We start from the raw sequence: 57671 nt of genomic DNA on the forward strand, positions 1-57671 counted from the left end.
CCGTAGCGACGAGCAACGGCTTTGACCGATGTGGAGGTCTTGCAGGCCTCTTTGGCGACCTGCAGTTTGAAACGCGCGTCGTATCTGTTCATGTATCCCTCGGGGTTGGATCTGATGTCCAACTCCCGGGGGTCACTTCACGGACGGGTTTACGGCGTCTCCCGCCACCGGACCCGCCCCGCCATCCCTCAGTAAGCCAGCTTCTGCTGTTGCTTCGGCTTCTGCAAGTGCAGGGCGCAGCCCTGCATGAAAAACCCACCCCCCTACCAAGGTAGGGCGGCCCGCGCGCCAGCGCCGGACTATCCTCGAACCCATGACTTTGTCTGGGAGGGCTGCGTCATGAACTACGAGGAAACCTACCGTCGCTCGATCGACGAGCCGGAGGCGTTCTGGGGCGAGGAAGCCAAGCGCATCCATTGGCACAAACCGCCGCAGCAGGTGCTCGATTACAGCAACCCGCCGTTCCGGCGCTGGTTCGTCGGTGGTGAAACCAATCTCTGCTACAACGCCGTCGACCGCCACCTGGCAACGCGCGCCGACCAGCTCGCGCTGGTTGCGATTTCCACCGAAACCAACAGCACCCGCGAGATCACCTATCGCCAGCTGTATCGCGAAGTGAACGACTTCGCCGCCGTGCTCAAGCATCTCGGCGTCGGCCACGGTGACCGCGTGGTGATCTACATGCCGAACATGGCCGAAGCCGTGTTCGCGATGCTGGCCTGCGCGCGCATCGGTGCGGTGCACTCGGTAGTGTTCGGTGGCTTCGCCGCGCACAACCTGGCGCTGCGCATCGACGATGCGAAGCCGAAGTTGCTGATCGCAGCGGATGCCGGCATGCGCGGTGGCAAGCTGATTCCGTACAAGCCGATGGTCGACGCGGCCTGCGCCGAAGCGGCGTCGCCTCCGCCACACGTGCTGATCGTCTCGCGTGGGCTGGATGCCGCCGAACCCCGCGTGCCGGGTCGCGACGTGGACTACGCCGCGCTGCGTGCACAGGTTGGTGAAGTCGATGTGCCGGTGCAGTGGCTTGAAGCGAGCGAGCCGAGCTACCTGCTGTACACCTCCGGCACCACCGGCAAGCCGAAGGGCGTGCAGCGCGATGTCGGTGGTTACGCGGTGGCGATGGCGCAGTCGATGGAGACCGTGTTCGACTGCAAGCCGGGCCAGGTGATGTTCTCCACTTCCGACGTCGGCTGGGCGGTGGGCCACTCGTACAACGTGTACGGCCCGCTGATCGGTGGCTGCACCTCGTTGCTGTACGAGGGGCTGCCGACGAATCCGGACCCGGGCATCTGGTGGGCGCTGTGCGAACAGTACAACGTGCGCACCATGTTCTCCTCACCCACCGCCATCCGCGTGCTGAAGAAGCACGACGCGGACTTCATCCATCGCCACGACCTGAGCGCCCTGAAGTACCTGTTCCTGGCCGGCGAGCCGCTGGACGAACCCACCGCGCACTGGATCAGCGAAGCGCTGGGCAAGCCGATCATCGACAACTACTGGCAGACCGAAACCGGCTGGCCGGCACTGACCCTGCTGCCGGGCCTGGAGATGAAGCCGGTGCGCTTCGGTTCACCGGGCTTCCCCAATCTCGGCTATCGGATGAAGGTGATCGACGAGAACACCGGCGAGGAAGTGGCGCCGGGGCAGAAGGGCGTGCTGGTGGTGTCGCCGCCCTTGCCGCCGGGTTGCATGAGCACGGTGTGGAACGACGACAACCGATTCCTGCAGAGCTACTTCAGCCACTTCAAGGAACTGCTGTACAGCTCGCTGGACTGGGCGATCCGCGATGACGATGGCTATACCTTCATCCTCGGCCGTACCGACGATGTGATCAACGTGGCCGGGCATCGTCTGGGTACGCGCGAGATCGAGGAGGCCATCTCCAGCCACCCGCGCGTGGCCGAGGCTGCCGTGATCGGGGTCAAGGACGAGCTGAAGGGGCAGGTGCCGCTGGTGTTCGTCACCCTCAAGCAGGGGCTTGAGGGCGAGGATCCGGCGCCGGTGGTGGCCGAGATGATGGCGACGGTGACGACTTCGCTTGGTGCGGTCGCGCGCCCGGCGCATGTGCACGTGGTCAATGCGCTGCCCAAGACCCGTTCGGGCAAGCTGCTGCGGCGCTCGTTGCAGGCGTTGGCCGAGCAGCGCGACCCGGGCGACCTGTCGACGCTGGACGACCCCAGCGCGCTGGAGGAGATCCGCCGCGCGCTGGGCCGTTGATCCGGTAGCGCCGGCCGCTGGCCGGCCCCCCCCCGTCAATCCCGAGGTTGCCGGCCAGCGGACGGCACTACCCGCGGCACTTGCGCTAAGCTCGGCCTGTCATCGACCTGCAACACGCGGTGCGCGCCGGGGAACGCGCGCGCCGCCCGGGGATGGCAATAAGGGGGGCGTGCCCGCACACGGCACGCTGGCATGGCGCATCAAGGGAGGGGGAGGCAATGGCATTGCTGCACGCCAAGACGGCTGCTGGCCGTCAGGAAATCGAAGACCGTGGCCGGCGCCTGCCGGCGGCACTGCGTTCAATCCTGCTGATGGTCGATGGCCATCGCGATGACACCGAACTGCGCGGCCTGTTCGATGGCCTGCGCGCACCTCCGGATGCACTGGAGCAGCTGGCCGCACAGGGACTGATCGAGGTGATCGGCGGGAGCGTAGAGGCCGCTCCGGCGCGTGGCATCAGCACCGGCCGCGAACAGGACCCGGCGCTGTACCAGCAGTTGTACGACGCGATGAGCGAGGCGGTGCGGCGCCATCTGGGGCTGAAGGGCTACTTCATGCAGTTGAAGATCGAACGCTGCACCGATGCGCTGGCGCTGGAACGCCTGTGCCCGGAACTGCTGGCGGCGGTGGGCAAGGCGCGCAGCCCGGCGCTGGCCCAGCGCTGGTGGCAGGAAACCCAGTCCGCCGTAGTAAACGCTGGCAAAGAGGTCGTGCAGGCCTGAGCCACCGCGTAAAGTGATCGGTTCACTTTCCCACAAGGAGTCCCGCGTGCAGGACGACCACGATGACACCGACACCCCCGGCTGGGACGCGATCAATGCGGCGCTGGCGCCGCTGTATGCCGGGCAGGAGCCGCGACACTACGGCACCGCGCTTCCCTACACGCTCGGCGGCCAGGATCCGCTGGATGGCATCAGCGTGTACTGGGCGGATGCGCCGGTTCCGCATTGGCACTACATCACCTACGGTTTCTCCGAGCTGTATGCCAAGGAGAGCAGTGATGCTGCCGCCAGCGGCTATGGTTTCGAGCTGACGTTCCGTCTTGCTGCCGAAGCCGCTGAGAACGCCGACAGCACGCCGCCGGTGTGGCCGATGAACCTGCTGCAGAACCTGGCGCGCTATGTGTTCGGCAGCGGCAACGTGTTCGAGGATGGCCACCATCTGAATGCGAACGGCCCGATCGCACTGGAGACCGACACGCGGTTGTGCCACTTGGCCTTCATTGCCGACCCGCAGTTGCCGGCACGCGACACCGCCAATGGCCACCTGCAGTTCCTGCAGCTGGTCGGGCTGACCGATGAGGAGATGGAGGCGGTCAAGCGCTGGTCGACACGTGGCGTGCTGCAGGCACTGCAGCCGGCAATGCCGCTGTGGGTCAGCGACCTGCATCGCGGCAACCTGCTGGAAGATCCGGCATTGGCCGAACGGGTGAGGGCCGGCAGCGAGCGCGAGGGCTCCAGCACCGGCATGCTGTTCGTCGAGACGTTGGACTGGCGGCAGGAGGCGGGCGTCACCACGCTGGTGCTCGGCGCGGGCCAGGTCGCCAGCGTGTGCGAACTGCTACCGCTGCGCCTGCGCCACGGAAAGTCGCTGGAACTGGTCGGTCGCGAGCGGCAATGGGCGTTCATTCCAGCCGGGCATGGCGACGTGGGCGAACTGTCGGCGGACAGCGCGCGCTGGGCGCTGAGCGAGGCGGGGCTGCGGGCCCTGGCCGGCGTGCGTGCCGAACGTGGCATCTACCCGTTGACGGAGGCGCTGCGCATCGACGTGGTGCCGACCTATCTGCGCGATGCCAAGGGCGAAGTGATCCGCCAGATCGGCTGATCACCCCGTTGGAGCCGAAGGGTCAGAACCGCCTGCTGCGCAGACGGATCCGACCCCGCTTGGTAGCCGGTGGCGTCAGGCCAGGCCTTCGGCCTTCAGCGCGGCCTGCACGCCGGCATCGGCGTCCATGCGTGCCTTGTAGGCGGCCAGGTTGTCCAGGCCGGACAGATCAACCTTGGTACCGGCGGCCCAGCGCAGGGTGATGTAGAAGTACGGGTCGGCGAAGCTGCGGAAGCCGGCCAGCCAGGGCTTGTCGGCCAGCTGCCTGTCAGCGGTCTCGAACAGGCTACGCAGGCGCTTGTGCGCGGCGGCGCGGATCGCGTCGTACTGGCTCTCGTCGGCGATGAACTTGCCCGGCGCGAACAGCGGCGAGAAGGCCGGGTGCACGTCGGAATTGACGAAGGCCAGCCAGCGGGTGGCTTCGGCGCGCTGGCGCGGACTGCCGTCACCGCCGAGGCCGGCCTGCGGGAAGCGGTCGGCGATGTAGCCCATGATCGCGGCGTTCTGCAGCAGCACGAAGTCGCCGTCGACCAGTGCGGGAACGGCACCGGCCGGATTGATCTTGAGGAATTCCGGACCCTTCAGGGTGTCCTTGTTCAGCAGTTCAACCTCGAACGGCTGGCCGGTCCACTGCAGGGCGATGTGGTCGGCGGTGGAACAGGCACCGGGCTTGCTGTACAGCTTCATGGGAACTCCAGGTGATGCGGGCGGGAAACGCCCACTATCCCAGAGCCCGGCGGCGGCCGGCAACGCTGCCGCCAGCACGGATCGTTACGACTGCCGCGGCTTGAGGTTCTGCACCTTGTAGAAGGTGTGATCGCCGATGGTCGCCACCTGGTAGGCGTTGCGCCAGTTCGGGCTGGCGATGGACAGCGCGGCGAAGTGGCTGGCACCGGGCACGATCTCGCGGCGTTCGCCGGCCGGCAGCGCCCAGTTGCGCTCGGCGTCGAAGGCCACGTTCATCGCTTCGCTCCACGCCGCGTCATTGCCCAGCTGGGTGCCGGGGGAGACGATGGTCGGTGCGAACTGCTTGCGCGCGGTGACCACCTGGCACATCGAGTCGCCCCACAGGCCACTGTCGAGACGGCGCAGGGCGACCTCGGCAACAGCCTGCTGGCCGCGCAGGGTCTGGTCGCGGGCTTCCAGGTAGACGGTGGTGCTCAAACACAGTGAATCAGCGGCCGGCTGAGGCAACAACTGCGACAGCCAGAGAATCCAGGCCAGTTTCATATAACTCCTTGCTCCGTATGGGCCGCACCCTCCGGTTCCGGCCGCGGGGCGACAGGAGGCGGGGGACGGCTTGGCGTCATGGGGAGGCGGCCATCGGGGCCGCCCCGTGGGCAGCCCCAAAAGAAACGATCAGTACCGATCGTGGGGACTGCGCCGGCTCACCGGAAACTGGCTGGTGAGCGGAAAGATGGCGCAAGGTAGGGGGGCGTAGCCGAACGCATCATGAACCGCTCGGCTTGACATTCAGGTTCAACCGGGGTGACGGAAATCACATTCCGTCACCCATTCAGGCGCTCATCAGAGCGCGGCGGCGACCCGGCTGCCCTGGTCGATGGCGCGTTTCGCATCGAGTTCGGCGGCCACGTCGGCACCACCGATCAGCTGCGCGTTGATGCCGGCCGCCTGCAGTTCGGCCTGCAGCGTGCGGTTCGGTTCCTGCCCGGCGCAGATCACCACATGGTCGACCGGCAGCAGCTGTTCGCTGCCGTCCACGCGGATGCGCAGGCCCTCGTCGTCCACCCCCAGGTACTCGACGCCACCGAGCATGCGCACGCCCTTGGCCTTCAGCGTGGCGCGATGGATCCAGCCGGTGGTCTTGCCCAGCCGCGCGCCCGGCTTGCCCGGGCTGCGCTGCAGCAGCCACAAGCGCCGCGGTGACGGCTCGACCTCGGGCCGGCCCAGCGAGCCGCGTGCCTCGAAGCTGGCATCCACGCCCCATTCGGCCATCCAGCGCTGCGGATCCAGCGAGGGGGATTCACCGGCGTGGCTGAGGAATTCGCCGACATCGAAGCCGATGCCGCCGGCGCCGATGATCGCCGCATTGGCGCCCACTTCGACCCGTCCCAGCAGCACGTCCAGGTAGCTCACCACCTTGGCGTGATCGGCACCGGGGAAATCGACCTTGCGCGGGGTGATGCCGGTGGCCAGCACCACCTCGTCGAAGCCAGCCAGTTGGGAAGCGTCGACGCGGGTACCCAGGCGCAGCTGTACGCCGGTCTCCTGCAGCGCGTGGCGGAAGTAGCGCAGGGTCTCGTGGAACTCTTCCTTGCCAGGGATGCGCTTGGCCACGTTGAACTGGCCGCCGATCTCATCATTGGCATCGAACAGGGTGACCTGGTGGCCACGCTGGGCAGCGACAGTGGCGCAGGCCAGGCCGGCGGGGCCGGCACCGACCACCGCGACCTTCTTCGGCGTAGCCGTGGGACGATAGACCAGCTCGGTCTCGTGGGCGGCGCGCGGATTGACCAGGCAGCTGGCCAGCTTGTTCTCGAACACGTGGTCCAGGCAGGCCTGGTTGCAGGCGATGCAGGTGTTGATCGCCTCCGCGCGGCCGGCACGGGCCTTGTTCGGCCACTGCGGGTCGGCCAGCAGCGGGCGTGCCAGCGACACCATGTCGGCGCCGCCACCGGCCAGGATGCGTTCGGCAACGTCGGGCATGTTGATGCGGTTGGTCGCCACCAGCGGTACCTTCACATGCGGCTTGAGCTTGGCGGTGACGCCGGCAAAGGCCGCGCGCGGCACCGAGGTGGCGATGGTCGGAATGCGCGCTTCGTGCCAGCCGATGCCGGAATTGATGATCGTTGCGCCAGCCGCCTCGATCGCCTGCGCCTGCTGAACGATCTCGTCCCAGTCGCTGCCGTCGTCGACCAGATCCACCAGTGACAGGCGGTAGATGATGATGAAGTCCGGGCCGCAGGCCTCGCGGATGCGGCGCACGATCTCGACCGCGAAGCGCATGCGCTGGCGCGCGTCGCCGCCCCAGGCATCGGCGCGCTTGTTGGTGCGCGGGGCGATGAACTCGTTGATGAGGTAGCCCTCCGAGCCCATCACTTCCACGCCGTCGTAGCCGGCCTCGCGGGCCAGCTTGGCACTGCGAGCGTAGTCGGCGATATGGCGCTCTACGCCGCTGGCCGACAATGCGCGCGGGGTGAACGGGTTGATCGGTGCCTTCAGCTTCGACGGTGCCACCGACAACGGGTGGTAGGCATAGCGCCCGGCATGCAGCAGCTGCAGGCAGATTTTCGCGCCGTGCTGGTGCGCGGCGGCGGTGAGCTGGCGGTGCGGCCGCACTTCCCAGGGCCAGGACAGCTTGCCACCGAATGGCTTCAGCCAACCGACCACATTGGGCGCGAAGCCGCCGGTGACGATCAGGCCGACGCCGCCCTCGGCGCGCTCGGCGAAGTAGGCCGCCAGCCGCGGGAAGTCGCGGGCGCGATCTTCCAGGCCGGTGTGCATCGAACCCATCAATACGCGGTTGCGCAGCTGGGTGAAGCCCAGGTCCAGCGGGGCGAACAGGTGGGGATAGGCGCTTTCGTTGGCTGGCGACATGGTCGATACGCTTGCGTACGGAAGCGCGAAGCGTGCCGCGAAACGGCGGCCGGGGCAAGGGCCGCTTCTTTGGAAGGGGTGGCCGCTGTCTGACGGTTTGGCAGTGCCGGCCGCTGGCCGGCACTCCGGTCAACTCAGGGCGATTGCGGTTGCCGGCCAGCGGCCGGCACAACCGGAGCGGGCCGACCGATCCCGAACCAGCCCAGCGTCATTCCGCACAGCGGCCCGATCAGCAGGGCGAAGGCGAGGGTGCCGAGGCCGACATTGCCGCCCAGGCACCAGCCCAGCAGCAGTACGCTGCCTTCGATCAGGCTGCGCACCTTCCAGATCGGCCAGCCGGTACGGGCATGCAGACCGGTCATCAGGCCATCGCGTGGCCCCGGGCCAAGGCGGGCACCGATGTACAGGCCGGTGGCCAGCGCCACCAGCAGCATGCCGGCACAGAACATCGCCAGCTGCCAGCCAAGGCCGACGGCCGGCGGCAGCAGCCACAGCCCGAACTGTGCGGAGGGGCCGATCAGCATCACGTTGAGCACGGTGCCGACGCCCGGCTTCTGCCGCAGCGGCCACCACAGCAGGAGCACCAATGCACCGATGGCATTGGTTGCCAGGCCGAATGACAGTGGCGTCTGCGCAGCGATGCCCTGCGACAGCACATCCCAGGGTGCCACGCCGATGGCGGCACGGATCATCAGCGAGGCACCGAAGCCGTACAGGAACAGGCCGGTGATCAATTGCAGCAGGCGCAAGGGCATGGCGGTGGGCATGGCGGTCCGGGCGGGGGGGGATCTGTTTCCACCGTATCGCTGTTTCTGCATCATCCATAGATACAGATGCCGGCCAATCCGCCGCTACAGGTAGCGTCGATCCTGCATGCGGGCGGTTGTGCAGGGCCGAGCCCGTGCTCTGCGGGTGGCGGCAGGCACAGCAGCCGAGCGTGGGCTCGGCTCTACATCACCGCGTCAGTCGTCCCAGCCGACCAGCGCCAGCTTGCCTACCGTGCGCCCGCTGGCCAGGCGCTGATGCGCGATGTCCAGGTTGGCCGCATTGATCGTGCCCAGCGTTTCCTTGAGCGTGCCACGCAGCTGGCCGGCATCGATCATGCTGGCCGCACGGCTGAGGATGCGGTGCTGTTCGATACAGTCGGCGGTGGCGAAGCGCGAACGCGCGAACATGAATTCCCAGTGGATGCCGATGCATTTGGCCTTGTAGGGATCGCCGATGCGCAGCGCACCCCGCGGCTCGACGATCAGGCCGACGTGGCCCTGCGGTGCCAGCAGCTGGCCCAGTTCATCCCAGTAGTGGTCGGTGTCGGCCAGATTGAGCGCGACCTGCACCGCATCGATGCCCAGCGCCCGCAACTGGGGCTGCAGTGGCTGCCGATGGTCGATCACATGCGTGGCCCCCATCTGCCGGCACCACTCGATTGAGGCCTCGCGCGAGGCGGTGGCGATCACCTCGAAACCGGCATGGCGTGCCAGCTGGATCGCCATCGAGCCGACGCCGCCGGCGCCGCCGATCACCAGCAGGTGCTGGCCCACGTGGCGGCGGCCATCGAGCTGCAGCGGCATGCGCTGGAACAGCAGTTCCCAGGCTGTGAGAGTGGTCAACGGCAGCGCCGCCGCTTCAGCGAAATCGAGCGTGGTCGGCTTGCGCGCGACCAGGCGCTCATCAACCCACTGGTACTGGGCGTTGCAGCCCGGCCGGGTAACGTCACCGGCGAAGTAGACCTCGTCACCGGAGGCGAACAGGCTGGCCTCGTCACCGATGGCTTCGACCACGCCGGCTGCGTCCCAGCCGAGCACCCGGGGAACCTCAAGGGTGGCCGGATCGGTGGCGGCCCGCTGCTTGCCATCGACGGGGTTGACCGAAACCGCTTCGATCCGCACCAGCAGATCGCGACCGCGAGGAGGCAGCGGCGGCGGCAGCAGGACATCACGCAGGGCGGGCGCGTATTCACGACTCAGGGCGACGGCTTTCATCACGGCTCCGGCTGGGTTCGTGATCCCATCATAAGGTTCCTCACGTTTCCTCAGACGCGCTGAACCGTGTGATGCAGCACGTTGCGCAATATGTCGCTTCTCGCGCCTAAACCCCGTCAAACCCTTGCAGCGTGTGGGTCTTGCGGATTTTCATCATCCTGTATAGGGTTTCAACGTCGGACCGGTGGACGGTCGGGCGCAACACTTCACATGTTACGGGACTGTTAACATGGCCTTCACCCGCCTGAGCATAATGTTCGCGGCGGTGGCGTGCTGAATCGGCTGTCGAACATCGACGCACTAGTGCTGGCCCATGCCTCTACCGGTTTCATACCCCCGAAATAGGAGCTGTACTCAATGAACAAGAAGATCCTTACTGCCGCGCTGCTGGGCGGCCTGGCTTTCGCCCAGGCAGCTTCGGCGCAGGAGTTCGATGACCGCTGGTACCTGACCGGTTCGGCCGGCTTCAACTTCCAGGACAGCGACCGTCTGACCAATGACGCTCCGTTCGTGACTCTGGGCCTGGGTAAGTTCATCAGCCCGAACTGGTCGCTGGACGGTGAGCTGAACTACCAGAACCCGAACTTCGACAGCAACCAGGACCTGAACTGGTCGCAGTACGGCGTCTCGCTGGACCTGCGTCGCCACTTCATCAAGGAAGGCCGCGGCTGGAACCCGTACATCGTCGGTGGCCTGGGCTACCAGAAGTCGGAAGAAGAGTACGCTGCGCTCGACAACAACGGCCCGCGCCAGCGTAAGGACGGCAATGTTGCCGCCAAGCTGGGCGTCGGCCTGCAGACCACCTTCGAGAAGCGTGTTGCTGTCCGCGCCGAAGTGGCCTACCGCGCTGACTTCGACGACCAGAGCATCGCCGCACGTGACGAGAGCTGGTTCGGCGACGTGCTGGCTTCGGTCGGCGTCGTGATCCCGCTGGGCCCGGCTCCGGTCGCGGCTGCTCCGGCTCCGGCTCCGGTTGCCCCGAGCTGCGCCGACCTGGACGACGACGGTGACGGCGTCAACAACTGCGACGACAAGTGCCCGAACTCGCAGCCGGGTCAGACCATCGGTCCGGACGGTTGCCCGGTTCCGGTCTCCATCGACCTGAAGGGCGTCAACTTCGACTTCGACAAGTCGAACCTGCGTCCGGACGCTGTGGCGATCCTGAGCGAAGCCACCGAGATCCTGAAGCGTTACCCGGATCTGCGCGTTGAAGTTGCCGGTCACACCGACTCGAAGGGTACCGACGCTTACAACCAGAAGCTGTCGGAGCGTCGTGCTACCGCCGTGTACAACTACCTGACCAAGAACGGCGTTGACGCCGGTCGCCTGGTCGGCCCGATCGGCTACGGCGAGAGCCGTCCGATTGCTCCGAACACCAACCCGGATGGTTCGGACAACCCGGAAGGTCGCGCCAAGAACCGTCGTACCGAGCTGAACGTCCAGAACTAAGTTCTGACGCTCTGCCCGTAGGACACAGCAGGACCCGGCTTCGGCCGGGTCTTGTTGTTTCTGCGGCCAGGAAGCTCGCCTGTGACCCGGCAAGGCGACCGTTCGTCGTCTTTTTGTCCGTAAAACCAATAAGTTGTCGTATTCATTGAAAGTGGCGCTTGAAAGCTGACACGGCATTGCTAAACTCGCCGCGTCACTTCCTTCCGTGGATGCCCCTCATGCTGCGCTCTGCATCGGCCGCCGTCCTGGCGCTGGCCCTGGTTCCCGCCGCCCACGCTGCGGTCGATTGCTCGGTCAACACCAGCGCCTCGCCGCTGCCGTTGCCGGCCACGACCATCGCGCCGGTGGCCGACGAGCTGTACATCCGTGGCAACCAGCTGGGCATGCCGGCCGGTGTGCTGAGCAGCAACTACGACCCGTCGCAGTCGCTGGACCAGGTGCTGCAGCGCCTGCGCATCGACGGCTGCCAGAACATCGCCAAGGCCATTCCGAGCGCACCGGCGGTGAAGCCGAACGATCCGGCGGCCTATAAGCCGCAGACCGAATTCGACAACACGCCCTGGCGCTTCGACATGAGCCAGAACGGCAAGCGCATGACCGCCGAAGAGTTCGACGCCTGGATGAAGGCGCGCGGTGTTCGCGTGGTCAAGGCGCGTCCGGCTCCGGCCGCCACTCCGGCCCCGGCCGAAGCACCGGCTGAGACCAAGCCGGTCGACAAGAAGTAAGCGCCGCGGGGAGCAGAGGCTTGCGCCCGCGCCGCCCACCTGCCGCCCCCGCCGCCCGCTCCCGCGCACCGCGTGGGCGTGCGACTCCGAATGTCACCAGTGGCGTGCGCCATGGCCTGGCGCGCATACTGTCCAAGGCCGGCGTGTGCTCGCGCAGCGAGGCCGCGCGCTGGATCGCCGAGGGCCGCGTGCGCGTGTCCGGCCGCATCGTTCGTGATCCCGAGTTCCCGATTGCCAGTCCGCCCCCGCCGATCGAGGTCGACGGCCAGCCGATGGGGGCGCCGCAGCGCCTGTACCTGATGCTCAACAAGCCGCGCGGGGTGGTCACCACGGCGCAGGACGAGCGTGGTCGCGACACCGTGTATCGCTGCTTCGATGGTGCCGGCCTGCCGTGGATCGCGCCGGTCGGGCGCCTGGACAAGGCCAGCGAAGGCTTGCTGTTGTTCAGCAATGATCCGCAGTGGGCGGCGCACCTGACCGATCCGGAGACCGGCCCGCAGAAGACCTATCACGTGCAGGTGGATCGTCTGCCCGATGAGGACACCCTGGCCGCGCTGCGCGCCGGTGTCGAAGACGCGGGCGAGCTCCTCGCCGCCTGTGCCGTGCGCGTACTGCGCAGTGGCGACAAGACCGCATGGCTGGAGGTGGTCCTCGACGAGGGCCGCAACCGCCATATCCGCCGCCTGTTGGCGGCCTTCGACCTGCAGGTGCTGCGCCTGGTCCGGGTCGCGATCGGTGGGCTGCTGCTCGGCGATCTCGGCAAGGGCCAGTGGCGGGTTCTGCAGGTCAGCGACCAGCAGCGGCTGGGGGCCGCTGCACCGGGCTGATCATCGCCCGTGGCCGGCAGTTGCCGGCCGCCGTTCCAGGCGTAGGGGGCGCCTGGCTGTCGACTTTCCCGAACGGAGCCTGCCATGTACCACCCGACCCTCAATCAAACCCTGCGCTGTGCAGGCCTGCTGCTGCCGATGGTGCTGCTGGCCGCCTGCGGCGGCCACAAGAAGGTGGCCAAGGCGGAAACGCCTGCCGAGACCCCGGTGGTGGAAGTGAAAACCCCGGAGCTGGATGGTCGCGGCAGTTACCGCTTCCTGATGAGCAACGGCGACAAGAAGATGACCGCCGATGAGTTCGATGCCTGGATGAAGGCCAACGGCATCCGCGTTGCCAAGGGCAATGGCCAGGACGCTGCCGCCAAGCCGGTAGTGGTTGCCAGCAAGGAAGAGCCGAAGGGCAAGAAGAAAAAGAAGTGACGCCCGTGGGTGCCGACCCTGGTCGGCACGTCATCAGGCTCCGGTAGGTGCCGACCTTGGTCGGCACGCTTTGACCGTGCGGGGTCAGAGCCCTTTCCTGCGGAAAGGGATCCGACCCCGGCCATGATCAGCCCTTGACCACGCCCAGTTCGACACCAATGCGGGTGAACGCATCAATCGCCCGGTCCAGGTGCTCGCGGCTGTGCGCGGCGCTGATCTGGGTACGGATGCGGGCCTGGCCCTTGGGTACCACCGGGAAGAAGAAGCCGATGGCGTAGATGCCTTCTTCCAGCAGGCGCTCGGCGAACTTCTGCGCCAACGGTGCGTCATACAGCATCACCGGGCTGATCGGATGCACGCCCGGCTTCACGTCGAAACCGGCGGCGGTCATCTTTTCGCGGAAGTAGGCGGTGTTTTCGGCCAGGGTGCTGCGCAGGTCGTCAGCGGCCGCCAGCATTTCGAACGCCTTGATGCCTGCGGCCACCACGTGCGGCGGCAGCGAGTTGGAGAACAGGTACGGGCGCGAGCGCTGGCGCAGCAGTTCGATCACCTCGGCGCTGGCGCAGGTGAAGCCGCCCAGTGCGCCACCCATGGCCTTGCCCAGAGTGCCGGTGATGATGTCGATCTTCTCCAGTACCCCCTTCACTTCGGCCGAGCCGCGGCCGGTGGCGCCAAGGAAGCCGGTGGCGTGACATTCGTCGATGTGCACCAGGGCGTTGTACTTCTTTGCCAGCGCGGTGATCTCGTCCAGCGGCGCGATGAAGCCATCCATCGAGAACACGCCGTCGGTGGTGATCAGCTTGGTCTTGCAGCCGGCGGCATCGGCGGCCTGCAGCTGGGCTTCCAGATCGGCCATGTCACAGTTGGCGTAGCGGAAGCGCTTGGCCTTGCACAGACGCACGCCGTCGATGATCGAAGCATGGTTCAGTGCATCGGAAATGATCGCGTCGTTCTCGCCAAGCAGCGGCTCGAACAGGCCGCCGTTGGCGTCGAAGCAGGCCGCGTACAGGATGGTGTCCTGCTTGCCGAAGAAGTCGGCGATCTGCTTTTCCAGCTGCTTGTGCAGGTCCTGCGTGCCGCAGATGAAGCGCACCGAGGCCATGCCGAAGCCGTGGGTATCGAGTGCGTCCTTGGCGGCCTGGATCAGGTCCGGATGGTCGGCCAGTCCCAGGTAGTTGTTGGCACAGAAATTCAGCACCTTGCGGCCGTCGTCGAGGGTGATCTCGGCCGACTGCGGGCTGGTGATGATCCGCTCGGACTTGAACAGGCCCTGGGCGCGGATGGCGTCCAGTTCCTCGGCGTAGTGGCGGGTCAGGGCGGAGGAGGCGTCGGTCATGGCGTGGGCACGGCTCTGAACGGGAAACCGCTGATTCTAACGGGCATCGCCGCTTGCCGACCGGCCCGGGCGGGGCATCGCCACGGCCGGCGCATGTTGCATCGCAATAGCAAAGTGGTTAAAAATTCGTGAACCGGAGCTGTCCCGTTCCGGCCGATACGCCCGCCCTCGGCCTTCCACGCCACCGCCCCCACCGGAGACGCTCATGAAGCACGCCCGTGCCTGCCTCGCCATTGCCGCTGCCTTGACCCTGGCTGCCCCGTTCGCCGCCAGTGCCCAGGAAAACGAATCGCCGTACAGCTGGAACGTCACCGCCGTGTCGGACTACCTGTTCCGTGGTGTCTCGCAGACCGACGAAAAGCCGACCCTGCAGGCCGGTTTCACCTACACCTCGCCGGTAGGTCTGTATGCCGGTATCTGGGGGTCGGGCGTGGACTTTGGTCCGGGCGACCCGAACACCGAGGTCGACTACCAGATCGGTTACGGCGTGGACGTCACCCCGCGCGTCAACTTCGATGTGCTGCTGAACCGCTATACCTACATCGGTGCCAGCAACCAGAACTACAACGAGCTGGTGACCACCACCACGCTGGATGAGACCTACAAGCTGACCGTGGCCTACACCAATGACCAGTGGAACAGCGGCACCGACGGTTGGTACTACGGTGTCGGCGGCCAGTGGGGCCTGCCGCGTGACTTCACCCTCAACGCCAATGTCGGCCGCAGCAGCTTCGAGAAGGGCCTGGCCAAGGACTACACCGACTGGAACGTCGGCGTCAGCCGCCAGTTCGGCCTGTTCAACGTCGGCCTGGGCTACTACGGTACCGACGGCAATGGCCGTGACAACTCGGGCAAGCTGGCACACAGCCGCGTGCTGCTGACCGTGGCCGTCGGCAAGTAACCCTTGCTTCGGTAGGTGCCAGGCTTGCCTGGCATGCTTTACGAAAAAGGCGCCCATCGGGCGCCTTTTTCAATTCCGCAGTGTTCTTGATCCCATCCGGGGGAGAGCCCCCTTGTTGTTCAAGGGGGCGCGCCAATGGCGCGGGGATAAGGAAACATGCGCGGACTGATTCAACGTGCCGAGGGCACGGTGAATCAGTTCCAGCTGAGCACGACCTTGCCGGCCTTGCCTTCTTCCATCAGGTCGAAGCCCTTCTGGAAGTCGTCGATAGGCAGCTGGTGGGTCATCACCTTGCCGAGCGGGAAGCCGGACAGCACCAGCTGGGTCATCTTGTACCAGGTCTCATACATCTTGCGGCCGTAGATGCCTTGCACGGTCAGGCCCTTGAAGATGATCTTGTCCCAGTCGCAGCCGGCACCCTTGGGCATGATGCCCAGCATGGCGATCTTGCCACCGTGGTACATGCAGTCGAGCATGTCGTTGAACGCACGCGGGTTGCCGCTCATTTCCAGGCCCACATCGAAGCCCTCCATGTGCAGTTCCTTCATCACGTCCTTCAGCGACTGGTTGGCGACGTTGACCACGCGGGTGGCACCCATGTCGGCGGCCAGCTTCAGGCGGAAGTCGTTGACGTCGGTCACCACCACGTTGCGCGCACCGATGTGCTTGCAGATGCCGGCGGCGATGATGCCGATCGGGCCCGCGCCGGTGATCAGCACGTCCTCACCGATCACGTCGAATTCCAGTGCGCAGTGCGCAGCGTTGCCGTACGGGTCGAAGAACGCGGCCAGCTCCGACGGGATCTGGTCCGGGATCGGCCACAGGTTGCTGGCCGGCATCACCATGTATTCGGCAAAGGCACCATTGACGTTGACGCCGATGCCGACGGTGTTCGGGCACAGGTGCGGGCGGCCGCCACGGCAGTTGCGGCAGTGGCCGCAGACGATGTGGCCTTCGGCCGAGACGCGCTGGCCGATCTCGTAGCCGGTCACGCCCGGGCCGATTTCGGCAATGCGACCGACGAATTCATGGCCGATGGTCAGGCCCGGCTTGATCGTGCGCTGGCTCCACTCGTCCCACAGGTAGATGTGCAGGTCGGTACCGCAGATCGCGGTCTTCTCGAGCTTGATCAACACCTGGTTGGGGCCCGGAGTCGGCACCGGAACCTCTTCCATCCAGATGCCCTTGGCTGCTTCGCGCTTGACCAGGGCCTTCATCGTTTGCTGCGCCATCGGGGTGGAACTCATCAGGGGGAAAGCGCGGATTATAGGGTGCCGCGCGGATTTCCCATGTTGCGCTGCGGGTGCTTTGGCGGAACGAAAGGCGTGCGCCGGCGGGCGTTTCGAACGTACTGCAAACAGCAGCGCCTCCCTGATTCCGGGGGGAGGGGGCGTGGTCACCCTGGCCGGGACACGCAAAAGCCCATCCATGGCGCCAACAGTCCCGGGCAGGGTGACCACGCCCCCTCTGGACGATTCCGTGTGCGCGGCCGATGTGCGCAGAGCAAGAAGCAGGCCCATGACTTCCGGGGTTCGGGCCGGGGCAGGGCGGCGGGCTACAATCGAGGGTTCCACTACCAGGGGCCGCTCCATGCGCTCGAACCTGCTTGCATTTTCCATCGTCGCCAGCCTTGGGCTGGTCCAGGTCGCCCACGCCGCAGAAGGCATGTGGGTGCCGCAGCAGCTGCCGGAAATCGCCGGGCCGCTGCAGAAGGCCGGCCTGAAGCTGTCCCCGGAGCAGCTGGCCAACCTGACCGGTGACCCGATGGGTGCGGTGGTTGCGCTGGGTGGCTGCACCGCCAGCTTCGTCTCGCCGCAGGGCCTGGTGGTCACCAACCACCACTGCGCGTATGGCGCCATCCAGCTCAATTCGACCGCGCAGAAGAACCTGATCAAGGACGGCTTCAACGCGCCGACCCTGAAGGATGAACTGAGCGCCGGCCCGAACGCCCGCGTGTTCGTGCTCGACCAGATCACCGACGTCACCGCCCAGGCCAAGGCCGCCATCGCCGCCGCCGGCAACGACCCGCTGGCCCGCAGTCGCGCGCTGGACGCCTTCGACAAGGCCCAGGTTGCCGCCTGTGAAGCCGATGCCGGCTTCCGCTGCCGCCTGTACAGCTTCTCCGGCGGCAACACCTATCGCCTGTTCCGCAACATGGAAATCAAGGACGTGCGCCTGGTCTACGCGCCCCCGGGCAGCGTCGGCAAGTTCGGCGGCGACGTCGACAACTGGATGTGGCCGCGCCACACCGGCGATTTCTCGTTCTACCGCGCCTACGTCGGCAAGGATGGCAAGCCGGCCGCCTTCGCCGCCGACAACGTGCCGTACCAGCCCAAGCACTTCCTGAAGTTCGCCGACCAGCCGCTGGGCGCCGATGACTTCGTGATGGTGGCCGGCTACCCGGGCCGCACCAACCGCTACGCGCTGGCCGGCGAGTTCAACGAAACCGCCAGCTTCACCTACCCGACCATCGCCAAGCACTACAACGCGGTGCTGAAGATGATCGCCGACGCCGGCAAGGCCGACGCCGATGTCAAGGTGAAGTACGCCGCCACCGCCGCCAGCATGAACAACGTGGCCAAGAACTACCTGGGTCAGCTGGAGGGCTTCAAGCGCATCGATGCCGCCGGCCAGAAACAGGCGGAAGAAGCCGCCGTGCTGGCGTGGCTGAAGAAGCAGGGCGCTGCCGGCAAGCCGGCGCTGGCCGCACATGCGCAGCTGCTCAAGCATCTGGATACCAGCAAGTCGACCCGCGAACGCGACCTGTTCGTCGGCCAGTTCAACAACACCTCGGCCGTTGGCGCTGCAATCACCCTGTACCGTCTGTCGATCGAGCGCAGCAAGCCGGATGCCGAGCGCGAAGCCGGTTACCAGGAACGCGACCTGACCACCATTGAAGGTGGCCTGAAGCAGATGGACCGCCGCTACGTGGCGAAGATGGACCAGCAGCTGCAGGCCTACTGGCTGGAGCAGTACGTGGCCCTGCCGGCCGCGCAGCGCGACAATGAAGTGCTGAACAAGTGGCTGGCCGGCAGCGATGCCAACGCAGTCAAGGCGCTGGTGGGCAAGCTGTCGGGTACCGAGCTCGGCAGCCTGGACGCACGCCTGAAGTGGTTCAAGGCCGACCGTGCCGCGTTTGAAGCCAGCAGCGATCCGGCCATCCAGTACGCCGTGGCTGTCATGCCGGCACTGCTGAAGCAGGAAGAGCAGAAGAAGATCCGCGAAGGTGAATCGCTGACCGCGCGTCCGCTGTACCTGCAGGCCGTGGCCGACTACAAGAAGAGCCAGGGCGAGTTCGTCTACCCGGACGCCAACCTGTCGCTGCGCATCACCTTCGGCAACGTCATGGGCTACGGCAAGGACGGCGTGAAGTACACCCCGTTCACCACCCTGGAAGGCGTGGCGGCGAAGGAAACCGGTGAAGATCCGTTCGATTCGCCGAAGGCGCTGCTCGACGCGGTCAAGGCCAAGCGTTATGGCGGCCTGGAAGACAAGCGCATCGGCTCGGTGCCGGTGAACTTCCTGTCCAACCTGGACATCACCGGCGGCAACTCGGGTTCGCCGGTGCTGGACGCCAACGGCAGGCTGGTCGGCCTGGCATTCGACGGCAACTGGGAATCGGTCAGCTCCAACTGGGTGTTCGACCCGGTGATGACCCGCATGATCGCCGTCGACAGCCGCTACATGCAGTGGATCATGCAGGAAGTGGCGCCGGCGCCGCAGCTGCTGAAGGAACTGAACCTGGCGAAGTAAGGTAGTGCCGGCCGCTGGCCGGCAACCTCGACCAGACAGCCGGAGTTTTCGAAACCCCGCGACCCACGTCGCGGGGTTTTTTCATGCCCGCCCCGACCCGGCGCGCCGAACAGGTATCATCCGTGTTCCGCGCACTTCACAGGATGTGAACGAAACGCGGGAACCTCCTCCCCCCCAGGACCCCTTGCACGCATGCGCATCCTGCTTGCCCGCCACGGTGAAACGCCGTGGAACGCCGAAGGCCGCTATCAGGGCCAGATCGACATCCCGCTGTCGCCGATCGGCGAAGCCCAGGCCCAGGCACTGGGTGCCCGCCTGGCCTCGGTCGACATTACCCGTGCCGTCGCTTCGCCGCTGTCGCGCGCGCAGCGCACCGCGCAGCTGGCGCTTGGCGCCGCCCGTGCCGACATGCTGCTGACCGAGCCGGAACTGCAGGAAATCGCCCACGGCGAATGGGAAGGGCTGCTGGCCAGCGAGATCCATGAGAAGGATCCGTCGCGCCTGCAGGCCTGGCGCGAGGAGCCGGATACCGTGCTGATGCCCGGCGGCGAATCGCTGCGCCTGGTGCTGGAGCGCAGCTGGCGCGGCCTGGCCCGCGCCACCGAGGGCCTCGGCGAGCACGACACCCTGCTGGTGGTCGCCCATGACGCGGTGAACCGCGTGATCCTGTGCAAGGTGCTGGGCCTGCCGATCTCCCGCCTGTGGACCTTCCGCCAGGCACCGACCACGCTCAACCTGCTCGAAGGCGCCGACCTTGACAGCCTGGAAGTGGTGCGCCTGAACGACTGCGCCCACCACACGCCGTTCTTCGGCGAAGCCAAGCACCGCGCACTCTGATCGATCCCCTCGCACCAACTGCTTCTGCTGGAACCGCTGCCGTGACGAACACCCCGACCACCCTGGCCGACTGGCTGGACTACATTGAACGCCAGCACCCGGCGAGCATCGACATGGGCCTGGAGCGCGTGCGCGCCGTGGCCACGGCGATGGGCCTGGGGACGCCGGCCAAGCGCACCATCGTGGTCGGTGGCACCAACGGCAAGGGCTCCACCGTGGCCTTCATCGAAGCCATTGCACGTGCCGCCGGCTGGAAGGTGGGTGCGTACACCTCGCCGCACCTGCTGCGCTACAACGAGCGCGTGCGCATCGACGGCCAGGACGTGGACGATGCCGCGCTGGTCGCTGCGTTCAGTGCGGTCGAGGCCGCGCGTGGCGAGACCACGCTGACCTATTTCGAGTACGGCACGCTGGCTGCGCTGCAGCTGTTCGCCGACGCCGGGCTGGACCTGGCGGTGCTGGAAGTGGGCCTGGGCGGCCGCCTGGATGCGGTCAACATCGTCGATGCCGATGTGGCGGTGATCACCACCGTGGACATCGACCACGCCGAATGGCTGGGCGAGGACCGCGAGGCGATCGGCACCGAGAAGGCCGGCATCATCCGTGGCTGGAAGCCGGTGATCCTGGGTGAGACCGACCCGCCCTCGAGCGTGCTCGCACGTGCCTACCTGGTCGGTGCCAACGCGATCCGCGGCGGCAGCGATTACTTCTACGAGCCGATCGACGCCCAGCGCTGGCGCTGGCGGGACGTTGGCCTGCGCATGGAACTGCCGACCCCGGCGCTGGCCGGCCCGATCCAGCTGGCCAATGCCGGTGCGGCCATCGCCGCGCTGCGCGCGCTGGACAAGCCGGTGCCGCGCGCGGCGTGGGCCGCCGGTATCGCGGCGGCGCGCATTCCGGGCCGCCTGCAGGCGTTCGAGCGTGGCGGTGTGCAGATCCGCGTCGACGTCGGGCATAACCCGCAGGCGGCGGGCCAGCTGGCGCGCGCGCTGAAGGCCGAGGCGTCGGCCGGGCGCACCCTGGCGGTGTATGCCGCATTGCAGGACAAGGACGCGGCGGGTGTGGTGCAGGCATTGCAGGGCGTGGTTGGCGAGTGGACCCTTGCCGGCCTGGACGGCCCGCGTGGCCAGAGTGCCGCCCAGTTGCAGGCGCGCCTGGCCGAGACCGCTGCTGGCAGCGCGCAGCTGGCCGCTTCGGTCGAACAGGCGCTGGCACAGGTACTGGCCCGGGCCGAGCGCGGTGACCGCGTACTGGTGTTTGGCTCCTTCCATACCGCTGCCGCCGCGTTGCAGTGGTTGCAGGGCAGCGCCTGAGCCACGTTCAGCCAATCCCGACGCCGTCCGGTCCGGCACCCGTATAATCGACCGCAACCTCCGGACAGTTGCCGCCTCACGTGGATACGCCTCTGAAACAGCGTCTGATTGGTGCCATCGTGCTGGTTGCACTGGCCGTGATTTTCCTGCCGATGCTGGTCAAGGGGCCTGCACCGGACAGCGGCGTGGCCTCGGTGCCGATCGCCGCGCCGGATGCACCGGCCGATGGCCAGTTCGAAACCCGTGAACTGCCGCTGGTGGCCCCGGCCGGTGGGGCTACCGGCCTGCAGACCGGGCAGGCCAAGCCGCTGCAGGAGGCCGCCACGCCGGCCACGCCGCCGACCGTGGACACGTCCCCGGCGGTTGCCGCCGGCAACTACGCCGTCACTTTCGGCGCCTACGGCAGCAAGGCCGACGCCGATGCCGTGATCGCCTACCTGCAGCGCTCGCAGCTGCCGGGCTTCGCAGAAGCGACTACCATCAACGGCCGTCAGGCATGGCGTGTGCGCGTGGGGCCGTATGCCGACCGTGCACAGGCCGAGGCGGCCCGGCTGCAGGCGGTGAAGATCCGCGCCGATGTGAAGGCCGAAGTGATCACCCTGGATGCCGCAACGGGCAGTAGCGCCCCGGTGGCAGCTACCCCGGCACCGGCTACGCCAAGCGCCAGTACCCCGTCCGCAGCCACCTCGCCGTCCGCCAGCAGCAACCCGGTGCGCAGCGAAAGCCTGCCGCCGAGTACGCCGACTGCGACGGCCACTCCGGCGGCCAAGCCCGAGCCGCCGAAGCCGGCGCCGAAGCCCGAAACCCCGAAGCCCGAGCCGAAGCCGGAGGCCACCGCCAGCAAGCCGGTGACGGCGCCGACCACGCCGGCTGCACCGGCGGCCAGCGGCGTCGGCTTCGCCGTGCAGCTGGGCGCGTTCGGTCAGGCCAGCGATGCCAATGCGCTGCGTGACAAGGTCCGTGCTGCCGGCTTCAGCGCCTTCGTCGAGCAGGTGCGTACCGAAAAGGGCACCCTGCATCGCGTCCGTGTCGGACCGGTGGCCAACCGGGCTGACGCCGAACAGCTGAAGGCGCAGGTCGCCGCCAAGGTTGGCGTCGCCGGCATGGTCCGACCGCACCCATGACCGACGCGCAGGCCCGTTGCCAGCGCCGCCGAAGGAGCGGGGCGCCATGATCGACGTGGTGCTGCTGATCGTGATCGCCGCCTCGACGCTGCTCGGGATGCTGCGTGGCTTCGTGGGAATCGTCATCGGCACGTTGTCGTGGCTGCTGGCCGCATGGGCGGCCTTCGCCTTCGGCAACGATGCCGCGCGCTGGTGGGCGGCGCCCGCCGCACCTGGCGGCGAACATTTCGTCGGCGGCTACCTGGGCGTGGGCATCGGCGTGATGATCGTGGTCGCGGTGATCGGCATGGTCATCAAGGCGATGATCCACCGCAGCATGCTGACCAGCCTGGACCGGTTGCTGGGCGGTGTACTGGGGGCCGTGCGAGGTGGCCTGATCGCGGCGATCCTGGTGCTGCTGGCCGGCTTCACCCCGCTGACTGCCGAGCCCTCCTGGAAGCGCTCGGCGGTTCGCCCGGTGCTGAATCCGGCCGTGACCTGGATGAACGGGAAGCTGCCGCGCTGGCAGGTACCGGGCGCCGATATGCTGCCCAAGGCCTTGCCGACCGACATGCTGTCCCCATCTGCATTGATGGAATTGGGGAAGAACGCAGGCGCCGGGTTGGGAAAGCCGGGCGGGGCAGGCGATAATGGCATCCTCAACCAGGTAGTGGCGGGCGGCGGATGGCTGCGGCCCGCGAAAGCGGAACAGGGCGATGCATACGATCCGGCCGAAGTGCGCCCGGACGCCCCAGCACTGCCGGACAGTATCGAGCCGGACGATCCGGCCAATGTCGACCGCAGGCGCGGCGACCACCGCGGCCAGGTACGGCCACCTTCCTTGTAACTGGGCACAGCCCAGCGGAGACCTCGCACCATGTGTGGCATCGTCGGAATCGTCGGCAACCAGAACGTCGCCGGGCAGTTGTATGACGGCTTGACCGTTCTCCAGCATCGCGGCCAGGACGCGGCAGGTATCGCCACCGCCAATGGCAGCCGCCTGCGGGTGCAGAAGGCCACCGGCCTGGTCCGCGATGTGTTCGACGCCCGCACCATGTCCACGCTGGAAGGCAGCGTCGGCATCGCGCACGTGCGCTATCCGACGGCAGGTTCGGAAGGCATGGACGAGGCACAGCCGTTCTACGTGAATTCGCCTTACGGCATCGCGCTGGCCCACAACGGCAACCTGATCAACACCGAGGCGCTGCGCCAGCAGGTGTTCGAACAGGACCGGCGCAACGTCAACACCGATTCGGACAGCGAAGTGCTGCTGAACGTGTTCGCCTACGAACTGGAGCAGCAGCGCCAGCTCAGCCCGGAAGCCGCGATCCGCGCGGTGGCCGGCGTGCATCGCCGCTGCAAGGGCGGCTATGCAGTGGTCAGCGTGGTGCTGGGCCTGGGCCTGGTGGCCTTCCGCGACCCGCATGGCATCCGCCCGCTGGTGCTGGGCAAGCGCAGCCACGCAGAAGGCGACGAGTACATCGTGGCGTCCGAATCGGCCGCGCTGGACGTGCTGGGTTTCCAGCGCGTGCGTGACGTGCAGCCGGGCGAAGCGCTGGTGATCACCGCGCGCGGCGAGCTGTTCTCGGAAATCTGCGCCGAGCCGGCCGAGCACACACCATGCATCTTCGAATACGTCTACTTCGCGCGCCCGGATTCGATGATCGACAACGTCTCGGTGCACAAGGCACGCATGCGCATGGGCATCAAGCTGGGCGAGAAGATCCTGCGCCTGCGCCCGGACCACGACATCGACACCATCATCCCGATCCCGGATACCTCGCGCGATGCCGCGCTGGAGATCTCCAATGTGCTCGGGGTGAAGTACCGCGAAGGCTTCATCAAGAACCGCTACATCGGCCGCACCTTCATCATGCCGGGGCAGGGTGAACGCGTGAAGTCGGTGCGCCGCAAGCTCAACCCGATCCACCTGGAGTTCCGCAACCGCGTGGTGCTGCTGGTGGACGATTCGATCGTGCGTGGCACCACCAGCCAGCAGATCGTGCAGATGGCCCGTGATGCCGGCGCGCGCAAGGTCTACCTGGCCAGCGCCGCGCCGCCGGTGCGTTACCCGAACATCTACGGCATCGACATGCCGGCGGCCGAAGAGCTGGTCGCGCACAACCGCACGGTGGAAGAGATCGAGGCCCACCTGGGCTGCGACTGGCTGATCTACCAGGACCTGGAAGACATGGAAGCGGCGGTGAGCGAAGGCAACCCGGCGCTGCGCAGCTTCGATTCGTCCTGCTTCAACGGCCACTACCCGACCGGTATCGAGCCGGGCTACTTCGAGCGCATCCAGCAGTTGCGTTCGGACGATGCCAAGCACAAGCGCCGCGCCTGAGGATCAGGCGTGGTGGATGTGCCCGACGTTGGTGGCGACCTGCTGCGCGCTGCGCAGCAGTGCCTGGCTGAAGCCGATCCGCTGCACAAGGTCGCATTGACCCAGGCGTATGCGGCCGCGTTCCGTGCCGGCCGCCTGAAGGTGGCCGCGGATGCGCCGCCGCCGGATCCGATCTGCATGCCGGGTCGTCCGGGACGACTGGTGCTGGTGCATCCGCGCGAGGTGCCACGGCGTGGACTGGGTGGCGTGGAAGGGCGGGCTGCCTTCATCCACGCGATTGCCCATATCGAGCTCAACGCGATCGACCTGGCCTGGGACGCGGTGTACCGGTTCCGGGGCCTGCCGTCGGCGTTCCATGCTGATTGGGTCAGCTGTGCCGATGACGAATCGCGGCATTTCATGCTGCTGCGCGAGCGCCTGCAGGTGCATGGCCACGACTATGCGGATTTCCCCGCACACAACGGTCTGTGGGAAATGTGCGAAAAGACCGCGCATGACGGCCTGGCGCGCATGGCGCTGGTGCCGCGCGTGCTGGAAGCGCGTGGCCTTGACGTCACCCCGGGCATGATCGAGAAGCTGCGCAATGTCGGCGATGGCGAAACCGCCGATGTGCTGGAGGTGATCCTGCGTGAGGAAGTGGCGCATGTTGCCGCCGGTTCGCGCTGGTATCGCTGGTACTGCGACCGCGCCGGTGTCGAGCCGCGCACGCGTTTCAAGGAGCTGCTGGTGGAGTACGCCGGCGGCTACCTGCACGGGCCGTTCAACATGGAAGCGCGCCTGCTGGCCGGATTCGATGCGGACGAACTCGCCAACCTGGTCGAGCAGGCCGGTTGAAGAAAAGGGGACGGAGGGATCAAGTCGTTTGTGCCAAAACGACTTGATCCCTCCGTCCCCTTTTTCATGCGTTCGGCAGTACCACGCGCTTGCCATCCACCGTTGGCCGGTTGATGTAGAACAGGCCGGGGCCCGGCCGGTACGGCAGCTCGCTGACGCCGGCGTCGGCAGCGTAGGTCAGTGCGGTGTCGCCCAGCGCGTCGAAGTTCCAGTGCGCCGACTGCATCAGGTAACGCCGTCGCAACAGCGCCTCCTGCGTTTGCGTCAGTGGCTGTCCGGCCACCAGTCGTCGTGCGATCGGTTGCAGGGCCGACGGCAGTTCCCAGCCGGGGACCGCGTTGGCATTGGCCGTCCATTGCACGCCGGCATCGATGGCATGCTGCTGCATTACCTGAAGCGCGATCAGCTGGTAGCGCCAGTCGATGCGCCGGCGCAACACCACGGCCGCCGTCACGTACAGCACCGGTGACAGCACTACGCTGCGGCTGCCGGCGCGACGCTGTTGCTGCCACTGGTGCCAGACATCCACCCAGACTTCCTTTTCGTCCAGGCCCAACTGCTGCCGCCAGCGCTCGGCGTCGGCCTGTGCCTCGGCGTAGGCCGTGGTCGCCTGCAGGATCGCCAGCGGTGGCGTCTGGTACTCGGCCACGCTCGGGCGGCGCAGCAGCTGCCGGCGCGGGCGACTGAGCAGCTTGGGCCCTTCTTCGAGCTGGTTGTAGCCGCCGCCGATGTTGGCGTGTACGCCGGGCAGGGCGATCTCGGTGAACGTTGGCGCCACGCTGGTCAATGGATAGTGCTGGCGATGCTCGTCACGCGCGCTCAGTTGCAGCACTTGCCTGGCAACGCCTGCATGCAGCGCGAGATGAAGTTGTTCGTCGGTGCGGCCACCGCTGACCGCAACCACCGTGTCGAACAGGCCGATGAAGCGCAGCGGCGGAGCGGCCGGGGCGAAGTCCGTTGTGCAGGACAGGCCAGCGGCCTGCAACAGCTGCCGCCAGCGGGTGCGATCCCAGGCCTGCAACTGGTTGGCCACATCGCGCGCGGCGGCCGCACCCCGTGAAAAGCCAAACAGATCCAGCTGCACGCCACGCAGTGGTCGCTGCCAGCGCGTAGCGAGTGCACCCAGTGCCGCCGGCAGCAGCAGCTGCAGCGCGCGCTGCACTTTGGCGCGCACACCGCTGGCGCCAATGCCGAACGCCAGTCCGATCAGGTCGTCGTCGGCGTCATCGCGGGTACCGACACCTTCCACGTAGATCGACAGGGAGGGGCGCGCCGATGTCCCGCTGCGGCTGTCCGGGTACAGCTGCTGCAGGCGGGCGATGTTGGTCAGGCCATTGTCGTAGCTGCTGGTCAACCGGCTCTGGTAGGTCGAATCGTCATCCGCACGCAGCTGCGCCGGGCGCGGTTGCGGCAGCTGGGGCCTGCCACGGGCGAGGTTGTGTGCGTTGTTGCGGGTGCCATCGAAGAACAGCCCGATCCGCAGCAAGCCGACCTCTTCGTCCGTGTCCTGCGATGGTGCCATGTGCATTCCCCGTCGTGGCTGCGTCACGGTAGCGCGAAAGCGGTGTCTTGGCGACGTGTAGTAACGCTTTTGACCTTACTTAACCCAGATGCGGTCGATCACAAATCCTGATTTTCACTTCTCTCGCCTATTGAATTCACACGACCGGCGCAGGCCATATGACCAGACCCGGCAAACCGGGTCGTGCTGCATCAACGCTGTTCACATCATTCAAGGAGCGACGCAATGTTGTCCAGATCGATTGGCAAAGCGGCAGGTGGCCTGGTGTTGGGTTTGTCGGTGGCAGCGGCCGCACATGCGGCACCATTGTTCGAGCCGGTGACGGTCATCAGCCGCGCATCGGCAAACAGCGAGCCCGCACTGGGCAAGCTGCTGGCCACCCCGTCCACGGCGACGGTACAGGAAGTGCGTGTCGATGCAGCAGCTACTGCACAACCGCAGCTGGAATTCGAACTGCTCGGCCGGCGGGTGCAGGCGGTGCGCAGCAAGGTCGAAGCACTGCCCGATGGCGGCAGCATCTGGTACGGCCAGTTCCGTTCGCCCTCGGACAAACTGACCGCGGCTACCTCCAACGGCCAGGACGACCCCGGCAATTCGCTGATCCTGGTGCGCTCGGGCGACACCGTCACCGGCTCGATCCGCAAGGATGGAAAGCTGTATCGCCTGCGCCCGTTGGGCAACCGCCACGTGCTGGTGGAAGTGGATGAATCGCGGATGCCGGCCGACCATCCGGCAGACTACAACCAGCTGCCGAAGATCCCGATGGGCAACAACGATCGCATCGGCATCGCGCAGGCATCGTCCGGTACGCCGGCGACCATCCGTGTGCTGGTGGTGGCGACCAATGCCGCCGTCGCCGCCTATGGCGGCAACATGCAGTCGCTGGTGCAGCTGGCGGTGGCCGAGTCCAACCAGGGCTACGGCAACAGCAACGTCGGCCTGACGCTGCAACTGGCCGGTTACGAGACCACCAGCTACAGCGAGTCTGGCAACTTCACCACCGACCTGTCGCGTTTCCGTGGCACCAGCGACGGCTACATGGACAGCATCCACACCAGCCGCAACACCACCGCGGCCGATGTCGGCGTGCTGCTGATCAACAACAGTGCCTACTGCGGCCTGGCCTCGGGGATCGGCTCGACCGCGTCGACGGCGTTCGCGGCGGTGTACTGGGATTGCGCGACCGGCTACTACTCATTCGCGCATGAGATCGGCCACCTGCAGAGCGCGCGGCATGACATCGCCACCGACCCGAGCACATCGCCCTACGCCTATGGCCACGGCTACCGCTATGAGCCGTCCAGCGGCACCGGCTGGCGCACGATCATGGCCTATAACTGCACCCGCAGCTGCCCGCGCCTGAACTACTGGTCCAACCCGAACATCAGCTACAACGGCATCCCGATGGGCAATGCCAGTACCGCTGACAACCAGCGAGTGCTGGTCAACACCAAGGCCACCATCGCGGCCTTCCGCTGAGTCTGTACTGTCCGCGGCCGCCTTGTGCGGCCGCGGATTTCCTGCCGGCGGGAATTACCCGCGGGGCAGGGTATCCAGCGACCAGCCGTTGGCATCCACACGCAGCACCGAACCCTGTTCGTACCAGTCGCCCAGCACGATGCGGGTGCAGGCGCGCCCGCCGGCCTGCAGCGTGTGGATCGCCGGGCGGTGCGTGTGACCGTGGATCATGGTGTCCACGCCGTGGCGGACGAAGGTTGCATCGACTTCGGACGGGGCGACGTCGGTGACGGTCTCAAACTGCGCGCGATCGCCCTGCTTCATTTCCGACTGGCGGGCCTGGCTCGCCTCGCGCGCCTTCTGCGCGAAGGCGATGCGTGCGGCCAGCGGCTGCGACAGGAACTGCGCCTGGAACACCGGGTCGCGGGTCTGCGCACGGAACTGCTGGTAGGGGATGTCATCGGTGCACAGCAGGTCACCATGCTGCAGCAGCACCGGGCGGCCGTACAGCTCGATCACGCACGGGTCGGGCAGGATGCGCAGGCCGGCACGGCGCGCATAGTCCTCGCCAAGCAGGAAATCGCGGTTGCCGCGGATGAAGTACACGGGCACGCCGCTGTCGGACAGCACCTTCAACGCATCGGCCACCGCATCGGCGGCCGGAGAGGGCGTGTCGTCGCCGATCCAGGCCTCGAACAGGTCGCCGAGAATGTACAGCGCATCGGCGCCGGGCGCCTGCTCGCGCAGGAAGCGCAGGAACAGGTCGGTGATCTCCGGACGGCTGGGGTCCAGGTGCAGGTCGGAAATGAACAACGTGGTCATGCCTGCATTCTAGGCCATCAATGATGATGGTAGCGCCGCGGGAGTCGCGCGGTCGGATCGCATTTCCGGCGGAAAAGCGATCTGATCCCTGGGCTACACCGGCAGCGGCAGCCAGGTCAGGCTGGCCGAAGCCAGCAGGACGGCGATGCCCGTGGCGGCGAGCACGTCGGAAGGATAGTGCAGGCCCAGCACCACCCGCGACAGCGCGACACCGAGGGTGAACGGTACCAGCAAGGGTGCCAGCCAGGGGTAGTAGGCCAGCGCGACGATGGTGAACGACACTGCGTGCAGGGTGTGCCCGGACGGGAAGCTGAATTCGTCCAACGGTGCCACCCAGGCGCGGATGCGAAGATCGGCCGCGTAAGGCCGCGGACGCCGCGTCCAGCGCTTGAGGCCCTTGTACAGCAGCAATGCGGCCAGGCCGGTGGCGGCCATGTGCACCGAGGCGCGCAGGCCATCGAAGCCATCCAGCACCACCAGCGCAGCCATCAGCACATACCAGAACACGCCATCGCCGAGACGGCTGATGGCCGAGAACAGGCGGCGCACGCGGCGGCGCCGGCAGTAGTGGTTCGCCCGCCGGCACAAGCGCGCCTCGCGCCCTGCCAGCAGTTCAAGCGGCGTGGTGCGCATGGCCGCTCCTCCGCGACTGCGCAAGCTCGGCCAGCAACGCATCGAACTCGGCCACCACCTGCTGTGGATGCAATCGCTTCATCGCACGTGAGGCATTGCCGCCCAGTTCGTGGCGTTTCGCGTCATCGGCGGCCAGTTGCACGGCGGCCTCGATGAACTGCTCGTCGCTGTCCACCGCTGCGCCGTTCTCGCCGTTGCGCAGGTACTCACGCGCGGCGCCGTAGTCGAAGGCCACGGTGGCCACACCGCTGGCCATGCTTTCCAGAGTCACGTTGCCGAATGTCTCGCTGCGGCTGGGGAACAGGAACAGATCGCCGCTGGCGAAGTGGCGGGCCAGCGCATCGCCGCGCTGGATGCCACAGAAGATGAAATCGGGATTTTCATGTGCCAGCTTCTCGCGGGCCGGGCCGTCACCCACCCATACAAAGCGTGCCTTGGGCCGGATCTGCTGCAGGCGGCGGAATGCCTTCACCGCCAGGCCGAGGTTCTTTTCGGCAGCAATGCGGCCGACATGGATCGCCACCAGGCCGTTGCCATCCACGCCCCATTCCTCGCGCAGTGCAGGGTCGCGCCGGCCTGGATCGAACTGCTGGCTGTCCACCGCACGGGCCAGCAGGCGCACGCGTTCGAAGCCCTGTTCGCCGAGGAACTGCTGTAGTTCGCGGGTCGGCACCAGGGTAGCGTCCGCCTGGTTGTGGAAGCGGCGCATCCAGCGCATGGCCGCGGCCTGCAGCCATGCCACGCCATAGTCGGGCAAGTACTCGTCGAAGCGGGTGTGGAAGCCGCTGGCCACCGGAATGCCGAGGCGACGTGCGGTACGCAGTGCCGACCAGCCGAGTGGACCTTCTGTGGCGATGTAGACCGCATCCGGACGCTGATTCTGCCAATGGCGGCCCAGCCGGATCGGGGCTGGCAGGCCGAAGCGCAGGCCGGGGTAGCGGGGCAGGGCAGCGCCGGGAACCAGCAGGGTGCCGGGTGCCGAATCCAGCGCTTCGGTGGACTGGCGGGGGCGGACGAGGTCGATCTCGTGTCCGGCTGCACGCAGACCCTGCTCCAGGCCCTGTACGGTGAGGGCGACGCCGTTGACTTCCGGCGGATAGGTCTCGGTGACGATGGCATAGCGCATGGCGGGCCTCCCGGTTTCCGGCATGCTCGGGCCTGGCGATGTAGCCGACATGACCGCTTTGCGACCGTCAGATGACGGGGGCGCCGGCCACCGAAGGGGCGCTGCGGCCAACAAAAAACCACGGCCCCGAAGGGCCGTGGTCCTGGTGCTTCATGTCACAGCGCGATGGATCAGAAGCGCTGCTGGTACTTCATGTAGACGAAGCGGCCGATGTCGTAGCCACCGTAGTACGAGAAGGCCGAGTTCGGCTTGCTGTACATGATCGGGCCGGTCTTTTCGAACACGTTGTTGGCACCGACCGACACGGTGGCATCCCACGGCAGCGAGTAACGCACCTGCACGTCGTGGAAGGTGACCGCACCACGCTCGTTGTAGTTGCGGGCGCCCTTGTACCACGGTGCATACACACCCGGATCCGAGCATTCGTCCGGGTACAGCGCGATGTTCGAGCAGGTTTCCTTCACGCCCGAGTAGTAACGCGCGGTCCAGCTCGCGCCGAAGTTGCCCCGCTCGTAGCCCAGCACCAGGTTGGAACGGACGCGGAAGGCGCTGCCGATGCCGTTGGTGACGATCGGAACGATCGAGTTGTCGTTGGAGGTGCGGTAGGTCGCACTGGACACGTAGGTGGTGGCCGAGTTCACGTTGAACTTGCCGAACCGGGTGTCCAGACGGTAGCTCACGTCCAGGTCGTAGCCTTCGGTTTCCATGAAGCCCGCGTTGCGGTTGCCGAACTTCAGGTTGGTCACGATGCCGGTCACCGGGTCACGCTGGAAGCGCGAGCAGCGCGCTTCGATGCCCGACTCGTAGCAGTCCTGCAGGATCTGGGTCGGCGTGTCGGCGATGATCGTGTTGTCGATGCGGATCTTCCACCAGTCCAGCGAGGCGTTGAAGCCCTGGATGAAGCTCGGGCTCCAGACCAGGCCCAGGGTCTTGCTGGTCGAGGTTTCCGGCGTCAGCAGCGGGTTGGACCCGGAGGTGAACGGCACCGGGGTTGCGTCCGTCGACGTGTTCACCGGGGTGCCGCCCTGGCGCAGCTGGCGGAAGGTATTCGCATTGGCGATGTCGCGTGCGCAACGTGCACGGACTTCGGCGCTGGAGGCCGAGGAACCGAAACGGGTGTCGCACGGATCGCTGAACTGCGCGAAGGTCTCCGAACCACCACCGAACAGGTCGCTGATGGTCGGTGCACGGAAGCCCTCGGCCCAGGTGCCACGCACCATCAGCGAGTCGATCGGCTTCCACTTGAAGCCGAACTTGCTGTTGAGCGTGTTGCCGAAGGTGTTGTAGTCCGAGAAGCGGGTTGCGCCATTGAAGGTCAGTTCCTTCGCGCCCGGCAGGTCGGCCAGCACCGGAACGTTCACTTCCAGGTAGGCCTCGTTGACGGTGTAGTCACCGCCGGTCGGGCCTGCGGCCAGGTTGGTGGTAGCGCCGGTCTGGGCCAGGGCATCCGGGGTGTACTTGCCTTCTTCCTTGCGGCTTTCCACGCCGAAGGCGAAGCCGAGATCGCCAGCCGGCAGGGTCACGATGCTGCCAGCGATGTTGGCAAAGAAGTTCTTGGAGGTGGTGCGGCCCTTGGTGATCTCTTCCGGGAACAGCCACGCCTGCAGTTCTTCGTTGCCGTACAGGCCATCGGCAGCCGTCGTGCCATACGGCACCAACGGGTTCCACGGCTTGCACACGTCATAGGAGATCGGTGCAGCTGCAGTACCGCACTGTACCTTGCCGGTGGCGGCGTTGTAGAACGACGGGCCGACGCCGCCGGCGACGCGACCCTTGTGCAGGTTGCCGGTGGCCACCGATTCCAGCTCATTGCGGTTGTACTGGTAGCCCACTTCCCAGTCGAAGTAGCGGCTGCCGATCTCGAACGAACCGTCGAACGACGCCACCGCGCGGTAGGTCTTCAGCTCGCTGGTGGTCACGCGCGGCACTTCCCAGGTGCGGCGGTTCCAGGCCACGGCGGTCGGGTTGGCGTAACCGTGCTGGCGGCCGAACGGGTTGAAGTAGCTGTTGATCGACATCGAGCCGACACCGGCGGTGCTCGACTGCAGCGGATAGCCCGCGATCTGGCGGGTGGACTCACGCTTGTTGTAGCCCAGCTCGGTGCGGAAGTTGACGCTGTCGGTGATCTTGAAGCGGCCGTCGAAATAGACCGAGTCGCGCTTGACCGGATACATCACATGCATCTGGTCGTTGGCGTTGCTCACGTCACCGGTGAAAGGCGTGGTATCGGTGAGGTGGTAATTGGCCGGGTTGGTGGGATCCGCGCCGCGGTTGAGGGAATAGCCGCAACCCGCAGTGGCGGTACAGCCCGGGCCGCGCAGACCCGTGAACTGGCCGTACTGGCTGATCGTGGTCCAGTTGCTGCTGTCGTAAGGATGGCGATCGGTCATGCCGTACTTGCTGAAGCCGCGATCGCGCGCCCACACGCCCTTCTCTTCGGCATGCTCGGCCGACAGGGTCAACGACACGCGCTCATTGCTCCAGCCGGCGACCACGTCGAAGCGGTCGCGGGCACCGTCGCCCTGGCTGTACTGGCCGTGGTAGACGTTGGCAGTCACACCAGTGACATTGGAACGGGTGATGATGTTCACCACACCGGCCATGGCGTCGGAGCCATAGATCGCAGAGGCGCCGTCCTTCAGCACCTCGATGCGTTCCACGGCGGACACCGGCAGCGTGGAGATGTCCTGGTAGCCGGACGTGCTGATGCCCAGGCGCTTGCCGTTGACCAGCACCAGGGTGCGCTGGGTGCCCAGGTTGCGCATGTCGATGTAGGTGCCGCCCGCGTTCTCGCCTGCGGTCAGCGCATTGGCGCGGCTGATGGTCGGGCTGCCCATCGCGGTGACGTTCTGCAGGATGTCGGCAACCGAGCTGAACCCCTGCTTTTCGATGTCGTTGCGGCTGATCGCGAACACCGGCTGTGCGGTTTCCACGTCCACCTGGCGGATGCGCGAGCCGGTGATCTCGATGCGGTCGAGGTTGGTCGGGTTGGCGTTGCTGCCTTCCTGGGCAAACGCGGGCAGCGCTGCCAGCGCTGCAGTGGTAGCCAGGGCGTAGCGGATGGCCTGCCCCAGTGCGGTGGTGCGTGAAGTCATGGCGAGCTCTCTCTCTCTCAGGTCGTGCACAGGACGCCAAAGGGGGCGTCGAAGGAGCCAGCAGGGTCGATGACCGAGCCGGTGACCCGATAGTAGTCTCGTTAGTTAATGCTCTGTAAAGAGTTCGTATCCATTCATGTCACGCGGCCGCGCCAGCCTTCACAAAACGTGAACAAAAGCAGGCGCTTACGTGATGGCAGCGATGGCCCACAGCGCGCCGTTGTGGTGCGGAGCAGCACAAAAAACCGCCAGACTGCGCAAAGTGGGAGTGGGAAATGCGTCACCTCGGTTGTCCTGTGGACAACAGCGGACAGCGTATTCAGGCCACGAACGGGCGGAACTGGATGCCCAGCCCGGCGATGCCATCGGTCTCGCCGATCAGGTCCGCGCGCAGCAGCGGGCGGGCATCGATGAAGGCCTGCGGCACGATCAGCGACAGCCGGTTGTCGTCGGCGGTCAGTTCCAGTGCCGGCAGCGGATCGTCTTCGTGGGCGCGATTGAGCAGCACCGCCAGCCGCAGCAGGGCCGCCAGCCGGCGTGCGGTCAGCAGCAGTCGCTCGGGCAGGGCGTCGAAGGCGGTCTTGGTCACGCTGCGGCGGTGGCTGCGCACCAGAGCCGCCAGCATCTGCTGCTCCTGGCGCGAGAAGCCGGCGATATCCGAGTGTTCCAGCACATAGCTGCCATGCACGTGGTAGCCGCTGTGCGCGATCATCAGGCCCAGCTCGTGCAGGCGCGCGGCCCAGCCGAGCATGCGCGCATCGTCGGCATCGAGCCTCCAGCGCTCCTGCACCTGTTCCAGCAGGGACAGCGCGGTGTCCTGCACGCGCTCGGCCTGGACGGTATCGATACCGTAGCGCTGGCTGAGCGCAGCCACCGATTCGTCACGCAGGTCGTTCTCGCCGGCGCGGCCGACGATGTCATACAGGATGCCTTCGCGCATCGCCGCCTTGCTGACCAGCAGTTTCTGCAGGCCCAGCGCCTGGAAGGCCGCTTCCAGCACCAGGATGCCGCCGGCGATGATCGGGCGGCGGTCGCTGGACAGGCCCGGCAGCTGGATGTCGTCGATCTTCTTGGCCTTCAGCAGTTCATCGCGCAGCTGCGGCAGGGCCTCGGCGGTGATGGCGCCCTTGCTCAGCTTCATCGTCGCGCAGATCTCGCTGATCGCCTTGTGCGTGCCCGAAGAGCCCAACGCTTCCTGCCAGCCCAGCGCGCGGTACTTGCTGGCGAAAGGCTGGAACTCGCGGCCAATCTCGGCCAGCGCGTCCTTCCAGCGCTTCTTGCTCAGCTTGCCGCCGGGGAAAAAGCGCCGGGTGCTGGCGATGCAGCCGGCCTGCAGGCTTTCGCGCTCCAGGGTCTGCATGCCCATGCCGATGATGAACTCGGTGGAGCCACCGCCGATGTCGATCACCAGCCGGCGCTGGCCGGGCTTGGGCGGTTGCGCGTGGGCCACGCCCAGGTAGATCAGGCGCGCTTCTTCGCGCCCGCTGACCACTTCGATGGCATGCCCCAGTGCGGTTTCGGCCGGTACCAGGAACGACTGCGGCGAGCGCAGCTGGCGCACGGTGTTGGTGGCCAGCGCGCGCACCCGGTGCGGCGGCACATTGCGGATGCGCTGGCCGAAGCGGGCCAGGCATTCCAGTGCACGTTGGCGTGCAGCGGAAGAGAGACCACCTTTGCCATCCAGGCCATCGGCCATGCGCACCGTCTCGCGCAGGCGGTCGATCACCCGCAGCTGGCCGAGCGTATAGCGCGCGATGACCATGTGGAAACTGTTGGAGCCAAGGTCGATGGCGGCCAGCAGGTCGCCATCCTGCAATGCGGGCGGAGTCGTGGTGGTATGCGGCATGGACGAATGTTAGCCGAAGGGGCGGTGTGCTCGTCACCGCGCGGCCTTCACATTTTGGAAGAGGGCGTGCCGCAGGACTGCAAGGGGTCAGATCCCTTTCCCGCAGGAAAGGGATCTGACCCCGTGGCGATCGAACCCCGACCAGCGGTCGGGATCTACCGGGGCAGGGTCAGAGCCCCTGCATCAACGCCATCTGCGCCGAATGCGGGGCTTCGTCGTGGGCTGGGGCACGCTTGTGGTAGATGCCGTGCGCGTCCAGTTCCCAGGCGTTGAGGTTGTCGTCAAGGTAGTTCTGCAGGACTTCGCGGTAGACCCGCTTGGCCAGTTCCGGATCGAGGATCGGGAAGCAGGTCTCGACCCGGCGCAGCAGGTTGCGTTCCAGCCAGTCGGCGCTGGCGCAGTACATTTCCGGTGCGCCGTCGTTGCCGAACCAGTAGACGCGGCTGTGTTCCAGGAAGCGGCCGACGATCGAGCGCACGCGGATGTTGTCCGAGATGCCCGGCACGCCCGGTCGCAGCGTGCAGGCGCCGCGGATGATCAGGTCGATCTGCACGCCGGCCTGCGACGCGGCGTACAGCGCGCGCACCACCTGCGGTTCGTTCAGTGCGTTCATCTTGGCGATGATCCGCGCCGGGCGGCCAGCGGCGGCGATGCGCGTCTCGCGCTCGATGCGGCCGAGGATGCCGGTGTGCAGGGTGAAGGGCGACTGCAGCAGGCGCTTGAGCTTCATCTTCGACGCCAGCCCGGACAGCTGCTGGAACAGCAGGTGCACGTCATTGCCGATGTCCGCATCGGCGGTGATCAGGCTGATGTCGGTATACGCGCGGGCGGTGCCGCTGTGGTAGTTGCCGGTACCCAGGTGCACGTAGCGGCGCAGCTTGCGGCCCTCGCGGCGCACGATCAGCAGCATCTTGGCGTGGGTCTTGTAGCCGACCACGCCGTACACCACCTGCACGCCGGCTTCCTGCAGGCGATCGGCCAGGCCGAGGTTGGCTTCTTCGTCGAAGCGGGCGCGCAGTTCGACCACCACGGTCACGTCCTTGCCGTTACGCGCGGCCTGGATCAGCGCATCGACGATCAGTGAGTCCTTGCCGGTGCGGTACAGGGTCTGCTTGATCGCCAGCACGTTCGGATCGATTGCCGCCTGCCGGATCAGGTCCAGCACTGCGGTGAAGGCGTCGAATGGGTGGTGCAGCAGCAGGTCCTGGCGCGCCACCGTCTCGAAGATGCCGTCACTGTCGCGCAGCGTGCGCGGGGTCATCGGCGGGTATTTCAGGTCCGGTTGCGCGATCAGGTCGTACAGCTGGATGATGCGGTTGAGGTTGACCGGGCCATCGATGCGGTACACCGCGTTCTCGGTCAGGCCGAAATTCTGCAGCAGGGTCCGCACGATCTCGCGCGGCATGTCGTGCGCGATCTCCAGCCGCACCGCTGGCCGGTAGCCGCGGTCGACCAGTTCGTCGCGTAGTGCCAGCGCCAGGTTCTCCACTTCCTCCTCGTCCACCACCAGCTCGGAATTGCGGGTGACGCGGAACTGGTAGGCGCCCTGGACTTCCATGCCCGGGAACAGCTCATCGACGAAGGTCGACAGCACCGACGAGAGGAACACGAAGTTCTGGGGCCCGCCGAGCTTTTCCGGCAGCTGGATGATGCGCGGCAGTGAGCGCGGCGCACGCACGATGGCCAGGTGGCCGGCGCGGCCGAACGCATCGGTGCCCTTGAGCACCACCACGATGTTCAGCGACTTGTTGAGGATCTTCGGGAACGGGTGCACCGGGTCCAGGCCCAGTGGCGACAGCACCGGCATGATCTCGTTGCGGAAGTAGGCGCGCAGCCAGCGCTTCTGGCGGTCGGTCCAGGAGTGGCGGCCGAGCACGCCGATGCCGGCCTCCATCAGCGCCGGCCGCAGCGTCTCGTTCCAGCAGCGGTACTGCTGGTCCACCAGTTCGGCGGCGCGGTCATGGATGGCGCTCAGGATGGCCTGCGGGCTCATCCCGTCCGGTGCGGGTGGCAGGCCGTACTCCTGCGCGTGGCGCACGGCGGCGGCGCGGATCTCGAAGAACTCGTCGAGGTTGGTGCAGGAGATGCACATGAAGCGCAGGCGCTCCAGCAGCGGCACCTGCGGGTCCATCGCCTGGGCCAGCACGCGGAAGTTGAAATCCAGCTGTGACAGTTCGCGATTGATGTACAGCGCCGGGTCACGCAACGGATCGTTGTCCGGGCTCACGGGGAGGGGGAGGGATCCGAGGCTGCTCATGGCGTCATTCTTCGATGGAGGTCAAGGGGGCGGACTCGCGCGGGCGCACGTGGTCGGCATCGAAATGGCAGGAGAACACCGAGCCCTTGCCGACTTCGCTTTCAATTTCCAGCCGTGCGTGGTGCAGGCCGAGGATGTGCTTGACGATGGACAGGCCCAGGCCGGTACCACCGCTTTCGCGCGAGCGGCTGCTGGAGACACGGTAGAAGCGTTCGGTCAGGCGCGGCAGGTGGGTGGCCGGGATGCCGTAGCCGGAGTCACGCACCGCCAGCACCGCACCGTCGCCCTCGCGGCGGAACTCCACCGCGATGCGGCCACCGGCCGGCGTATAGCGCACCGCATTGGTGACCAGGTTGGAGAAGGCGCTGTGCAGCTCCTTGGTCGAGCCCTGAAGGTCAACGCCGGCCAGGTCGTCGATGCTGATCTGGTGGCGGCCCTGGCTGTGCGCTTCGGCTTCGCGGCGCAGGGTGGCCAGCATCGGCTGCATGGCTACGGTCTCGTCCTCGCTGTGTTCCTGCGATTCGAGGCGCGACAGGGTCAGCAGGTCTTCCACCAGCTGGGCCATGCGCTGGCTCTGCTTGCGCATTTCTTCCAGCATCGGTCCGGTTCCCGGGAAATCCTCCGGGTCCATCATGTCCAGGTAGCCGTGGACCACGGTGAGCGGCGTGCGCAGCTCGTGTGAAACGTTGGCGACGAAATCCCGCCGCACCTGCTCCAGGCGCAGCAGCTTGCTGACGTCACGCGCGATCAGCAGCCAGTAGTCCGACGAATAGGGAATCAGGCGCAGGTTCAGGCGGATCGCCGGATCGACCGGCGAGGGTACGTCCAGGATGGGCTCGGCATTGCGGCCACCGGCCAGCCAGTGCGCCAGCGGCATCGGCTGCAGGCGCTCGACCAGGGCCTCGCCAAGGTCGCCGGGATGGTGCAGGCCGAGCAGGGCGGTAGCCGCTTCGTTGAACCACTGCACGCGCTGGCTGTTGCGATCCAGCACGACGACAGCATCGGGCAGCGCGGCGGCGGCGGCGCGGTAGCTGCGCAGCATGTCCAGCAGGCGGCGCTTGCGCACGCGCATTTCCACCTGGTTGCGGTACAGCAGGCGGTCCAGTTCGTTCCAGACGCCGGTGCCTTCTTCGGCGGTGTCCCAGCGCTGGCGAGCGGTCAGCCGGCGCAGAACGCTGCGCAGGCGCCAGTAATGCCAGGCCAGGGTCGCCAGCGCGCCCAGTGCGATGCACAACCACAGATGGCCCGTGAACCACCCCACCAGTCCGGCGAACAGCAGCACCGCGGCAACGGTGGCCAGGGTCTTCAACCAGGCAGAGCGGATGTGGCGGGGCATTGCGATCTCGTCGTTGAGGTGCGGCGGTTCACTGGGGTGAACCGAGGGTTATAGCAGAGTTGCCGGCACCGGCACCTGCAGGTGCGCGGTGCCGGCACGACGAGACTCAGGTGGCGGTGGAGAAGCGGTAGCCGGCGCCGCGCACGGTCTGCACCATGTTCTCGGCGTTGAACGGCTCCAGCGTCTTGCGCAGGCGGCGGATATGCACGTCGATGGTGCGTTCCTCCACGTAAACGCTGCCGCCCCATACATGGTCCAGCAGCTGCGCGCGGGTGTAGACGCGCTCCGGGTGGGTCATGAAGAAATGCAGCAGGCGGTATTCGGTCGGGCCGATCGGCACCGGCTGGTCGTTGGCGAACACGCGATGGGCGGCGCCGTCGATACGGATCGGGCCGACGGCTACGCTGCCGTCCTCGTCATCTTCGCGGGCGCGGCGCATGACCGCGCGGATGCGGGCCAGCAGTTCGCGTGCCGAGAACGGCTTGACCACATAGTCATCGACACCGGCCTCGAGGCCACCGACGCGATCGTTCTCCTCGCCGCGGGCGGTCAGCATGATGATCGGCACTTCGCGGGTCAGCGTTTCCTTGCGCCAGCGACGGGCCAGGTCCAAGCCGCTGGTGCCGGGCAGCATCCAGTCCAGCAGGATCAGGTCGGGAACGCGATCGGCGATCGCGGTCTGGGCCTCCCGGGCATCGCCGGCGTGGACCGGTTCGTAATCGCCCTTGCGAAGGGCGAAGGCGACCATTTCACGGATCGCGGGCTCGTCATCGACGATCAGGATGCGTTTCTGCACGAGGACACCGTAGGGCTCGGTTACTGGAGTGGTGCCAGTAGACTACGGTTTGATGACATGTTTGTGACTACCCGGCCGGAACCGGCCTGGATTGCCATCGGCCGGTCATGCGGTGCTCAGCGACGGTCCAGATCCGGGTCCTGCACGCCCTGCCGGCGCAGTTCCAGCACCGTCGGGGTGATCGATTCGATGCGCGCGTCAACCCGCGCGCGGCCGATGTAATCCAGCGCCGGGTTGCGCTTGAGCGCCTGCAGCTGCATCAGCGCCTGTTCTGGCCGCCCGCTGAGGAAGGCGGCCTCGGCATAGGCCTCGCTGGCGCGCACGCTGTCGCCAGCCAACTCACTGGCGCGGGCGAAACGCTGCTGGAAGACCGGATCGTTACCACTTTCCGACAGCAGGGGGCGCAGCATCGCCTGCGCACGCTGGCCGGCTTCGCGGCTGCCTTGTTCGTTCAGGATCTCGGCATAGGTCAGTGCCACCGGGCGGCTGTTGGGGTGTTCGCGCAACAATTGCTCGAAGCGGCTGTTGGCCTGGGCCGCCTGGCCTGCGCGTGACTCCGCCTCGCCCAGGCCCAGCGCCAGCCACAGGTTGCCGGGGTGGGTCTGCAGCAGGCCGGCCAGGGTCTGCCGGGCCTGGCCGGCACCGGCACGGCCACCGCGCATCACCGCCAGCGCCTGGCCGTAGCGCTGCGCATCGTTGAGGCCGTCCTTCTGCCGCTTGGCCAGGTCGGCGTACTCGCGCTCCAGCTCGGGGGTGGAGTCCGCGCTGAGCACGCGCAGGCGCTCACGCGCCCACTCGAAGTCACCGCTGGCGCCACGGTTGAGCTGGCCGATCGGCAGGCGCAGCACACTGCCGGGCAGCAGCGGGTTGTTGCCGCGCAGCAGCGGCTCGCCCAGGCTGGGATCGGCCGGGTCCACCCGCTCCTTGCGCTCGCCGGTGGGCGTGCTGGTGGTGAGCAGCACCGTATCCTTCTTCATCTGCTGGGCGCGGGACTTGGCCTCGCTGATGCGGGTGATGTTGACCGGGTGGGTGCGCAGGAACTCGGGCACGCTGTAGCCGCCTTCGTTGCCGCGCATGGCTGCCGACATCCGCTCGAAGAAGCCGGCCATGGCATCCACGTCGTAGCCGCTGCGCGACAGGGTGCGGATGCCGAGGCGGTCGGCCTCGGACTCGTTGGAGCGGGTGTAGTTGATCTGCCGCTGCTGCATCAGGCCCATGCCGGAGCTGATCGCCGCCATCGTCGCGTTGCCGGACGACGTGCTGTTGCTGGCCTGGGCGGCCACTACCGCCGCCAGCATGCCCAGCAGGATCGGGATCTGGTCGCGCTGGGCGCGCTCGACACCGCGCAGCACGTGCTGCTGGGTGACGTGGGCGATTTCGTGGGACAGCACCGCAGCGACCTCGTCCTCGCGCTCGGCGGTCAGCACCAGTCCGGCATTGACCCCGATGTAGCCGCCCAGTGTGGCGAACGCGTTGATCTGGCGGTCGTTCATCACGAAGAAGGTGTACGGCTGCCGCGGCTGGTCACTGTTGGAGCCGAGCCGGGTACCCATGGTCTGCAGCCAGTCGTTGACCAGCGGATCTTCCAGCAGGTAGCCGTAGTTGCGCAGCTCGCGCAGCATCATCGCGCCGTACTCGGCCTGGCGGGCCGGGGTCAGCAGCTCGCCGGCCGAAGAGCCGATGTCGGGCAGCTTCTCCTGGGCCTGGGCCAGCGGCATGGCCAGGGCCAGGGTGACGGCGGTAGTCAGCAGCAGGGCTCGCAAGCAGAAGGTCCTCGGGCGGGGCGCGCCAAGCGTGGCAGGGCGGGGGGCAACCATTCGTTAATCCACAGTGTTGCGGCCGTGGCGTGGAAATTCCAGCGCACCGGTACCATATGTAGACCGTCGATCCATCGTGGAGTTTCCCGTGACAGCCCAGACCGCCGGCGGTGCCCCCGCCATCACCATCTATTCCACTGCCGTCTGCCCGTACTGCGTGGCCGCCAAGAACTTCCTGAAGAGCAAGGGCCAGCAGTGGACCGAGGTCCGCATCGACCTGGACCCGGCCGAGCGCGAGAAGATGATGGCGCTGACCCGCCGCACCAGCGTGCCGCAGATCTTCGTCGGCGACGTCCATGTCGGCGGCTACGACGACATGATGGCCCTGCACCGTGAAGGCAAGCTCGAGCCGCTGCTGGCCGGGCAGGGCCAGGCATGAGCGCGGCCGACGAAGGCAGCAAGGACCGCATCGCCGAGTTCACCGAGTTCCGCAAGCGCATGAACGAGCGCATCCTGGGCGAACCGAACCAGGTGGTGCGCCGCTTCTTCGCGCTGGATACGCAGACCTACCAGGCCGGCGCGCTGGACGTGAAGACCAAGGAGCTGCTGGGCCTGGTGGCCTCGATGGTGCTGCGCTGCGACGACTGCATCAGCTACCACGTGGCCCAGTGCAAGGACGCCGGGGTGACCCGTGAGGAGTTCTTCGAGACCTTCTCGGTCGGCCTGGTGGTGGGCGGCTCCATCGTGATCCCGCACCTGCGCCGCGCGGTCGACTTCCTCGACCAGCTCGAAGGCGGCGCCGCCGCGCCAGCCGCGCACGAGCACTGAGGGTCGTGCCGGCCAGTGGCCGGCATCGCCTGAACCCGACATGGCCGGGGTTGCCGGCCAGCGGCCGGCACTACCGGGCCCTCGAGGGGGCCTGTCCCGCGATCCAACAGCCCAGGAGCCCCTTCTTGTTGAAGGGGCGCGCCGACAGGGCGGGGGTAGAGGGGCGATGCGCGGGCAATTCTGCCTGAGCCGGGGACTGGGACCATGGTCTATTTGGGACCTCGGCCCCGGCTCAGGCATAATTGCCGGTGAAACTTCCTTTGCGCCGGCGTTTCCGGGCACGTCCGGACGGCGTTTTTCCCCCTGTTCGGAACATCGATCAATGACGCAGAAAATTACGGTCATCCGCGGCGACGGCATTGGCCCGGAAATCATGGACGCCACCCTGTTCGTGCTCGACCAGCTCAAGACTGGCCTGGAGTACGAAGACGCCGACGCCGGCCTGGTGGCCCTGGAAAAGCACGGCGACCTGATGCCGGCGGTGACCCTGGAATCGATCGCGCGCAACAAGGTCGCGCTGAAGAGCCCGCTGACCACCCCGGTCGGTGGTGGCTTCACCTCGATCAACGTCAGCCTGCGCCGCCACTTCGACCTGTACGCCAACGTGCGCCCGGCCCACACCTTCCCGAACACCAAGTCGCGTTTCGACAACGTCGACCTGATCACCGTCCGTGAGAACACCGAAGGTGCCTACCTGGCCGAAGGCCAGGAAGTGTCGGCCGACGGCGAGACCGCCTTCTCCGGCACCCGCATCACCCGCAAGGGCTCCGAGCGCATCGTGCGCTACGCCTTCGAGCTGGCCAAGAGCACCGGCCGCAAGAAGGTCACCGCCGTGCACAAGGCCAACATCATCAAGTCGACCTCGGGCCTGTTCCTGAATGTCGCCCGTGAAGTGGCCGCGCAGTACCCGGACATCGAGTTCCAGGAAATGATCGTCGACAACTGCTGCATGCAGCTGGTGATGCGCCCGGAACAGTTCGATGTGATCGTCACCACGAACCTGTTCGGCGACATCATCTCCGACCTGTGCGCCGGCCTGGTCGGCGGCCTGGGCCTGGCTCCGGGCGCCAACATCGGCAAGGATGCGGCGATCTTCGAAGCCGTGCACGGCACCGCGCCGGACATCGCCGGCCAGGGCAAGGCCAATCCGTGCGCGCTGCTGCTGGCGGCCGCGCAGATGCTGGACCACATCGGCCAGCCGGAAAACGCCGAGCGCCTGCGCAAGGCCATCGTGGCGACCATGGAAGCCAAGGATTCGCTGACCGGCGACCTGGGTGGCACCGGCACCACCATGAGCTTTGCCAAGGCCATTGCCAGCCGCCTGTAAGCGGCCGGCCGACCTCGGTCGGACCCACAGCGGGGCGCCTTCGGGCGCCCCGTTGCGTTTTTCCGCCTCTGTAGAGTCGAGCATGGCTCGACTCCACAGAAGCGGTCTGTGCTGATATCGCACAGATCATGTGCTGTTTCACGGCTGGTTCGTGCGCCATCCGCTCCGCATCCTGTGCCCACTTTCCACTGCACAGGAGTCGCTCCATGAATCTCACCGCCTTCGGCCTGGCCAGCTTGCTCGGCATGACCGCCACCATCCCGGTTGCTGCTGCCGAGCCGGCCCATGCCACCATCCGCCATATGGCGGGTGCGCCGGTCGCGACCTCGCTGGATGCGGCGAAGACTGCCGTGCTGGTGATCGACTTCCAGAACGAGTACTTCGATGCCAGGGCCGTACCGGGCTTTGCGGGTGGCCGCATGGTCATTCCCGATGGCGTGGCCGCACTGCGCCAGGCCAGGCGGGTAGTCGAATTCGCCGATGCCCACGGCATCCGCGTGATCCATGTCCAGCACGTGCTGCCGGCCGGCGCACCCCTGTTCGCGCAGGGCAGCGTCAATGCCGCCTTCCATCGCGACCTGCAGCCGCGCCAGGGCGAGACCGTGGTGCAGAAGGACAATGTCAGCGTGTTCGCCGGCGCGTCCGCAGCCGTGCTCGACCCGATGCTGAAGAATGCCGGTATCGATACCCTGATCGTCACTGGCCTGCAGACCCATGCCTGTGTGGCCGGTGCCGCGCGCGACGCAGCGGCCGCCCCACGTGGCTACCGGGTGATCGTCTCGTCCGATGCCAGCGCCAGCCGTGATCTGGATCTGGCCGGCGGCCGTCGCATCGATCATCGCGCGCTGCATGAGGCCTCGCTGGCGCAGATCGAAGACGCCTTCGGCGACGTCATGAGCACCGACGCGATCCTGGCGCTGCCGGTACGCAAGGCCGGTGACGGCGCTTGATAAGCTGGCGGGGCCCGCATGCCGTGGGCCCCGCCACGTGGAGCTGCCCGCCGATGGATCACTTCGCCGCCCTGCGCGCGCTGCGCGCCATCGTTGACGCGGGCAGTTTCACCGCGGCCGCCGAGCGCCTGGGGACCACCCACTCGGCGATGTCGCGGCAGCTGCGGCAGCTGGAAGAACACCTGCAGGTACGCCTGCTCGATCGCAACAGCCGTCGGCTGTCGTTGACCGAGGCCGGGCGCGATTACTACCGCGAGGCGGCAACGCTGCTGGACCGCCTGCAGGAGGCGGACGATCGTGCCCGCGCCGGGCAGGCGCAACCCAGTGGCAGGGTGCGGATCAGCGTGCCGCAGGTAGTGGCCAGCCAGGAACTGCCGCATTGGCTGCCCTCGTTCCTGCAGCGTTACCCGCAGGTCACGCTGGACCTGTCGGCGGATGATCAGGTGGTGGATGTGGTCGGTGGTGGCTTCGACCTGGCGCTGCGCATTGCAGCTTCATTGCCGGACAGCCAGCTGGTCGCGCGCGAGCTGGCCAGCTGCCCGCGCATCCTGGTCGCCGCACCGGCCTACCTGGCCCGGCATGGCCTGCCGCGGCAGGCTGCGGATCTGGAGCAGCACACGCTGCTGGGTTTCAGTCCCACCCCATCAATGCCGCCCTGGCAGTTACAGGGGCCGCGCGGCGCCTGCGTGAGCGTTGAAGCCGGGCAGCGCCTGCGTGTGGATGCCACGCCTGCGCTGTACGCCGCCGCGCTGGCCGGAATGGGCATCAGCCTGTTCACCGCGTTGACCGTGCAGGAGGACCTGCGCGCCGGTCGTCTGATCCGCGTGCTGCCGGCCTGGCATGCCGGCCAGCGGCGCTACTTCGCGTTGTACCCGCATGCACGTGCGCTCGCGCCCAAGGTGCGCGCGCTGGTCGAGCACCTTGCGGCGCACTACGCTGCACAGGCTGGCGTGGCTGGCGTGGCTGGCTAGCCGGGAAATGCAGCAGCCACGCGTTACAAAGAGAAAAGGGCGCCCCGAAGGCGCCCTTTGTCGTTTATGGCTCTGTCCGGTTCAGCGCTGCTGGATCTTCGACAGCAGGCGCAGGAACTCCACATACAGCCAGACCAGGGTCACCATCAGGCCGAATGCGCCATACCACTCCATGTACTTCGGCGCGCGCTGGGCGACGCCGGACTCGATGAAATCGAAGTCCAGCACCAGGTTCAGCGCGGCCACGACCACCACGAACAGGCTGAAGGCAATGCCCAGCCAGCTGGAGTCGTGGATCACCGGCACGTTGATGTTGAAGAAGCCCAGCACGAACGAGGCCAGGTAGAGCAGGGCGATGCCGCCGGTGGCGGCGACCACGCCCATCTTGAAGTTCTCGGTGGCCTTGATCAGGCCGCTGCGGTATGCGAACAGCAGGGCGGCCAGGGTGCCGAAGGTCAGCAGCACCGCCTGGAACACGATGCCCGGATACTTCATGTTGAACAGGGCCGACACGGCGCCCAGGAACAGGCCTTCGACCAGCGCGTACATCGGCGCGGTGACCGGCGACCATTCCTTCTTGAAGATGGTGATCAGTGCCAGCACCAGGCCGCCAATCGCGCCGCCGATGGCGTACAGGCTCGCGCTGCCGGAAATCTGGCCGTACTCGTCGACCGCCTGGCTCCAGGCGAACGCCGCGGTCAGCACGGTCAACAGCAGCAGGATGCCGGTCTTGTTGGCGGTGCCATTGAGGGTCATGACCTGGTCGGGGCTGGTCACTACCGAGCCACTGGCGAGGTCGAGGAAAGTCGACTCGGAAAGAGCCGGGTTGCCGCTGCGCATGCGTGTTCTCCGTGCGGATGAAGGTCGGGACGGCCATCCGGCCGATGGGCGTGAGCATAGCCGATGACTGCTTTCGGCGTTGTGGCAGGCCCGGGTTCTGTGCATCCTTCGTTGACAGTTCCCAACGCGCTTGGCGACAATGAACAACTCCCCGGGCCCAACCCGAGGGGATTGCAAGACCGGGGTATAGCGCAGTCTGGTAGCGCGCCTGCTTTGGGAGCAGGATGTCGGGGGTTCGAATCCCTCTACCCCGACCAATCCCACGCCACGTCGGATTGGACACCGTTCCGGTTCGGGCGCCCGTAGCTCAACTGGATAGAGCACCGGCCTTCTAAGCCGGCGGTTACAGGTTCGATTCCTGTCGGGCGCGCCATTGGAATCAATGGCATATGAATTACTTTGGTGCTGGCGGAGCCTATTCCAGGAACAGCGGAAATGTGTGGCGCGCGCCGCCGTGGGTCACAAAAAAGGCCAGCGCGGTGCGCTGACCTTTCTGTTCTGTGTCCTGGCGAGAGCACTTCGTTGAAGTGCCCCCAAGGCTGAATCATATCTGCTCAAGTTCGCCTACATCGACCCTGCCGCCACCGCAATTGCCATGGCAACCGCCGCCGATCGGGGCACTGCCGCCACCACCACCGCCACCACCACCACCACCGCCACCACCACCGCGGGAGTTGGGCGGGAGCACGGTCGAAATCACTTCGCCGGAGTCGAAGCCTGCGCCTCGCCACGTGTAGTTGACGCAGGAAATACCGTTGCAGACGGTCAGGACATCGCCGGTCTGAACTCGCGTCTGGGCTGTCCAGACGGTGGTCCGGCCGTCATTGAGCTTCTGGACCTCTTGGGAAAGCTGCTGGTTGGTCACCGGATCGGGATACGGGGTTGTCAGCGTGCATCCGGCGGTGCAGTTGATGACGCCAGGAAGCTTTTTCGCTTGAACGCTCCCGCTCGCCATGAACAGCAGCACGCCTGCAATGGCGGGAATGGAGTTTCTACCAAGCGAAGGATAATCCCAATCAGTCTAGCTTTCACAATAGGTCCTTATCGTGGGATGCAACAGTTCTTGAAGATTTCATTCGATGAAATGCGGGCTTTCTCTTTCTCCTGACTGCTCAGGTTTTTCTCATGGTTGGCAATGTCATTGGTGGTGGCAAAACGTGGGTCCAGCCGGTTGAGGACGCGGGTGTACGCCAGGGCGGCAACGGGATCGGCAGGAACGATGCCGCCATAGGTGTAGGCCATCGCCATGTCGCTGATGACATTGACGTTCCCTTGTGATTCCAGCTCGCGCAGATATCCGGTGGCGGTGTCCTTCCACGCCTCGAGCGCCGCGGGATCACGGATTGCGTCATCAAGCGAACCGATGACTTTCTCCGGCGATCGCGAGTAAGCGCGCATCGCTTCCTGCGAGCCCATGGCGGCGGCCTTCGAAAGCCAGTCGGCGTGATAGATGTCCCGATCCAGGGCCAGCGACTCGCACTCTCCGAGGATTCGTTCCGATCGCTCCAGGAACCAGTTGCCGGACCCGACCGTGGTGGCTGAATCCGCCAGCTTGTCAGCGCGATCCGAGATGAAGGTCTGGCACTGCTCGATGGTTCGATAGATTTCGTAGGTTGCTGTGGCATCTCCGGATTCGGAGCGCAGCATCAGTTGCTTGACGTGGGCGAGCGCGTCACCGGGAGGCCGGAACTCATTGCCTCTTACGATCTCGTAGGCTTTGGGTCCCACCGCCTTGTACGAGCCTGGCGGGATCTTGTTGTCCCGCTCAAGCCTCTGCGCGGCCGCCGCACCTGACGCAGGAAGCGGCCTTCCCTGGTCGGGCCTTTCATCGAGGCTGCCACTCTTCCAGGATTCCTCTGCCGTCACATCGACAGCCGCCTGCTGCCGGTAGCTGGACATTGCAACGGCTGCCACTGCCAGCACGGCTGCTAGCGCGACGAATCCGATTAGCCGCTTGCTCATCTATTGCTCTCACCTTCATTGCAGGAACCGGCATGGTTGCAAACGCGCGCCTCGCGTTCCATGTCCTGCAGCTAACGTTGTATGAATGGATCTCCCCCATTTCTGTTTGAGATTCATTCATGATTCGTTCACTTATTATTCACGCTTTCGGGAGTGGGCCCGACGATGTCGAGCTGTTGCCTGCGCCTGACCATCGGTACAGGTGGCACGCACCTTCCGGCGATCGGCATGAGGTGCAGTTTCGAAAGGCGCGGGAGAGGTAGAGCGGGTGATGGCCGAAGTGCATCGGCTGCGCAGGCACCAATAGCGGCTCACTCTGTATTGCGGTGGTCTCGCCTTGCTGGTGTTGACTGGCCTGCTGATGGGGCGACAGCCCAGCGCAACGCGCCGTTCGACGTGATCGAAACGATGGTGCCGAAGGACAGCTGCGGCCGATGTTCTCGGCTGAAGATGAGCGCTTGCACGCGCAGACTGTGCAAGCGATTACCCGTCGTGTGCTTCCTGGCAGGCCGCAGTCGCGCAATGCGATGCTTCAGCTGATCGACGGGGCGGGCCAGCTGCACCTGCAGTTGCAGGTCACGCCCAAAGGTGAGGTGACGCTGTCATTCTTGGATGAGCATGCAGACATCGCGCGCGTGGTCTCGGCGGAGCAGCTCTGATGTCCTGTTCCGGCCCCTGCACATCAATGTGAAGAAGTGCTTGCAATTCCTTCGCGACTACCGGAAAATGCCGGACTCGCTTCGGGGGACGGACTTCTGGTTCCGCCCGGTAGCGAAGCATCAAGTTCCAGCGCCAGCCTCATCGGCGATGGAGCGAAAGTTTCAGTGGTGGCTGTAGCTCAGTTGGTTAGAGTACCGGATTGTGATTCCGGTGGTCGGGGGTTCGAATCCCCTCAGCCACCCCACTGATTCAACCGCATCGGCGCAGCCGAAACGGTATTGCAATAAACAGAAAGCACGCTACAATGTGTGTCTGAGTTTCACGGGCCGTTAGCTCAGTTGGTAGAGCAGTTGACTCTTAATCAATAGGTCCAAGGTTCGAATCCTTGACGGCCCACCAAGACAGAAGCCACCTGGTACGCCAGGTGGCTTTTTTCTTATGGGTGTGACTCCCATCGTTCCGATGGATCACGCGTTGCAGAACCCGTTCGGCGTGGATCTGCAGCAGGAGCGGGGCTCGCAGTGCTGGTTTCAACCACGTTGAAAAAAGTGCTTGCACCCACCGAGCGGATCGGGTCATAATCCGCGCCCCGATTTCGGGCTGTTAGCTCAGTTGGTAGAGCAGTTGACTCTTAATCAATAGGTCCAAGGTTCGAATCCTTGACAGCCCACCAGACGAAAGCCACTTGGTTCGCCAAGTGGCTTTTTTCTTGCCTGTTCGCTGAGGGGCATCTGCAGATGCCAGCGGTGCTGGCTGGAGTGGAGCCCCCTTGAGTCAAGGGGGCGCGGCGAAGCCGCGGGGATGTGGCGGCTGATGAAGTGGGGCCCGCGCTTTGCCGCGCAAAGCGTGGGGCTGCGGCGCGAATGCGCGGCAGCTTCCCACTTGGTTCGCCAAGTGGCTTTTTTCTTGCCTGTTCGCTGGGGGGGGGGGCATTTCATCCGCGCATGGCGTGGATCGACTGAAGCAATGCTGAAATCAGGGTCATACGCGTCATCAGTGTTATCAATGCTGTGCGCTGCATCTCACCGCATCGCATCCTGCATCGCACCCAATGGATCTTCCGCGCCGACGGCGCATGCACGAAGGAAGATGTTGATGGCTCATATCAATCGATTGCACCGCACGCTGTGGGTTTCCTTCGCGTTGCTGGCACTGGCGGCCTGCGCGCCCGCCGACAATCCCGCGCAGACCGTCGAACGCGATGCTGGCACTGAAAGTGCTCCTGCGCGCCCGGTCGGTGAGGCCATGCAGATGCAGCCGGCTCAGCCGGCAGAGCGGGAGGCCCTGCCCGATGCGGTGGACGTGCAGCGCAATGCGGATGGTTCGGTGGATGTGCGCAAGGCCACGCCGGAGCCGGCGGCCCTGCGGCGCACCGGCGACGGGGGCGTGGAGATCCGCAAGGTGGATCCTGCAGCCGGGCAGGGTGCCGATACGGCGTCGGCCAAGGCCAGGCCGCAGCAGTGAACCCCGCCACCCCGGATGAGCTTGCGCTCGCCGGGGTGGTTCAACGCGCGGGCTGCGCACCATTGCCATGTTCAGTTTTGTGCAGGCCTTCCGCTTCCCGCCATCGCCTGCGACAATGAACACCTGCGCCGGCCACGCGAAAGTGGCGGAATTGGTAGACGCCCTGGATTTAGGTTCCAGTGCCGCAAGGCGTGGGGGTTCGAGTCCCCCCTTTCGCACCAGTGCCGGCCTGTCCCCGCCCTGATCGGGCCATCTGCGCCCCCTTGACCGGCACGCGCTGGCAGTGCAAGCCGAATTGGGCGAAACTAAAGGGCTGCGGCAAGCAGGCGCGTCCCAGACGTCGCGTCCTTACAACCGTTTCATCCCAATCATCGAGCCGGGGGCCTGGGCCACCGGTGGCAGGAGTCAACATGCAAGCTTCGATCGAATCCACCGGCAACCTGGAACGCCGCCTGAGCTTCTCGCTGCCGGAAGAGCGTCTGCAGAGCCACATCGCCGGCCGCCTCGGCGAAATCGCCCGTACCACCCGCATCAAGGGCTTCCGCCCGGGCAAGGTGCCGGCCAAGGTGATCGAGCAGCGCTTCGGCGCGCAGGTCCGTGGCGAGGCGCTGGACGGCCTGCTGCGCGAAACCTTCGATGCGGCCGTGCGCGAGCACGACCTGCGCATCGTCGGCAGCCCGCGCATCGACAAGGGCGACGAGGGTGAGTTCTCCTTCGTGGCCACCGTGGAAGTGGTGCCGGACTTCGGCGACATCGACGTCAGCAAGCTGACCGTCGTGCGCCATACCGCCGAGATCACCGACGCCGACATCGACCAGATGATCGAGAACCTGCAGAACCAGCGTCGTACCTGGGCCCCGGTCAGCCGTGGCGCGCAGGACGGTGACCTGGTCGCGGTGGAAACCTGGTCGCAGGCCGGCGAAGAGCGCCTGCCGGCCGAGGGCACCGAGAAGGGTTCGATCGTGCTCGGCCAGGGCATGATGTTCGACACCATCGAGAAGGGCCTGGTCGGCCTGGCCAAGGGCGAAGAGAAGACCCTCGACGTCGAGTTCCCGGCTGACTGGCGCGTGCCGGTGCTGGCCGGCAAGACCGTGCAGGTCACCGTCAAGGTCACCGAGGTCTCCGAGCCGGTCGTGCCGGCGGTCGACGAAGCCTTCATCAAGAGCTTCGGCGTGAAGGGCGGCGATGTGGAGCAGTTCCGCAGCGACATCCGCGCCAACCTGGAGCGCGAGCTGAAGGGTGCGTTGATGAACCGCCTGCGCCGTGAAGTGGGCGAGCAGCTGATCGCGGCCTACTCGTCGGTGGAAATGCCGCCGCGCCTGGTCGAGAACGAAGCCCGCGCCATGCTGGCCCAGCAGGTCGAGCAGCTGCGCCGCAACGGCCAGAACGTCGGCGAGATCCCGGCCGATGCCCACGAAGGCTTCAAGGACGCTGCCGCCAAGCGCGTGCTGGTCGGCCTGCTGGTCGGTGAAGTGGCCCGCATCAACGACCTGCGCCTGGAAGCCAAGCGCCTGAATGAAACGATGCGTCTGATCGCTTCGACCTACGAAGAGCCGGAGCAGGTCATTGAGATGTACCGCAACGACCCCCAGTTGATGTCTGGCCTGCAGAACCGTGTGATGGAAGAGCAGGTGATCGACTGGATCGCCGAGCGTGCCCAGCACACCGAAGAGAAGCTGTCGTTCCAGGACGCGATCCGCCAGTAAGCCCGGGCGGATCACCGGATGCCCCGCGCCTTTGCCGGCGCGGGGTTGTTGCCCCCCAAGATAGGTACCTCACGTAATGGACAACCGAACCAAAGCCCTGAACCTGGTTCCGATGGTGGTCGAGCAGACCAGCCGCGGCGAGCGTGCCTACGACATCTATTCGCGCCTGTTGAAGGAGCGCCTGATCTTCCTCGTGGGCCCGATCGACGATCACATGGCCAACGTGGTGGTGGCGCAGTTGCTGTTCCTGGAATCGGAAAACCCGGAGAAGGACATCAACATCTACATCAACTCGCCGGGTGGCGTGGTCACCGCCGGCATGGCGATCTACGACACCATGCAGTACATCAAGCCGAATGTGAGCACCACCTGCATCGGCCAGGCCGCCTCGATGGGCGCCCTGCTGCTGGCCGCGGGCGAAGCCGGCAAGCGCTATGCGCTGCCGAACTCGCGCGTGATGATCCATCAGCCGCTGGGTGGCTACCAGGGCCAGGCCACCGACATCGACATCCACGCGCGCGAGATCCTGACCCTGCGTTCGCGCCTGAACGAGGTGCTGGCCAAGCACACCGGCCAGTCGCTGGAGACGATCGCCCGTGACACCGAGCGCGACAACTTCAAGAGCGCCTTCGAGGCGCAGGCCTACGGTCTGGTCGACCAGGTCCTGGAGCGTCGTCCGGATGAGTCGATCCAGGCCGGTTGACCGGCCTTCACGGGGCCAGGGAGGCCTCGTTCCTGCAGGGTCGGGTGGGACTGGTGTCCCCTCGGCCCTGTGCTATTCTCGAATCGAACCCCCGTTCAGCGGGTGGGGTAACTGGGTAAGCGAAGCATGAGCGAAGACCGCCAAGGTCGTTCCACGGACACCGGCAAGATCCTCTACTGCTCTTTCTGCGGCAAGAGCCAGCATGAAGTGCGCAAGCTGATTGCGGGTCCGAGCGTGTTCATCTGCGATGAGTGCGTGGAGCTGTGCAACGACATCATCCGTGAGGAACTTGAGGAAAAGGCGCAGTCGGCGCGCAGTTCGCTGCCCAAGCCGCGCGAGATCCTCGAGGTCCTCGACCAGTACGTGATCGGCCAGAACCGTGCCAAGCGCACGCTGGCAGTGGCCGTGTACAACCACTACAAGCGCATCGAGAGCCGGCAGAAGAACGACGACGTCGAACTGGCGAAGTCGAACATCCTGCTGGTCGGCCCGACCGGTTCGGGCAAGACGCTGCTGGCCGAGACCCTGGCCCGCCTGCTCAACGTGCCGTTCACCATGGCCGACGCCACCACGCTGACCGAAGCCGGTTACGTGGGCGAGGACGTGGAGAACATCATCCAGAAGCTGCTGCAGAAGTGCGACTACGACGTCGAGAAGGCGCAGCAGGGCATCGTCTACATCGATGAAATCGACAAGATCTCGCGCAAGAGCGAGAACCCGTCGATTACCCGCGATGTGTCCGGCGAAGGCGTGCAGCAGGCCCTGCTGAAGCTGATCGAAGGTACCGTGGCCAGCGTTCCGCCGCAGGGCGGCCGCAAGCACCCGCAGCAGGAATTCCTGCAGGTGGACACCAAGAACATCCTGTTCATCTGCGGCGGCGCGTTCGCCGGGCTGGACAAGGTGATCCAGGCGCGTTCCACCGACGTCGGCAGCATCGGCTTCGGTGCCAAGGTGAAGAGCAGCGAGCGCAAGCAGGAAGTGGGCAAGGTGCTGGCGGAAGTCGAGCCGGAAGACCTGATCAAGTTCGGCCTGATTCCCGAGTTCGTCGGCCGCCTGCCGGTGGTCGCGACCCTGGAGGAGCTGGACGAGCCGGCCCTGATCAAGATCCTGACCGAGCCGAAGAACGCTATCACCAAGCAGTTCAAGAAGCTGTTCGAGATGGAAAACGTGGAGCTGGAGTTCCGTCCGGACGCGTTGTCGGCCATCGCCAGGAAGGCGCTCAAGCGCAAGACCGGCGCCCGTGGCCTGCGCACCATCGTCGAATCGGTCCTGCTGGACACCATGTACGACCTGCCGTCGCAGGAGAACGTCAGCAAGGTGGTCGTGGACGAATCGGTGATCGAGCACAAGTCCGAGCCGTACCTGATCTACCAGACCCCGGCGGCCCCTGAACAGAAGGCCGCAGGCGCCGAGTGATCCTTCCAGGTTGTTGATTGGAAAGGATTTTCAAGGAATGCCTTGCATCTGAAAGCCGATGGCCCCATAACGGGGCCATCGGCTTTTTTTGTCTCCGGAAGATGCCCTCCCGGAGGCGGTTTTCCCCCTTCCCTGGAGCCCCCATGGCCCGTTCCCCAAGTGAAACCCTCGACCTGCCGGTCCTGCCGCTGCGCGACGTAGTGGTGTTCCCGCACATGGTCATCCCGCTGTTCGTCGGCCGTGACAAGTCCATGCACGCGCTCGAACAGGCAATGGAGGCGGACAAGCGCATCCTGCTGCTGGCGCAGAAGTCGGCCGAAACCGACGACCCGCATGCGGCCGACCTCTACCAGGTCGGTACGCTGGCGCAGGTGCTGCAGCTGCTGAAGCTGCCCGACGGCACCATCAAGGTGCTGGTTGAAGGCCTGTCGCGCGTGCAGGTCACCCACGTCGACGAGCGCGACGGCTCGCTGCATGGCCAGGCCGTGGAGATCGACGCCACCGACGAGCGCGAGGCGCGCGAGGTCGAGGCGATTGCCCGCTCGCTGATGTCGCTGTTCGAGCAGTACGTGAAGACCAACCGCAAGCTGCCGCCGGAGCTGCTGCAGACGCTGTCGGGCATCGATGAGCCGGCGCGCCTGGCCGACACCATCGCTGCGCACATCAGCGTGCGCCTGGCCGACAAGCAGCGCCTGCTGGAAACGCTGGCCGTCGGTGACCGCCTGGAGATGCTGGTCGGGCTGGTCGACGGCGAGATCGACGTGCAGCAGATGGAGAAGCGCATCCGCGGCCGCGTGAAGTCGCAGATGGAGAAGAGCCAGCGCGAGTATTACCTCAACGAACAGATGAAGGCCATCCAGAAGGAACTGGGTGACCTGGACGACGCGCCGGGCGAGCTGGAAGAACTGGCCCGCAAGATTGCCGAGGCCGGCATGCCGAAGGCGGTTGAAGCCAAGGCGCGCAATGAACTGAACAAGCTCAAGCAGATGTCGCCGATGTCGGCCGAAGCCGCCGTCGTGCGCAACTACCTGGAGTGGCTGCTGGGCGTGCCGTGGAAGAAGCGCAGCAAGGTGCGCAAGGACCTGAAGGTCGCGCAGGATACGCTCGATGCCGACCACTACGGCCTGGAGAAGGTCAAGGAGCGCATTCTTGAATACCTGGCGGTGCAGTCGCGCGTGAAGCAGATGAAGGGCCCGATCCTGTGCCTGGTCGGGCCGCCGGGCGTGGGCAAGACCTCGCTGGGCCAGTCGATTGCCAAGGCCACCAACCGCAAGTTCGTGCGCATGTCGCTGGGCGGCGTGCGCGACGAGGCCGAAATCCGTGGCCACCGCCGTACCTACGTCGGTTCCATGCCGGGCCGCATCGTGCAGAACCTCAACAAGGTCGGCAGCAAGAACCCGCTGTTCGTGCTCGACGAGATCGACAAGATGTCGATGGACTTCCGTGGCGATCCGTCTTCGGCGCTGCTGGAAGTGCTCGATCCGGAGCAGAACAACGCATTCAACGACCACTACCTGGAAGTGGACCTGGACCTGTCCGAAGTGATGTTCGTGGCCACCTCGAACTCGCTCAACATTCCCGGCCCGCTGCTGGACCGCATGGAAGTGATCCGCATCCCCGGCTACACCGAGGATGAGAAGCTCAACATCGCGACCCGCTACCTGGTGCCGAAGCAGGTCAAGGCCAACGGCCTGCAGCCGGAAGAGCTGGAAATCGGCAGTGACGCCATCCAGGACATCGTGCGCTACTACACGCGCGAATCGGGCGTGCGCAACCTGGAACGCGAGATCGCCAAGATCTGCCGCAAGGTGGTGAAGGAGATCGCGCTGGCCGGCCCGCAGCCGGTGAAGGCGAAGAAGGGTGCGAAGAAGCCCAAGGCGCTGGTCAATGTGTCCAGCAAGAACCTGGACAAGTACCTGGGCGTGCGTCGCTTCGACTTCGGCCGTGCCGAGGAAGAGAATGAAATCGGCCTGGTCACCGGCCTGGCCTGGACCGAAGTCGGTGGCGACCTGCTGCAGATCGAATCGACCCTGGTGCCGGGCAAGGGCCAGCTGATCCTGACCGGCCAGCTTGGCAACGTGATGAAGGAATCGGCGTCGGCCGCGCTGTCGGTGGTGCGTTCGCGCGCCGTGGGCTTTGGCATCGACAGCGACTTCCTGCAGAAGCATGACGTGCACCTGCACGTGCCCGATGGCGCCACGCCGAAGGATGGCCCGAGTGCCGGGGCGGCGATGGTCACCTCGCTGGTGTCGATGCTGACCAAGGTGCCGGTGCGCGCCGACGTGGCGATGACCGGCGAGATCACCCTGCGTGGTCGAGTCACTGCCATCGGTGGCCTGAAGGAGAAGCTGCTGGCCGCACTGCGTGGCGGCATCCGCACGGTCATCATCCCGGAAGAGAACCGCAAGGACCTGGCCGACATCCCGGCCAACGTCACCCGCGATCTGAAGATCGTGCCGGTGAAGTACATCGAAGAAGTCCTGGACCTGGCGCTGGAGCGTCCGTTGGCACCGAAGAAGGCGCGCAAGAGTGCGCAGCGTGTCACGGTGCGCAGCAAGGCCAAACCGAGTGGAAACGCGCGCGTCAAGCATTGACGCGCGCTGTCCAATGGCCCGAAACCCGCGTCGTTGCTGGCTTTCCAGCTTGCGTGGGGGTAGGGCCACTGGTATAAAAGCAGCACTCGCGAATGAGTGGTCGCAGCCTGGTGATCGCTGGATTCGGCGAACCGTTTCCACATGGCGGCCGCATGCAGATGGCGTGCGGTTGCTTC

47 protein-coding genes and 6 tRNA genes are annotated in these 57671 nt (G+C 66.1%); 33 read left to right on the forward strand and 20 right to left on the reverse strand.

Annotated elements, in window-relative coordinates; all coding sequences use genetic code 11:
- Positions 1-339 precede the first annotated feature (339 nt).
- The 3 genes from prpE to AC5P8U_RS18750 all read left to right on the forward strand — a co-directional run bounded on the left by prpE (position 340) and on the right by AC5P8U_RS18750 (position 4044).
- On the forward strand, positions 340-2220 hold the full coding sequence (gene prpE / locus AC5P8U_RS18740; protein ID WP_269777712.1) for a propionate--CoA ligase: 1881 nt from the start codon (positions 340-342) through the stop codon (positions 2218-2220).
- A 218-nt stretch (positions 2221-2438) separates the two neighbouring features.
- Positions 2439-2942, forward strand: a complete 504-nt coding sequence (locus tag AC5P8U_RS18745; RefSeq protein ID WP_005415431.1) for a hypothetical protein — start codon at positions 2439-2441, stop codon at positions 2940-2942.
- Positions 2943-2988: 46 nt separating this feature from the next.
- A complete protein-coding gene (locus AC5P8U_RS18750; RefSeq protein WP_072169147.1) occupies positions 2989-4044 on the forward strand; it encodes a suppressor of fused domain protein in 1056 nt (351 codons plus the stop codon).
- 75 nt (positions 4045-4119) lie between these two features.
- Here the strand turns inward: AC5P8U_RS18750 and AC5P8U_RS18755 are convergent, their stop codons facing one another.
- The 5 genes from AC5P8U_RS18755 to AC5P8U_RS18775 form a co-directional block, all read right to left on the reverse strand.
- Entirely contained in the window at positions 4120-4731 is a 612-nt protein-coding gene (locus AC5P8U_RS18755) for a glutathione S-transferase N-terminal domain-containing protein (protein ID WP_072169148.1), read from the reverse strand.
- An 84-nt stretch (positions 4732-4815) separates the two neighbouring features.
- The gene (locus AC5P8U_RS18760; RefSeq protein ID WP_004154513.1) at positions 4816-5274 is read right to left on the reverse strand and encodes a cell wall hydrolase; all 459 of its coding nucleotides are present in this window, start codon (positions 5272-5274) and stop codon (positions 4816-4818) included.
- A 297-nt stretch (positions 5275-5571) separates the two neighbouring features.
- The gene (locus AC5P8U_RS18765; protein WP_188241227.1) at positions 5572-7602 is read right to left on the reverse strand and encodes an NADPH-dependent 2,4-dienoyl-CoA reductase; all 2031 of its coding nucleotides are present in this window, start codon (positions 7600-7602) and stop codon (positions 5572-5574) included.
- 134 nt (positions 7603-7736) lie between these two features.
- Positions 7737-8369 (reverse strand): membrane protein YczE, encoded by a 633-nt coding sequence (yczE, locus tag AC5P8U_RS18770; RefSeq protein ID WP_227836573.1) that lies wholly within the window; start codon positions 8367-8369, stop codon positions 7737-7739.
- 195 nt (positions 8370-8564) lie between these two features.
- Positions 8565-9584: a zinc-binding alcohol dehydrogenase family protein gene (locus AC5P8U_RS18775; RefSeq protein WP_072169151.1), complete on the reverse strand. Its 1020-nt coding sequence runs from the start codon at positions 9582-9584 to the stop codon at positions 8565-8567.
- A 357-nt stretch (positions 9585-9941) separates the two neighbouring features.
- Between AC5P8U_RS18775 and AC5P8U_RS18780 the strand changes: the two genes are divergently transcribed.
- The 4 genes from AC5P8U_RS18780 to AC5P8U_RS18795 all read left to right on the forward strand — a co-directional run bounded on the left by AC5P8U_RS18780 (position 9942) and on the right by AC5P8U_RS18795 (position 13005).
- Complete coding sequence (locus AC5P8U_RS18780) at positions 9942-11033, forward strand: OmpA family protein (protein ID WP_049416163.1); 1092 nt, start codon at positions 9942-9944, stop codon at positions 11031-11033.
- Between the two features lie 218 nt (positions 11034-11251).
- Positions 11252-11758 (forward strand): hypothetical protein, encoded by a 507-nt coding sequence (locus tag AC5P8U_RS18785; RefSeq protein ID WP_005408235.1) that lies wholly within the window; start codon positions 11252-11254, stop codon positions 11756-11758.
- Between the two features lie 20 nt (positions 11759-11778).
- Positions 11779-12585, forward strand: coding sequence for a pseudouridine synthase (locus tag AC5P8U_RS18790; RefSeq protein WP_425520601.1), 807 nt, complete (start codon positions 11779-11781; stop codon positions 12583-12585).
- Between the two features lie 84 nt (positions 12586-12669).
- Positions 12670-13005, forward strand: a complete 336-nt coding sequence (locus tag AC5P8U_RS18795) for a hypothetical protein (RefSeq protein ID WP_005415439.1) — start codon at positions 12670-12672, stop codon at positions 13003-13005.
- Between the two features lie 127 nt (positions 13006-13132).
- Here the strand turns inward: AC5P8U_RS18795 and kbl are convergent, their stop codons facing one another.
- Positions 13133-14341 (reverse strand): glycine C-acetyltransferase, encoded by a 1209-nt coding sequence (gene kbl / locus AC5P8U_RS18800; RefSeq protein ID WP_005415440.1) that lies wholly within the window; start codon positions 14339-14341, stop codon positions 13133-13135.
- A 205-nt stretch (positions 14342-14546) separates the two neighbouring features.
- Here kbl and AC5P8U_RS18805 point away from each other — a divergent pair, with 205 nt between their 5' ends.
- Positions 14547-15242, forward strand: coding sequence for a TorF family putative porin (locus tag AC5P8U_RS18805; RefSeq protein ID WP_353080127.1), 696 nt, complete (start codon positions 14547-14549; stop codon positions 15240-15242).
- A gap of 194 nt (positions 15243-15436) precedes the next feature.
- Here the strand turns inward: AC5P8U_RS18805 and tdh are convergent, their stop codons facing one another.
- The gene (tdh, locus tag AC5P8U_RS18810) at positions 15437-16459 is read right to left on the reverse strand and encodes an L-threonine 3-dehydrogenase (RefSeq protein WP_005415442.1); all 1023 of its coding nucleotides are present in this window, start codon (positions 16457-16459) and stop codon (positions 15437-15439) included.
- Positions 16460-16832: 373 nt separating this feature from the next.
- Between tdh and AC5P8U_RS18815 the strand changes: the two genes are divergently transcribed.
- The 7 genes from AC5P8U_RS18815 to AC5P8U_RS18845 all read left to right on the forward strand — a co-directional run bounded on the left by AC5P8U_RS18815 (position 16833) and on the right by AC5P8U_RS18845 (position 25426).
- Complete coding sequence (locus tag AC5P8U_RS18815; RefSeq protein WP_061480604.1) at positions 16833-18995, forward strand: S46 family peptidase; 2163 nt, start codon at positions 16833-16835, stop codon at positions 18993-18995.
- Positions 18996-19187: 192 nt separating this feature from the next.
- Positions 19188-19832 carry a histidine phosphatase family protein gene (locus AC5P8U_RS18820; protein ID WP_008268389.1) on the forward strand — a complete coding sequence of 215 codons (645 nt, stop codon included), beginning with the start codon at positions 19188-19190 and terminating at the stop codon, positions 19830-19832.
- A 41-nt stretch (positions 19833-19873) separates the two neighbouring features.
- Positions 19874-21145, forward strand: coding sequence for a bifunctional tetrahydrofolate synthase/dihydrofolate synthase (folC, locus tag AC5P8U_RS18825; RefSeq protein ID WP_447897242.1), 1272 nt, complete (start codon positions 19874-19876; stop codon positions 21143-21145).
- An 80-nt stretch (positions 21146-21225) separates the two neighbouring features.
- Complete coding sequence (locus tag AC5P8U_RS18830) at positions 21226-22269, forward strand: SPOR domain-containing protein (protein WP_072169154.1); 1044 nt, start codon at positions 21226-21228, stop codon at positions 22267-22269.
- Between the two features lie 46 nt (positions 22270-22315).
- Entirely contained in the window at positions 22316-23095 is a 780-nt protein-coding gene (locus tag AC5P8U_RS18835) for a CvpA family protein (protein ID WP_072169155.1), read from the forward strand.
- Between the two features lie 30 nt (positions 23096-23125).
- Positions 23126-24592 carry an amidophosphoribosyltransferase gene (purF, locus tag AC5P8U_RS18840; RefSeq protein ID WP_049414284.1) on the forward strand — a complete coding sequence of 489 codons (1467 nt, stop codon included), beginning with the start codon at positions 23126-23128 and terminating at the stop codon, positions 24590-24592.
- Between the two features lie 9 nt (positions 24593-24601).
- Entirely contained in the window at positions 24602-25426 is an 825-nt protein-coding gene (locus AC5P8U_RS18845; protein ID WP_088496504.1) for a ferritin-like domain-containing protein, read from the forward strand.
- 64 nt (positions 25427-25490) lie between these two features.
- Here the strand turns inward: AC5P8U_RS18845 and AC5P8U_RS18850 are convergent, their stop codons facing one another.
- On the reverse strand, positions 25491-26948 hold the full coding sequence (locus AC5P8U_RS18850; RefSeq protein WP_447897241.1) for a T6SS phospholipase effector Tle1-like catalytic domain-containing protein: 1458 nt from the start codon (positions 26946-26948) through the stop codon (positions 25491-25493).
- 225 nt (positions 26949-27173) lie between these two features.
- On the opposite strand from AC5P8U_RS18850, the gene AC5P8U_RS18855 reads away from it, so the two are divergent.
- Complete coding sequence (locus AC5P8U_RS18855) at positions 27174-28427, forward strand: M12 family metallo-peptidase (RefSeq protein WP_069138938.1); 1254 nt, start codon at positions 27174-27176, stop codon at positions 28425-28427.
- 54 nt (positions 28428-28481) lie between these two features.
- On the opposite strand, the gene lpxH is transcribed toward AC5P8U_RS18855, so the two are convergent.
- The 9 genes from lpxH to AC5P8U_RS18900 all read right to left on the reverse strand — a co-directional run bounded on the left by lpxH (position 28482) and on the right by AC5P8U_RS18900 (position 42080).
- Complete coding sequence (gene lpxH, locus AC5P8U_RS18860) at positions 28482-29228, reverse strand: UDP-2,3-diacylglucosamine diphosphatase (RefSeq protein WP_447897240.1); 747 nt, start codon at positions 29226-29228, stop codon at positions 28482-28484.
- A 93-nt stretch (positions 29229-29321) separates the two neighbouring features.
- On the reverse strand, positions 29322-29861 hold the full coding sequence (locus AC5P8U_RS18865; protein WP_065185789.1) for a phosphatase PAP2 family protein: 540 nt from the start codon (positions 29859-29861) through the stop codon (positions 29322-29324).
- Positions 29842-30987 (reverse strand): glycosyltransferase family 4 protein, encoded by a 1146-nt coding sequence (locus tag AC5P8U_RS18870; protein ID WP_088496502.1) that lies wholly within the window; start codon positions 30985-30987, stop codon positions 29842-29844. The genes AC5P8U_RS18865 and AC5P8U_RS18870 overlap by 20 nt, the downstream gene beginning before the upstream one ends.
- 170 nt (positions 30988-31157) lie before the next feature.
- Entirely contained in the window at positions 31158-34082 is a 2925-nt protein-coding gene (locus tag AC5P8U_RS18875) for a TonB-dependent receptor domain-containing protein (RefSeq protein WP_072168271.1), read from the reverse strand.
- A gap of 319 nt (positions 34083-34401) precedes the next feature.
- Positions 34402-35928: an exopolyphosphatase gene (ppx, locus tag AC5P8U_RS18880; RefSeq protein WP_005415458.1), complete on the reverse strand. Its 1527-nt coding sequence runs from the start codon at positions 35926-35928 to the stop codon at positions 34402-34404.
- Between the two features lie 169 nt (positions 35929-36097).
- Positions 36098-38185: a polyphosphate kinase 1 gene (ppk1, locus tag AC5P8U_RS18885; protein ID WP_053500783.1), complete on the reverse strand. Its 2088-nt coding sequence runs from the start codon at positions 38183-38185 to the stop codon at positions 36098-36100.
- 4 nt (positions 38186-38189) lie between these two features.
- Complete coding sequence (gene phoR / locus AC5P8U_RS18890; protein WP_061479944.1) at positions 38190-39521, reverse strand: phosphate regulon sensor histidine kinase PhoR; 1332 nt, start codon at positions 39519-39521, stop codon at positions 38190-38192.
- 106 nt (positions 39522-39627) lie between these two features.
- On the reverse strand, positions 39628-40317 hold the full coding sequence (gene phoB, locus AC5P8U_RS18895) for a phosphate regulon transcriptional regulator PhoB (RefSeq protein WP_005408258.1): 690 nt from the start codon (positions 40315-40317) through the stop codon (positions 39628-39630).
- A 116-nt stretch (positions 40318-40433) separates the two neighbouring features.
- A complete protein-coding gene (locus AC5P8U_RS18900) occupies positions 40434-42080 on the reverse strand; it encodes a M48 family metalloprotease (RefSeq protein WP_447897239.1) in 1647 nt (548 codons plus the stop codon).
- A 142-nt stretch (positions 42081-42222) separates the two neighbouring features.
- On the opposite strand from AC5P8U_RS18900, the gene grxC reads away from it, so the two are divergent.
- From grxC to AC5P8U_RS18925, 5 genes are all read left to right on the forward strand, one after another.
- A complete protein-coding gene (gene grxC, locus AC5P8U_RS18905; RefSeq protein WP_004154541.1) occupies positions 42223-42513 on the forward strand; it encodes a glutaredoxin 3 in 291 nt (96 codons plus the stop codon).
- Positions 42510-42902 carry a carboxymuconolactone decarboxylase family protein gene (locus tag AC5P8U_RS18910; RefSeq protein ID WP_227836578.1) on the forward strand — a complete coding sequence of 131 codons (393 nt, stop codon included), beginning with the start codon at positions 42510-42512 and terminating at the stop codon, positions 42900-42902. The genes grxC and AC5P8U_RS18910 overlap by 4 nt, the downstream gene beginning before the upstream one ends.
- A gap of 322 nt (positions 42903-43224) precedes the next feature.
- Complete coding sequence (locus AC5P8U_RS18915) at positions 43225-44229, forward strand: isocitrate dehydrogenase (protein ID WP_012479261.1); 1005 nt, start codon at positions 43225-43227, stop codon at positions 44227-44229.
- Between the two features lie 206 nt (positions 44230-44435).
- Positions 44436-45179 (forward strand): cysteine hydrolase family protein, encoded by a 744-nt coding sequence (locus AC5P8U_RS18920; protein ID WP_088496165.1) that lies wholly within the window; start codon positions 44436-44438, stop codon positions 45177-45179.
- Between the two features lie 53 nt (positions 45180-45232).
- The gene (locus AC5P8U_RS18925; RefSeq protein WP_072168269.1) at positions 45233-46150 is read left to right on the forward strand and encodes a LysR family transcriptional regulator; all 918 of its coding nucleotides are present in this window, start codon (positions 45233-45235) and stop codon (positions 46148-46150) included.
- A gap of 81 nt (positions 46151-46231) precedes the next feature.
- Here AC5P8U_RS18925 and AC5P8U_RS18930 read toward each other — a convergent pair whose 3' ends face one another.
- Positions 46232-46990, reverse strand: a complete 759-nt coding sequence (locus AC5P8U_RS18930) for a Bax inhibitor-1/YccA family protein (RefSeq protein WP_072168268.1) — start codon at positions 46988-46990, stop codon at positions 46232-46234.
- Between the two features lie 180 nt (positions 46991-47170).
- Between AC5P8U_RS18930 and AC5P8U_RS18935 the strand changes: the two genes are divergently transcribed.
- Positions 47171-47247 (forward strand) — tRNA-Pro (locus tag AC5P8U_RS18935).
- A 39-nt stretch (positions 47248-47286) separates the two neighbouring features.
- Positions 47287-47363 (forward strand) — tRNA-Arg (locus AC5P8U_RS18940).
- A 171-nt stretch (positions 47364-47534) separates the two neighbouring features.
- Here AC5P8U_RS18940 and AC5P8U_RS18945 read toward each other — a convergent pair.
- Both AC5P8U_RS18945 and AC5P8U_RS18950 read right to left on the reverse strand, forming a co-directional pair.
- Positions 47535-47957: a hypothetical protein gene (locus AC5P8U_RS18945; RefSeq protein WP_227836579.1), complete on the reverse strand. Its 423-nt coding sequence runs from the start codon at positions 47955-47957 to the stop codon at positions 47535-47537.
- A gap of 74 nt (positions 47958-48031) precedes the next feature.
- Positions 48032-48952 carry a hypothetical protein gene (locus AC5P8U_RS18950; RefSeq protein ID WP_031748294.1) on the reverse strand — a complete coding sequence of 307 codons (921 nt, stop codon included), beginning with the start codon at positions 48950-48952 and terminating at the stop codon, positions 48032-48034.
- 434 nt (positions 48953-49386) lie between these two features.
- Here AC5P8U_RS18950 and AC5P8U_RS18955 point away from each other — a divergent pair, with 434 nt between their 5' ends.
- The 10 genes from AC5P8U_RS18955 to lon all read left to right on the forward strand — a co-directional run bounded on the left by AC5P8U_RS18955 (position 49387) and on the right by lon (position 57495).
- Positions 49387-49611, forward strand: a complete 225-nt coding sequence (locus AC5P8U_RS18955) for a hypothetical protein (protein ID WP_072168266.1) — start codon at positions 49387-49389, stop codon at positions 49609-49611.
- Positions 49612-49779: 168 nt separating this feature from the next.
- Positions 49780-49856: transfer RNA gene (locus AC5P8U_RS18960), tRNA-His, on the forward strand.
- Between the two features lie 79 nt (positions 49857-49935).
- A tRNA-Lys gene (locus tag AC5P8U_RS18965) sits at positions 49936-50011 on the forward strand.
- A gap of 198 nt (positions 50012-50209) precedes the next feature.
- Positions 50210-50285: transfer RNA gene (locus AC5P8U_RS18970), tRNA-Lys, on the forward strand.
- 422 nt (positions 50286-50707) lie between these two features.
- Positions 50708-51076 carry a hypothetical protein gene (locus tag AC5P8U_RS18975; protein WP_072168265.1) on the forward strand — a complete coding sequence of 123 codons (369 nt, stop codon included), beginning with the start codon at positions 50708-50710 and terminating at the stop codon, positions 51074-51076.
- Between the two features lie 136 nt (positions 51077-51212).
- A tRNA-Leu gene (locus AC5P8U_RS18980) sits at positions 51213-51297 on the forward strand.
- A gap of 189 nt (positions 51298-51486) precedes the next feature.
- The gene (tig, locus tag AC5P8U_RS18985; RefSeq protein WP_069138945.1) at positions 51487-52782 is read left to right on the forward strand and encodes a trigger factor; all 1296 of its coding nucleotides are present in this window, start codon (positions 51487-51489) and stop codon (positions 52780-52782) included.
- A gap of 76 nt (positions 52783-52858) precedes the next feature.
- Positions 52859-53485 (forward strand): ATP-dependent Clp endopeptidase proteolytic subunit ClpP, encoded by a 627-nt coding sequence (clpP, locus tag AC5P8U_RS18990; RefSeq protein WP_004146318.1) that lies wholly within the window; start codon positions 52859-52861, stop codon positions 53483-53485.
- Between the two features lie 126 nt (positions 53486-53611).
- Positions 53612-54901 (forward strand): ATP-dependent Clp protease ATP-binding subunit ClpX, encoded by a 1290-nt coding sequence (clpX, locus tag AC5P8U_RS18995; RefSeq protein WP_004154600.1) that lies wholly within the window; start codon positions 53612-53614, stop codon positions 54899-54901.
- Positions 54902-55044: 143 nt separating this feature from the next.
- Complete coding sequence (gene lon / locus AC5P8U_RS19000; RefSeq protein WP_072168264.1) at positions 55045-57495, forward strand: endopeptidase La; 2451 nt, start codon at positions 55045-55047, stop codon at positions 57493-57495.
- Positions 57496-57671: the final 176 nt, after the last annotated feature.

The sequence above is a fragment of the Stenotrophomonas sp. YJH_SMC_81 genome, assembly GCF_059370875.1.

What these genes read in the sequence shown, in the direction of transcription:
- AC5P8U_RS18870 (WP_088496502.1), bottom strand. Translation starts at nt 30,987, where the DNA reads ATGCGCTATGCCATCGTCACCGAGACCTATCCGCCGGAAGTCAACGGC.
- phoR (WP_061479944.1), bottom strand. Translation starts at nt 39,521, where the DNA reads ATGCCCCGCCACATCCGCTCTGCCTGGTTGAAGACCCTGGCCACCGTT.
- clpP (WP_004146318.1), top strand. Translation starts at nt 52,859, where the DNA reads ATGGACAACCGAACCAAAGCCCTGAACCTGGTTCCGATGGTGGTCGAG.
- kbl (WP_005415440.1), bottom strand. Translation starts at nt 14,341, where the DNA reads ATGACCGACGCCTCCTCCGCCCTGACCCGCCACTACGCCGAGGAACTG.
- purF (WP_049414284.1), top strand. Translation starts at nt 23,126, where the DNA reads ATGTGTGGCATCGTCGGAATCGTCGGCAACCAGAACGTCGCCGGGCAG.
- AC5P8U_RS18925 (WP_072168269.1), top strand. Translation starts at nt 45,233, where the DNA reads ATGGATCACTTCGCCGCCCTGCGCGCGCTGCGCGCCATCGTTGACGCG.
- AC5P8U_RS18855 (WP_069138938.1), top strand. Translation starts at nt 27,174, where the DNA reads ATGTTGTCCAGATCGATTGGCAAAGCGGCAGGTGGCCTGGTGTTGGGT.
- AC5P8U_RS18775 (WP_072169151.1), bottom strand. Translation starts at nt 9,584, where the DNA reads ATGAAAGCCGTCGCCCTGAGTCGTGAATACGCGCCCGCCCTGCGTGAT.
- AC5P8U_RS18745 (WP_005415431.1), top strand. Translation starts at nt 2,439, where the DNA reads ATGGCATTGCTGCACGCCAAGACGGCTGCTGGCCGTCAGGAAATCGAA.
- AC5P8U_RS18950 (WP_031748294.1), bottom strand. Translation starts at nt 48,952, where the DNA reads ATGAGCAAGCGGCTAATCGGATTCGTCGCGCTAGCAGCCGTGCTGGCA.
- AC5P8U_RS18815 (WP_061480604.1), top strand. Translation starts at nt 16,833, where the DNA reads ATGCGCTCGAACCTGCTTGCATTTTCCATCGTCGCCAGCCTTGGGCTG.
- AC5P8U_RS18835 (WP_072169155.1), top strand. Translation starts at nt 22,316, where the DNA reads ATGATCGACGTGGTGCTGCTGATCGTGATCGCCGCCTCGACGCTGCTC.
- AC5P8U_RS18975 (WP_072168265.1), top strand. Translation starts at nt 50,708, where the DNA reads ATGGCTCATATCAATCGATTGCACCGCACGCTGTGGGTTTCCTTCGCG.
- AC5P8U_RS18865 (WP_065185789.1), bottom strand. Translation starts at nt 29,861, where the DNA reads ATGCGCACCACGCCGCTTGAACTGCTGGCAGGGCGCGAGGCGCGCTTG.
- lon (WP_072168264.1), top strand. Translation starts at nt 55,045, where the DNA reads ATGGCCCGTTCCCCAAGTGAAACCCTCGACCTGCCGGTCCTGCCGCTG.
- tdh (WP_005415442.1), bottom strand. Translation starts at nt 16,459, where the DNA reads ATGAAGGCCCTGGTCAAGCGCGAAGCAGCCAAGGGCATCTGGATGGAA.
- prpE (WP_269777712.1), top strand. Translation starts at nt 340, where the DNA reads ATGAACTACGAGGAAACCTACCGTCGCTCGATCGACGAGCCGGAGGCG.
- AC5P8U_RS18910 (WP_227836578.1), top strand. Translation starts at nt 42,510, where the DNA reads ATGAGCGCGGCCGACGAAGGCAGCAAGGACCGCATCGCCGAGTTCACC.
- AC5P8U_RS18955 (WP_072168266.1), top strand. Translation starts at nt 49,387, where the DNA reads ATGTTCTCGGCTGAAGATGAGCGCTTGCACGCGCAGACTGTGCAAGCG.
- AC5P8U_RS18875 (WP_072168271.1), bottom strand. Translation starts at nt 34,082, where the DNA reads ATGACTTCACGCACCACCGCACTGGGGCAGGCCATCCGCTACGCCCTG.
- ppk1 (WP_053500783.1), bottom strand. Translation starts at nt 38,185, where the DNA reads ATGAGCAGCCTCGGATCCCTCCCCCTCCCCGTGAGCCCGGACAACGAT.
- AC5P8U_RS18785 (WP_005408235.1), top strand. Translation starts at nt 11,252, where the DNA reads ATGCTGCGCTCTGCATCGGCCGCCGTCCTGGCGCTGGCCCTGGTTCCC.
- AC5P8U_RS18765 (WP_188241227.1), bottom strand. Translation starts at nt 7,602, where the DNA reads ATGTCGCCAGCCAACGAAAGCGCCTATCCCCACCTGTTCGCCCCGCTG.
- AC5P8U_RS18850 (WP_447897241.1), bottom strand. Translation starts at nt 26,948, where the DNA reads ATGGCACCATCGCAGGACACGGACGAAGAGGTCGGCTTGCTGCGGATC.
- lpxH (WP_447897240.1), bottom strand. Translation starts at nt 29,228, where the DNA reads ATGACCACGTTGTTCATTTCCGACCTGCACCTGGACCCCAGCCGTCCG.
- AC5P8U_RS18930 (WP_072168268.1), bottom strand. Translation starts at nt 46,990, where the DNA reads ATGCGCAGCGGCAACCCGGCTCTTTCCGAGTCGACTTTCCTCGACCTC.
- AC5P8U_RS18820 (WP_008268389.1), top strand. Translation starts at nt 19,188, where the DNA reads ATGCGCATCCTGCTTGCCCGCCACGGTGAAACGCCGTGGAACGCCGAA.
- AC5P8U_RS18920 (WP_088496165.1), top strand. Translation starts at nt 44,436, where the DNA reads ATGAATCTCACCGCCTTCGGCCTGGCCAGCTTGCTCGGCATGACCGCC.
- ppx (WP_005415458.1), bottom strand. Translation starts at nt 35,928, where the DNA reads ATGCCGCATACCACCACGACTCCGCCCGCATTGCAGGATGGCGACCTG.
- AC5P8U_RS18805 (WP_353080127.1), top strand. Translation starts at nt 14,547, where the DNA reads ATGAAGCACGCCCGTGCCTGCCTCGCCATTGCCGCTGCCTTGACCCTG.
- AC5P8U_RS18780 (WP_049416163.1), top strand. Translation starts at nt 9,942, where the DNA reads ATGAACAAGAAGATCCTTACTGCCGCGCTGCTGGGCGGCCTGGCTTTC.
- tig (WP_069138945.1), top strand. Translation starts at nt 51,487, where the DNA reads ATGCAAGCTTCGATCGAATCCACCGGCAACCTGGAACGCCGCCTGAGC.
- AC5P8U_RS18760 (WP_004154513.1), bottom strand. Translation starts at nt 5,274, where the DNA reads ATGAAACTGGCCTGGATTCTCTGGCTGTCGCAGTTGTTGCCTCAGCCG.
- AC5P8U_RS18795 (WP_005415439.1), top strand. Translation starts at nt 12,670, where the DNA reads ATGTACCACCCGACCCTCAATCAAACCCTGCGCTGTGCAGGCCTGCTG.
- AC5P8U_RS18915 (WP_012479261.1), top strand. Translation starts at nt 43,225, where the DNA reads ATGACGCAGAAAATTACGGTCATCCGCGGCGACGGCATTGGCCCGGAA.
- clpX (WP_004154600.1), top strand. Translation starts at nt 53,612, where the DNA reads ATGAGCGAAGACCGCCAAGGTCGTTCCACGGACACCGGCAAGATCCTC.
- AC5P8U_RS18755 (WP_072169148.1), bottom strand. Translation starts at nt 4,731, where the DNA reads ATGAAGCTGTACAGCAAGCCCGGTGCCTGTTCCACCGCCGACCACATC.
- yczE (WP_227836573.1), bottom strand. Translation starts at nt 8,369, where the DNA reads ATGCCCACCGCCATGCCCTTGCGCCTGCTGCAATTGATCACCGGCCTG.